Here is a 55,663-nt window from a genome sequence, read left to right as displayed (position 1 = left end):
AAGGCCAAGCGGCACTGCACCGCCATCGTCTGGCGCTCACACCTGCGCCCTCGCACCACTCCGCTCCGCCTGCCCCTGCACGCCTCTTGCCACGGAACGCATCAGGAGAGACACCATGACCGACATGATCGCCGTCGCCTACCCCAGCCAGGACGTCGCCCAGCAAGCGCTCACCGAACTGCGCACCCTGCACACCGAGCACACCGTGCAGGTAGCCGACGCAGTGCTGCTCACCCGTGACCTCAACGGCGAGGTGACCATCCACGGCAGGCCCCACCCCGCCGCCTCCGGCGCCCTCGGCGGGGCACTCTGGGGAGGCATCATCGGACTGCTGCTGTTGCAGCCGCTGCTCGGTGCGGCCATCGGCGCGGCCGCCGGCGGGGTGGCCGGCGCGACGGTCGAGGACGACGACCGGACCCAGTTCATCAAGAGCCTCGGCGAGCGCCTGGCACCCGGGCACGCCGCAGTGATCGCGGTGATCGGCGAAGCCACCGCGGACAAGGCCCTGCCGCGCATCGCCCGGTACGGCGGCGAGATTCTGCACACCTCACTCAGCCGGCAGGACGAAGACGAGATCCGCTTCGCCCTGCGCGCCCATCAGCCCTCCGGCCAGTGGCCCTGGGCAGACGACGCCACGTTCGCGAAGGCGGCCCCCCAGGGTGCCGACGTACCCCCGTCCACCCCGGCGCATCCGGACACGGCCGCCGAACACGCCGGCGGTTCGGGCCCGCGGGCTGCGGCTCTGGGCGCGGCCGGCGGGCTGGCCGGCGGAATGCTGCTCGGCTCCCTGCTCTCCGACGACGACAGCAGCGATGACGAGGACACCGAAGACGACGACTAGAACAGCCCGAGCTCGGAAACCGGACCGCTCCGGAGCACCGTGCCGGAGCGGTCCGTTCGGGCTGCGGCGGTGTCGCGGAGGAGCCCGGCGAAGGTCAGGGCGGCGGGGGTGAGAGGGTGGTCGGCCATGCGGACCAGGAGGATGCGGCGGATGGGGGCCGGCGGCTGGAGGGGCAGGACGTCGACGCCGGGTCGGATGCCCTCCAGGGCCAGGGTGGGGGCGAGGGCGACGCCGATGCCGGCGGCGACCATGGCCTGGGCTTCCTGGTAGTCGTGGGCCTCGTAGGCGATGTGGGGCTCGAAGCCGACGGCGCGGCAGCCGCGGACGAGGGCTTCGGCCACCGGGTGATGGTCGGCGCGGGTGATCCAGGGGTCCTCTGCGAAGTCGGCGAGTGAGGCGGCGTCACGGCCGGCGAGTGGATGGTGGTCGCTGACGAGAAGGGCCGGCGGGTCGTCGAGGAGTGGGGTGACGACGATGTCCTCCCGGTCGATTCGGCTCCAGTCGTAGTCCCACATCAGCGACATCTCGATCTCCCGGTTCTCCAGCATGGTCCAGAGTCCGGCGATGCGGGCGCTGCGGACGGTCAGCCGTACGTCGGGGTGGGCGTCCCGGAAGGCGATCACGGCCTGCGGGAGGAGCGAGGCGCCGACGGTGGGGAAGGTACCGATGCGCAGTGTGCCCGTGCGCAGGCCGGCGTAGTCGGCGAGTTCGTTTTCCGCGGCCTGCAGTTCGCGTTCGATCCGTTGCCCTCGTTCGGCCAGCGCCCGTCCGGCGTCGGTGAGGGTGACGCCCCGGGCGTGGCGTTCCAGCAGGGGCTGGCCTGCCTCCGTTTCCAGGCGGCTGATCTGCTGCGATACCGCTGACGGGGTGTAGTTGAGGGCGCGGGCTGTCGCGGTCACCGAGCCGCGCCGGGCGACCTCCGTGAACAGCAGGATGCGCCGGACGTCGAGCATGCCGCCACCTCCAGCGTTCACTTCAGCTTAATAGCTATCCAGTTTTCCGAGATTGTACTTCACGCTGCCGTAACTCACCGTGGAGGACACCACGCACGGCGAGACCGTCGGTGGGCTTCCCCTTCCCTGGCTGTGAGGAGTCGGTTGTGCTGCGTCTGCAGGGCGAGATGATCCGCGGAGGAACCAGCAAGTGCTGGATCTTCGACCACCGCGACGTGGCCGCCACGGGCGTGGACGTCGATGCCCTCCTGCTCGCCGCCTTCAACGCCGCCGACCCCCGCCAGATCGACGGCGTGGGCGGCGCTTCCTCCACCACCTCCAAGGCCGCCGTCGTACAGGCGTCGACCCGACCCGGTGTGGATGTCGAGTACGCCTTCGCACAGGTCGGCATCGGCGATGAGCGCGTGGAGTGGGCCAGCAACTGCGGCAACTGCGCCACCGCCGTGGCCCTGTACGCCGTCCACCACGATCTCGTGCCGATCGTGTCGGACACCACCACCGTCCGCATGCTCAACGTCAACACCGGGGCGCGCCTCACCGGCACGATCCCCACCCCCGCGGGCGTGGCCCCGGAGGAGGGCACGGCCGTGGTGCCGGGTACCTCGGCGCCGGGCGTGCCGGTCCTGCTCGGATTTCAGGACCCGGCGGGCTCGACGACCGGACGCGCTCTGCCGACCGGCCGGGCACTGGACGAGCTGACCGGCCCGGACGGCCTTGTCGAGGCATCCCTGGTGGACGCCGGCGCTCCGGCCGCGCTGTTCGAGGCCAAGGCGTTCGGCCTCGACGGCACGGAATCCCTCACCGCGTTCGCCACCGCGGTGCCCGCGCTGACGCTGCTGCGCCGCCAGGCAGCGCTGGCCATGGGCCTGGCCCGCGAGGGCGATCCGGTCAGCCACGCGGTGCCGAAAGCGGGCATCGTCGCCCGTCCCGCCCCCTATCGCACCACACAGGGCATGCTCGTCAACCAGGACGAGTACGACCTGGCCGTGCGCATGGTCTCCATGCACGCCCCGCACCCTGCGATCGGCCTGACCTCCGCCGTGGCCCTGGCCACGGCCGCCGCCACCCCTGGCACCCTCGCCCACCGCGTCGCCCGGCAGACCGCCGACGGCACGCTGCGCCTGGGCACCCCCGCCGGCGTTGTCACCACCCGAGCCGTCCCCGCACCGCACGGCGCGTCCCCCACGGTGCTGCTGCACCGCGCCGCCCGGCGTATCGCCCGAGCCGAACTCCTCGTTCCCGTCCTGGAAGGACGCCCCGCATGAGCCGCAACGACGCTGCCCCGGGTACCGTCACCGCACCACCGGGCCGCATCCGCCGGATGCTGTCCCACCTGTACGTCCAGTGCCTGATCGCCGTCCTCCTCGGCGCCGCCGTGGGCGGGCTGTGGCCGTCCGCCGGCGCTGACCTCAAGCCGCTGGGCGACGGCTTCATCGCGCTGGTGAAGATGTTCATCGCACCGATCATCTTCTGCACGGTCGTCCACGGCATCGCCTCCATGGGCAACGCCCGCGCGGTCGGCCGCGTGAGCCTGAAGGCCCTGGTCTACTTCGAGGTGCTGACCACCGTGGCCATGGTGATCGGCCTGGTCGTCGTCAACGTCGTCAAGCCAGGCAGCGGTCTGCACATCGACCTCTCGACCCTGTCCACCAAGGCCCTGCCGCCGGAGGCGACCACGGCCCACGAGGGCTTCGCCGAGTTCCTCCTCGCCACCATCCCGGCCACCCTGATCAGCGCCCTGACCGGCAACGAGATCCTGCCCGTGCTGCTGGTTTCGGTGCTGTTCGGCTTCGGCCTGCACGCCAGCGGAGAGGCCGGCCTGAGCATCGCCCGGGGCGTCGAGAAGTTCTCCACAGTCCTGTTCACGCTCATCCGCTGGATCATGCGTCTCGCCCCCATCGGCGCGTTCGGCTCCATGGCCTTCACCATCGGCCACTACGGCCTGGGCACCCTGCGCCACCTGGCGCTGCTGGTCGGCTCGTTCTGGCTGACCGCCCTCTTCTTCGTCCTGGTCGTCCTCGGGACCGTGATGCGCCTGAACGGACTGCGGCTGCTGCCCTTCCTGCGCTACATCAAGGAAGAACTGCTGATCGTCCTGGGCACCTCCTCCACCGAGCCCGTCCTGCCGCGCATGATGGCCAAGCTCCAGCACGCCGGCGCCTCGAAACCGGTCGTCGGCATCACGCTGCCCGCCGGGTACTCCTTCAACCTCGACGGCACCGCCATCTACCTGACCATGGGCTCGGTCTTCCTCGCCCAGGCCCTCGGCATCCACCTCAGCCTCACCCAGCAGCTGGCCATGCTCGCCGTCATGCTGCTCACCTCCAAGGGCGCCGCAGGCGTCACCGGCTCCGGCTTCATCGCCCTGGCCGCCACACTCAGCGCCGTCCCTCACGTCCCGCCCGCCGCCCTCGCGCTGATCTTCGGCGTCGACCGGTTCATGTCCGAAGCCCGCGCCCTGACCAGCCTGGTCGGCAACGGCGTCGCCACCCTGGCCGTCGCCCGCTGGGAAGGGGAGCTGGACGTGGACCGCGCCAGGGCCGTCCTGGGCGGCGAGATTCCCTACGTCCCTGCTCCCGCTCCTTCTGCGGTGCCGGCCGAGCCCGATCCGAAGGAGACGTCCGCACCAACCCGTGACCCCGTTCCCGCCGCAAGCTGACGTCGCATGGGCGGGCCGGCCCGGAGCAGATACTCCGGGCCGGCCCGCCCACGTCTCACCAGGACGTCGTACTCGCCGTCCGGGCTGTTCAGGAACGTCCGGCCCTCCGGTACGCCCCGTCTTCCAACCGCTGATCAAGTCCGGCGAACGCCGCGCAGAAGGTGCATCAGGTGGCCAGGGATGCGGAACCGGACCTTCATGGAACTGCCCGCCGAACCCTCCGTCGTGGCCCTGGCCCATGAACCCGCCGGTGAGCGTCTGGCCGCCTGGCACCAGCAGGAAGCCGCCTTCACCGCGGAACTCGTGGTGAGCGAACTGGTCACCGATGCCATCCGCTACGGCTCCCCACCGATCCACCTGCGGCTCATCCGTGACACGGCGTTGATCTGCGAGGTCAGCGACGCCGGCAGCACAGCCCCGCATCTGCGACGCGCCCGCCTCTTCGACGAAGGCGGTCGGGGCCTCCTCATCGTCGCCCAGCAATCCCAGCGGCGGGGCAGCCGCCACGCCCGCACCGGCAAGACGATCTGGGCCGAGCTGCCCCTCACCCCTGCGCAGCATTGATCTTCATCCGCGGTGAGCGGCAGGGCCGGGAGCAGCCATCAGGCGTTAGCCGTGCCGTGCTCCGCGGCGGACGGGAAGCGGTCAACGCGAAAAAAAATCTGTGGCTCTTCGCGGCAACCTTTTCGGCCTCTCGGACCACTCAGTGTTGTCCGGCCATGTGGTCGGTCAGATGCAACGGCTGAAAGAGAGCACAGGCATGTCCCTGGAACGAGAGCACAGACATGTCCCCGGCCCACCCACGTCATCGGTGGCGTCCCGCGTCGGCGGCCGCCGTGCCGACGGTGGCGCCCGCGGTGGTCGCCCGAAGCATCGTGGCCGTCGGTTGCTCGCGCATCGGGGTTTCTGGGCGGGTCTCGCCATGGTTGTCGTGGCCGGCTCGGCTGTCGTGGTCAGCCAGGCTTCGGCGCAGCAAACCCTGGACCTGAAGAAGTGGTACGTGCTGGTCAACCGCAACAGCGGCAAGGTGCTGGACGACCGCGCTTTCGCCACGAACGACGGCGCGGCGGTGGTGCAGTGGGCGCGCCATGGCGGGGCCAACCAGCAGTGGCGGTTCATCGACGCGGGTGACGGGTACTACCGGCTGCAGAACCGGAACTCCGGCAAGGTGCTGGACGACCTCGGCTGGTCGAAGACCGCCGGCTCCGCCATAGTGCAGTGGAAAGACCTGAACGGCACCAACCAGCAGTTCAGACTGGCCAAGTCGCCGGACGGCTACGTGCGTTTGATCAATCGCTTCAGTGGCATGGCCGTCGATGTCCACAACGCCGCCAAAGCCAACGGGAGCGGTGTCGTCCAGAACCGCGACCGGGGCGGCGCCGATCAGCAGTGGCAACTCGTCCCGGCCGGGAGTGTCGGCAGCGCCGGTACGCCCACCGCGCCGGGCGGCAGCGTTCCCACCAGCCAGGCTCCGAGCAGCTCGCACCCGTCGTCGCCGTCGTCGCCGTCGTCTCCCGCGGCTGGTGGCGGCAGCTCGACGAAGCGTTTCATGGGCAGCAGCACGGTGCTCATCGGCGGCTCGGTGTCCGACGCCTCGGCGGCCGCCGCGCCGTTCGACGTGCGGTACGCCTATGTGCACAGCCAGCCCGCGCCCTCGTCGGACTACTACACGGCAGCGCGCTGCCACGACGGGTGGTCGGGCTGGTGGGGCTGCTGGACCGGCAGCACCACGGCGCCCGGCACGTACGTGACCTATCGGGACACCGTGGCGGCCCAGGCGACGTACAAGGGCAGCCCGCGCCCGCAGAAGATGCTCTGGACCTGGTACTCGCTGCGCGACCTCGGGGATGCGGCAGGCCAGGGCGACGGCCCGGGCGAGGTCCAGGCCATCAACAGGACCGACCTGCTCACCCGGTACCTGAACGACTACCGCTTCTTCCTCCAGAAGATCGGCACATCGCACGACGCGATCGACCTCGAACCCGACTTCTGGGGCTACGTCCGGTCGCTCGGCAATCCGCACCAGGTTCCCGCGCAGGTCACGGCCTCGAATCCGACGGACTGCGGATCGCAGGAGAACAGCGCCACCGGCCTGGTCCAGTGCCTGATCTCGATGGCGCACAAGTACGCGCCGAACACCGCCGCGGGACTGCACCTTTCCTGCTTCGACTGGCAGACCAACACACAGGCCTGCGTCAAGGACTACGCGAACCTCGGGGCGAAGAACGCCGACTTCCTGGTCACCGATGTGTCGGACCGCGACGCAGGCTGGTACGCACAGCCCGCCCACGGCGGCAGTGACCACTTCTGGAACGACCAGAAGGCCGCCGCCGCGCTGCAGTTCTACAAGACGATGGCCGAGTCCGTGGGCAAGCCGGTGGTCCTGTGGCAGATCCCCGTGGGCAACATGGCGCAGAACAACACCCTCAACCATTACAAGGACGACAAGGTGGACTGGTTCTTCGCGCACATGGACCAGGTCGCGAACGCCCATGTCGCCGGCCTGCTCTTCGGTCCAGGACAGCAGGAACAGACAACGGCCGAGTCCGACGGCGGAAACCTGATCCGCAAGACGATCGCCTATCACAACTCGAGCGGTACAGCACTCAAGTAGGCGAAGCCGACGAATGCGCCCCCATCTCTTCGATGGGGGCGCATTTCGTCATCTTCGTCGGGCTGAGGACTTCTCCGGTCGGCGCCGGCCGTGCCGCCGTCGGCGCGGGCGCCGATCGAGGCGGCCTTGGCGAAAGGAATGATCGTGTTGACAGGTGACGGCGGGGAAGCCGAGTTCGACCGCGAGGCCGGGAGAGTGCGGGCCGTGCCGGTCGATGAATGCGTCGCTGTGGCGGAAGGTGAATGCGGCCCGGGACATCGGCGCCCACGCCCACGCCGCGCAGGATCAGGAGCACACCCATCTGCCGGACAAGCCCCTCCGGGCCTCCGCCTGGTCCACAAAAGATTGGAACCCCAGCCGGCGCACGGCTGGGGTTCCTCGAGGCGGTGAGTATCGGTCAGCGGGTGGAGGTGCCCACGCCGTAGACCGCTCGTCTACGCGCCGGTGCACCGCACCCCATCGCGATCACCGTGGATCAGGCGGGTCAGCGCTGCAGGGTGAGGACACCCGGCCGCCACGGCAGTCGGTCGTAGGGGCCGCTCGCGGTGGGGGACTTGCCCTGGTAGAGGAACTGCAGGTGGCAGGGGTCGATGGTCATGGTCTGGTCGGGGTTGTTGCGGACCAGGTCACCATGGCTGATGTCGTTGGTCCAGGTGGCACCGCTGTTGGCCTTGCCCGCGAAGGGGTTGCTCTCGCTGGCGGCCTGCGGGGTCCAGGAACCACTCAGGCTGGTGGCGGTGAACGAGCGGAAGTAGCGCTGCTCATTCGCACCCCGAGCCTCGACGATCATGAGGTACTGGTTCTGGCCCTGGACCTTGTAGACCTGCGGCGCCTCGAACAGGTTCTTCGTCGTGTCGCTCATGACCGTCGTGTAGGACGAGCCGAAGTTGCCCGGGAAGTTCCCGATCGGCATGCTCGCCCGGTAGATCTTGCCGTTGTCGCCGGCGAAGAACAGGTACATGTTCTGGCCGTCAGCGATCAGGGTCTGGTCGATCGGGCCGGTGGCGGATTCGGTGCGGGGGATGCTGCCGGTGAACAGCGGCTGCGGCGCGGACCAGCCGTTGGGGTTGGTGGGGTCGCTCGACGTACGGTAGACGAAGGGCGACGCGCCCCACTGGGACGCCAGCACCCAGATCTTCTTGGGCGCGAAGTAGAACAGCGTGGGCGCCACCGCGGACTGGCTCATCCCGGTCTGGCCGGCCGACACCATGTCCGCCCAGTTCGTGAAGGGCTTGAACATCATCGAGCCGTACGACGATCCTGACACGCTCGACGCGTACACCAGGTGCTTGCCGTTGTACACCACGTCGGTGAAGTCCTTCACCGCGTCCCACCCGTTCGCCGGCTGCGCCAGCGGACCGGTCGAGCTCCACCGGTACGTCGACGGAAGAGCGCACGTGGCGCCCGTCCGCGTGGGCGTTGTCGGCGCCGACGTCGACGTCCTGAAGTCCCAGTGCTGGTTGGCGCCGCCGCTGTTGGAGTCCCAGATCTGGACGGGAGTGCCGTTGGCGGTCTTGCCGCCGGGGGTCTCCAGGGCTCGGCCGCTGGCGACGTTCGTCAGGGTGTAGGAGCCGTCGCTGTTCCGGGCCGCCTTCCAGTGCTGGTTGGCGCCGCCGTTGGAGTCCCAGACCTGCGTCTTCGTGCCGTTGCCGGTCTGGTTGCCCGGCTCGTCCAGGACTCGGCCGCTGGCGACGTTGGTCAGCGTGTAGGAGCCGTCGCCGTTCTTGGTGGCCCGCCACTGCTGGTTGGAGGCACCGCTGGCGTCCCACACCTGGAGCGGGGTGCCGTTGCCGTTGTATCCCGCGGGCTCGTCGAGAACGCGCCCGGCGGCCACGTCGGAGAGCGTGTAGACGGTGCCGGAGGTGATGCCCCCGCCTGGCGTGCCGCCGCCCGCAGTGCCCCCGCCCAGGGCGGTGAGCACCGCGCTGTAGGCGGGCTTCTTGTTGCCGCTCGCGTCGAACAGCAGCGGGTTCTCACCGGTGCGCCACGAGTCGCTGTCCCTGATCCCCCACACCGTGATGCCCGTGCAGCGGGCGACGTTCATGCACGCCTGGACGGCGTTGGCGTACGCCGTCGGCGACGCCTGGGCGATGTCGAGTTCGGTGATCTGGACGTCCACGCCGAGCGCGGCGAACTTGGACAGGGTGGTCTGGAAGCTCGCCGGTGGGCCGCCGGCGCCGAAGTGGCTCTGGAAGCCGACGCAGTCGATCGGTACACCGCGCGACTTGAAGTCCTTGACCATCGCGTAGACGCCCTGCGTCTTGGCGTCGGTCCAGTTCTCGATGTTGTAGTCGTTGTAGCAGAGCTTGGCCGAGGGATCGGCGGCCCGCGCGGTGCGGAACGCCTCCTCGATGAAGCCATTGCCCAGCACGTCCTGGAAGACCGAGCTGCGATGCTGGCCACTGCCGCCGTCGGCGAAGGCTTCGTTGACCACGTCCCAGGCGTAGATCTTTCCCTTGTAGTGGGTCATCTCGGTGGTGATGTGGTTCTTCATCACACTGCGCAGGGTGTTGGCGTCGGTGATGGACTTGACCCAGCCGGGCAGCTGGGAGTGCCAGACCAGGGTGTGGCCACGCATCCGCTGCCCGTGCGCGGAGGCGTGGCCGACGATCTGATCGGCCGGGCCGAAGTTGAAGGTGCCGCGGGAGGGTTCGGTGGTGTCCCACTTCATCTCGTTCTCCGGGGTGATCATGTTGAACTCCCGGTCGAGAATCGTCGAGTAAGTCGAGTCGCCGAGCCTTCCGGTAGCCACGGCCGTACCGAAATAGCGGCCGCTGCCAGCCGCTGCAGCGGCCAGCGTGCGGGCATTCGGCGTGTGTGCGGCCAGAGCGACCAGGGGTACGGCGGCCCCCGCGGCGGCGAGGACCACGGCGGCGGCGAGCACGCGGCGGGTAGCCGGACGGCGGCGATGAGAGCGGTTCTGATCTGACAACGGCATGTCCTTCTGGCACAGCGGGCCTTGATCCGGCCCCGGTTACCCGCCAGTTGCCGCCACGCGCACAAAGGTTGCCGCGATCGCGGGAAGAATTTTCACGGCCGCCGTCACCGTCCCCACCCAGCTCCGCGGCGACCTGCTGGCCACCATGGGGACCACCTACGTCGATGGGACCAACGCCGGCCCTGCCGACTGGCCCCCGTCAGCGGCTCGACCATCGAGCTGTGCGGCAAGGGGACTTGTCCCCTCGCCGCACAGCGGCGTTCACCGAGACGGGACGAACCCGCCCCGGACCGACGCGGAGCCGCCCGAACCCTGCGCGTCGACGCGGTAGCCGTCGCCCGCGGCACTGCGCACGCCGGTGCCGTTGTTGAACTGGGCGGCGAACTCATAGTTCCCGGCCGGCACGGTCAGGCCCGGCTTGAGGACCCAGCGGTAGACCAGCGTGCCGTCGGCCTCCTGAGCGGTGACGGTGAAGTCAGCACTCGGCAGGGTCTGCCAGGTGCCGGTGATCTTCACCCCGCCGGTCTGCACGATCCGCATCTCGACCGTGAGCGAGGTGAGCGGCCGGGTCGTCTTGAGGACGAGGTTGCTCTGCGTCCAGTAGACGGTGCTGTGCGGGTCCACCGAGCCGGCCGACCACAGCGGCCCGTTCTGGCTCTCGCCGGCGGTCGGCGATGGACTGGTGGCCGGCGGAGTCGGGCGCGAGCTGCCCGGGGTGGTGACCGGGGCCGGCGCGACGGGGGTGGGACGGGCCGATGTCGGGTGCGGGGAGCCGGCGGTCGGGGACGGGGTGGCAGGCGTGGTCACGGTGGCCGACGGCGACGAGTGCGCGACGATGGCGGCGACGGCGAGGCCGCCGGTCGCCAGGATGCCGGTGGCGGCGAGCCCGGCGAGCGCGACCCTGGTCCCGGACCTCGCGAACGGCCGCGCGCGGTGACGGACGGCGGGGCCGGCCATGCCGCGTTGCACCCGGGCCAGCATCCTCGCACGGTCGGGCCGGTGGGCCTCGGCGGCCTCGCGCAGCCGACGGGCGATCTCCTCGTTCACCGGTTCCTCCTCCCTGCCACCAGGTCCCCGGCCGCTCGTGCGCCCAGTATCCTTTCCAGCTCGGCCATTCCCTTCGAGGTCTGGCTCTTCACCGTGCCGACCGAGATGCCCAGCGCCACCGCCGTGTCCTTCTCCGACAGGTCGAAGGCGTGCCGCAGCACCACGCAGGCACGCTTGCGGAACGGCAGCCGGGCGAGCGCCGCGCGGACGTCCAGTACGGCCGCCATGTCCGGCCCGTCCACCTTCTCGGGGCTGCGGGACCAGAACAGCGTGATCCGCAGTCGCTCGCGCACCGCGCTGCGGATCCGTCCGCGCGCCAGGTTGGCCACCACACCGCGGGCGTAGGCGAGCGGGTGGTCGGCCTGCCGCAACCGGTCCCAGCGCTGCCACAGGGCGACCAGGGCATCCGCCGCGAGGTCGTCCGCCGCGTCGGTCTCGCCGGTCAGGAGGTATGCCAGACGGGCGAGTTCGGCATAGTGGCGTTCGAAGAATTCGTGGAACTCCGCGGACGCGTCATCGAGGAGCATCCCCCGGTCGCCCTCTCCTGGCAATGATGTGCGCGTTAGTTGCGCGTTTAACAACGGGGAGCGCAGCCTAACAGTGCCCAGCCCGGGATTCGAACAGCGGTCGTGCTCGGTTGCGGGCCGGTGAAGGCTGACCGGCGGGCTGGTCATTGCCCGGCGAACTGGACGCCCGTCGGCTGCGCGACGTCCAGCTGCACGGCGATGCCGTCGACGGCCAGCCGCTCCCCGTAGATGTCGGTGATCCTTACGCCGGTTCCGCTCCCGGGGAGACGGTACGCCAGCACACCGACGACCAGCAGCGCCAAGGGAATGCCCGTGACCAGTCCGCGCCTGCGCCACGGTTGCGGCGCGGCGTGCATCGTTGCCCTCATGCCCGTCCATCCAGTAGTTCGACTCGGCCTTCCGGCTCCCAGTTGCCGCAGAGGACGAGAAGGTTGCCGCCCCGACGCTGTTTTCTCGGCGACCGGTGCACGGCACGAAAGGGCAGACAGCCACCGTGACGGGGCCCCGGCGGCCCACAACTACTGGCTGAACCAAGGAGATCGTCCAGCTGGTGCCCGCCTCCGATGAGATCGTGTCTCGGGGCCGGTGGCCGCTTACGGCCTCGCTGCGGATTCTGCCCGCTGGACTCAGAACGGTGAACTCTGTCCACGTTCACCGGCCATGTCCACGCGCTGGGTTGTGTCCTTTGAAGTGGTGTACGGGCCGGTTCGAGTCGCCACTCGGCAGGGAGCCCGCGATACACGACGCGGGGTCGGCGCCGTTCGCCGCTCGGGGAGCCCATGAGCGCCCATTGAGACTGGCGGCATTCGCGCGCAGACCTGCCCTGGTCGCGCTCCGCGGCCGAGGCGGGGTGCCGGGCCCCATGGCCCGGCGGCCCTCTGCACCACGGCCCGTCCAGTTTTCGTGATCGGCGTCCGCCCTCACCCGTCTCATAGGCATGCATGTGACACGACAGATCAGCCGCCGCGCCATACTCAAGGCCACGGGCGTCGCAGCCGGAGCCGCCTCAATCGCCACCGCCGCCACCCCCTCGGTCGCGGCGGGCGGGGCCTTCGCGCACCCCGGCCTCCTCCACACCGGCGCCGACCTCGCCCGTATGGCCGCCAAGGTGAAGGCCGGCGCCTCCCCCTATACCGCCGGGTACGCGAAGCTGACCGCCAACCGGCATTCGCAGAGCGGCTGGACGCCCAATCCGCAGGCCATCGTGTACCGGGGCGTGGAACTGCGCCCCCGCAGCACGTGGCCGCAGAACTACGGGATCCTCTACAACGACATCCACGCCGCGTACCAGAACGCCCTGCGCTACCACGTCAGTGGCGACAGCGCCCACGCCGACACCGCCGTCGCGATCCTCAACGCCTGGTCGGCGAAGCTGACGAAAGTCGGTGGCAGCGCCGACCGGTTCCTGGCCGCCGGGATATACGGGTACCAGGCCGCCAACGCAGCCGAACTCGTCCGCGACCACAAGGACTTCCAACTCGAGAGATTCCAGAAGATGCTGCTCGACGTCTTCTACTCGGTGAGTGAGGACTTCCTCGTCCGCCACAACGGCACCCCCGCACCGCACTACTGGCCCAACTGGGACCTGTGCAACATCGCCTGCACGCTGGCCACCGGCATCTTCTGCGACGACCAGGCCAAGGTCGAGCGGGCCGTCGAGTACTTCAAGCACGGCGACGGCATGGGCGCGATCAAGCACGCCATCCCGGTCGTGCACGACGACGGGCTCGCCCAGTGGATGGAGGCCGGGCGCGACCAGGGGCACTCGCTGATGGGCGTCGGCCTGATGGGCACCATCTGCGAGATGGCCTGGAACCAGGGCATCGACCTGTACGGCTACGACGACAACCGCTTCCTCAAGGGCGCTCAGTACGTGGCCAAGTGGAGCCTGGGCGGAAATGTGCCGTACACGCCCTACGCCCGGGTGGACGAGCGGCCGGGGATCCAGCACCCCACTGCGGTCGCTCCCGCCAGCCCGACGCAGATGCGGCCGGTCTGGGCCATGGTCGCCAACCACTACACCAAGCGGCGCGGGCTGTCCGCCACATACCTCACGCAGATCGCCGCCAAGGCCGCCCCCGAGGGTGGCGGCGGGGACTACGGGCCCAACAGCGGCGGGTTCGACCAGCTCGGCTTCGGGACGCTGGCGTTCACGCGGGACAAGGCGACGGACACCAAGGCCACCCCGAAGCCCGCCGCTTCGGCCTCGGGCGCCGCCTCCGACTCGCGGCCTCAGACGGCGGCCACCGCATCGGCCTCCCCCACCGCGGGGGGCGGCCTCGCCGCGACCGGCTCCGGGGAGATCGTCGGGTGGACGGCCGCTGTGGGCGTCACCGCCGTCGCCGGCGGCCTGCTCTTCCTGCGCCGCCGCGACCGGGGGCGCCACGGGGCGTCGTAGCAAGATGTAGCACATTCCCGGGATCTGTTACATCCCGACCATGTGTCACATCGCCAGGGGCTCCTCCAGGGTCTGGTCCGCGAAACCGCGTGTATCCGGCCCTGGCCCCCGGTTCCCTGTCGGCTGTCCTGCTCGCCGGGACGGTCCATCCGGCAGAGGTTGCTCGGCCCAGATCGTCTTGCCGCGGCGGACGATCAGCCGCATGCCCTTGGGCCAGCCGTCGCGGGCGTTCAGGTAGGTCAACTCCCGGCCTGGTAGCCCGCTTGGACGTCGCCGTCCTGTGTCAGCGAGGTCTCCCACGCCTGCTCGGGGAGCCTGCGCGAGCAGCATCCACACATGCCAGAGCACCCGCCGCCGTACCTTCACGATCCGCATCAGGGTCTTGCCGTCCAGTTCGGCCAGCAGGCGGGGCATCGTCGAATACGAGGCCGCAGGGCCGAACACGGCCCTGACGGTGGAGCCGAAGCTGCTCGGCCTCCAACAGGCTCCACCGCCCCCGCATGCCCGACCTTCTGTTGTCAGGGCGTCAACTCACCCCATTCTGCTGAATGACCAGGGGTAACCGCGGCGTTGCACGCGACCCGCTCGCGCTTGTCCTGAACCGTTCCCCAGGACCCGATGCCTTCCGTGTGCCAGGTGGGCAAGTCCGCAATGCCCCTGGCGCCTCGTCCGCCCCGACGGGCGACGTAGGTGGAATGGAGAACTTCTCCGGGTTTTTGAGATCCCGGTGGCCGGCCACCGGTCTTCACGTCCGTAAGGATCACCAGCACTTCAGGAAGCACCCTGACTCGATGAAGCGATCTTGGCACCTTGTCCTGGCGTCGGCTCTCGTCGCGGGAGCCGTCACACCGGTGGTTGCGGTGGGCAGCGCGGTCGCCGCAGACGGCGACATCACCTCGGCCGTCCTGGCGAACCGTGATGTCGTCCTGACCGGCGACGCGGTCGTGCGCGTCCCGCAGGGAACCCATACGTACACCGGCGTGATCAGCGGTGAAGGAGCCCTTCGCGTGTCCGGCACCGGCACGCTGGTCCTCGCCAAGGACAGCACCTTCACCCTGCCGCACTCCCGGCAGCGCCAGAGGGTGCAGGTCCCGGGCGGCAACCACCCGTACGTCGTGGTCGGCAGTCCCGACGAGCCCGCTGTCACCGTGGACGCAGGGGCAACCCTCCAGTACGGCACCGGCGGTACGACCGGCCTGATCGGGTCCTTCCCGTACAACACGCCCGGTTACCAGCAGAACCAGGACAACATCCGGGTGGACGGCACACTGCGTCTGTCGCTGACCCGGCTGTTCAACCTGGGCATCATCAGCGGCTCCGGCCTGGTCACCCAGCCCCGGAACATGTGGGGAACGCTCCAGATCTGCGGCACCAACCCGTTCTCCGGCATCTTCGACAACGGCACGGGCGTCAACTTCGCGAGCACCACCTGTGCCGCCGAACTGCCCAACGCCCGCTCCGTCGTCAACCGCGGTTCATGGATCATCGACACCCCGCTCAACCACACTGTCGTACAGCGGCAGAACTTCTACAGCCACGAGTACGGCAACGACGTCAACGTGCACTCCCGCCCGGGCAGCAAGGTGATCCTCACCGGCGTCTACAGCTGGAGTGACAGCGGCGACGGGGCGGCGCCGTCGCTGAGCGACCTCGGACTGAACTGGCGGCCCGTGGCCCACAAACTGAACAAGCGCGGCACCAACATCGAGGGCGCCGACGTCCAGTGGGGCGACGGGACCACGCACCGGATCTTCATGCCCGGCACGGCGCAGACGGTCTACATCAACCTGCACGCCAGACGGCAGCGCTCCCGGCTCACCTTCGACTACAACGGACCGGTGACCCTGGGCGCGCCCATCGGCGGCGGCATGTATCACGACACCCTCGGCGCTCCCGGCGCCGGGGACGTCGTCATCGCCGGCACCAGCGGCAACGACGTGACCTTCGCAGCAGCGCAGTACTACGACGGATCCACCACCATCGACAGGAATGCGACCCTCCGTCTCGGCTCCGGGACCGCGGGCGGCGACGGAAGCCTCCACACCGGCGGAGCCCTCGACAAAGTGATCGACAACGGTTCACTCGTGCTCCGCAACACCGGGACACCCACCTCCCTCCCGGCGGTGACCGGTACCGGATCGGTGACGCAGAGCGGAGCCGCGGCCACCACCGTCACCAGCGCCGCCTACACCGGCGCCACCACCGTGGCCAAAGGCAGCCTGATCGTCTCCGGGACCTCTCTGCGGACATCCAGCGCGGTCGCTCTGACCGGTTCCTCGGCCGTCCTGGATCTCAGCAAGGCACGCGACACGACCCTGCGCAGGCTGCGGGTCGTCACAGGCGCGAAGATCCTTCTTTCCCGGAACTCCCCTGAGCTGACCGTCGGTTCGACGACCGCAACAGTCTCCGGCACCGGTCTCGCCATCGGCGGGGCACGCTTCTCCGTCAGCCGGGCCGGAGCCCACACCGTGCTCACCGCCCTCACTCCCACCACAGCCGCACACCCGTCCTCCGCCGCGACAGGACCGGCGCCCTCCCCGCCCCGGACCGGCCGAGCGGCCACCACCCTGGGCGCCTCCACCGGCACCATGGCGGACACCGGCAGCAACTTCGGTGCTCTGTGGGCCGTCACAGGACTGGCGGGCGTCGTTCTCGCCGGCGTCGCCGCGGTCTTCGTCTTCGTGCGCGGCCGCTCGCGTCTGCGTACGTCCCCGCGTCACTCCCGCTGATCCCCGGCCGCCACGGAGTCCACCGGCCCGCCCATGGCTGTCAGCGCTCACCCCTTACGATGAGATCGCTGCCACGGTGTGTGTGATACCGACGGCGATTGCCCGAGGACCCCCGCAACCCGGCTCGGTCGGCGCGAGCGGGGCTTCGTACCCGCGTCAGGTCGAAGGGAGACCCGATGCCAAGGCATGCCGCGCCCGCGGCCGACGTGATAGCCGCGGCTCGGGCCGGCGATCGCGGCGCCCTGGAAGAGCTCAGCTCCCGGACGCTTCCGCTGGTCTACAGCGTCGCGGCGCGTGCGCACCCGTACCGCGACGACGTCGACGACATCGTCCAGGAGACGATGATGCGCATCCTGCGCGGCATCGGGGGACTGGAGCGCCCGGAGGCGTTCCGGTCCTGGGTGATCACCATCACCGTGAACGAGGTCCGCGACCACATCCGCAGGCGCGGCAGGAGGGAGACAACGGGAGCGGCGTTCGACGCGGCTGAGCACCGGCCCGACCCGGCCGCCGACTTCGCCGAGGGGGTCATCCTCAACCTGCGGCTGTCCGGGCAACGCGAGGAGTCCGTGCGCGCGACCCGTTGGCTCGACGAGGACGACCGGGAGCTGCTGTCACTGTGGTGGCTGGAGACGGCCGGCCGGCTCGCCCGGGCCGAGCTCGCCTCCGTTCTGGACATGACCGGCCATCAAGCGGCTGTACGGGTGCAACGCATGAAGGAGCGCCTGCACACCTCCCGCGTCATCGTCCGAGCCCTCGCGGCCAGGCCCGCATGCGGGGAACTGACCCGGCTGACCCTGGACTGGAACGGGGCCCCCAGCGGCCTGTGGCGCAAACGCCTCGGCCGCCATGTGCGGCAGTGCCCGCGGTGCGTGCGCCACGAGGAAGGCATGCTGGCCCCGGAAGGACTGCTGGCGCCCCTGGCCCTCCTGCCCGTGCCGGCGGCACTGCTGGCCTGGCGCCCGTGGCTGTCCGCGGGAACGCACGCCGCGGCGGCCGGCCATGCCGGCACCACGGCCACTTCAGGCAGCGGGGGTTCCGCGACGGCGGGGACGGCAGGGACCGCAGGGACGAGCCTCACCGCGAAGGCCGTGGTGGCGGCGAGTGCGCTGCTCGCCGTGGGCGGTGGCGTCCTCGTGTACGCGGCCCCATGGTCCAGCCCGTCGTCGCTTCCGGCCACCGCCCCGACGGCTTCCGGCCCGGCACCCGCGCCCTCGCTCACCGCATCCGCATCACCGTCACGGCCGGCACCGGTACTGGGCTCGGCCGTCTCGCATCCCTCGCCCCGGCCGCGGTACGGGTCCGTGGTCGACACCGTGGACAGCGCGCCACCGCCGGACCGGCCGCCCGCCGCATTGCCCCACCGCCCGCAGACCACGGTGACGATGACGGGGCTCAAGAGACACCTGGACGGCTACCAGCTCGTCCACCGCGGGGACACGGTGGTACTGCGCGGGAAGGGCTACTTCACCGTCCACTGGGACGTGATGTACGGGCTGCGCCCCGGGCTGCTGACCATGCCCTCGTGGACCGGACTGCAAGGAAGGCTGTTCCACGTGGCCTCGGGCGGCGGCCACCGCATGGACGACCGTCAGCCGGGCGCGACCGCCGGCGGCACCTGGATGGGCAACCGGCAGCAAGGACTGATCATCCTGCCGCCGGGAGCCCAGCAGATGTGGCAGAACGAGTACTACTACCTCGACGGCAGCGTCACACTCCACCTCAACGAAACCCAGGCCGACTACAACCTCGACGTCCTGCCCTCCTCCTGGCAGCAGACAGCCGACGACATCGCCAGTCCCCCGGCCCCGGACTCCGCCGACCGCGAACGGTACGGACTCGTGCGCGACACCGGCCGCGACGACGCCCCCGTACCGCAGTACACCACCCGCTCCACGCCGACCGACGCGGGCACCGTGCCCCAGCGCTCCGTCGTGTCCTGACCATGGGCGGTTGCCCAGGCGGGGCGGTGCCCTTGCCGAAAACTTATCCGCCCTGGGGGGAGCCGGTGTGCGGTTCGGCGACCGCGGCCGCTTGCGCCTTTGCTCTCCCGCAGTTGGCGATCGCTGCGCATGGTGATCGGCCGTGCTGCTGCGACTGGCCTATTTCGGCGTCACGAACGCGTTCGCCATGCTGCGTCTGCCGGCGATGAGCGACAGGGACAAGGACGTCGAGATCCTCGTCCTGCGCCATCAGATCACCGTCCTGGACCGCCGACTCGGCAAGAAGAGGGTGCGGTTCCACCCGGGTGATCGGGCATTCATGGCGGCGCCGCTGCACCAGCTCCCGAAGGACGTGCTGCCCAGGCTGCGGCTGCTGATGCGTCCGGACACGGTGCTGCGGTGGCACCGCGACCTGCTCGCGCGCCGCCACGCCGCCGCCTCCCAGCAGCCTAATGGGGCTTATCGGGTCGTGAGTGAGACTCGATGAGTGGCCGCCAGCAGCTGAGCACTCCTGATCACTCCCGAACCCCCAGACGAACATCTGGAAAGCGTGTTGAGGGTTGCCCCTTGCTGCCGAGGCGTCCGCGTCGCAACCCGCCCGAGTGGGACCGCCTGGCCGCCAGCTGCTCCTTTGCCCTCCAGGACGCTGGCTTCGTGCGCGCGCGATGCGTGAGCGGACTGTCCGGCACGGAGCGTCATGCGCGGGATTGAGTACACGGCCCGCATGTTGCTGACCAGGGAAAACAACATCAGGTAGCACCGACGAGCGCACCCGGCTACTCTGCTCGGCCGAACGTGGCCGCCCGCTGGGCCACCGCCACCCTCGGACCGCATACGCTGTCACAGGAGTGTGCATCTGCAATGCCATCACGTCAGGCACATCCCGCACCCGCAGGTGCAGTACCGCAACGGAGCAGTCGAGCCCCCGCACACCGTCCCCTTGTGGGTCCGTGCCCAAAGCGTGCCCATAAGACCGGGCAACAACGGTAAACAGCGGCACGAAGCCAGCCCTCCGAAGCCGCTTTGCGGCAACATAACTGCAGGTCAGAAGCAGTACCGCCATCCAAGCGCCGTCGCTTCCCAAGCTGAGAGCGCGAGTTCGATTCTCGTCACCCGCTCCAAAAGAAGCCCCCAGGTCAGAGACCCGGGGGTTCTATGTTGTCTTGTTGCTCCCCTTGATCAGGACGACCGTCTTCTGCCCCGAACCTGTCTCAACCCGTGGCAGATCGTTCTGCGGACTGCGTCCGTCGAGGTGCCGGGCGGTCCAGGTGGGCCACCACCGTGGCGTAGAACCGGTGCACGGCGTCGTCGACACTGCGGATGAAGCCGGACTCGGCGTTGCCACGGCTGCTGCCCATGCCCTTGAAGAGAGACAGACGAAAACCGGTGATCTGCGTGCCGTTCTTCGGCAGCATGTCCGCGGGCTCCGGGCGCAGCCGTTCCAGTGTGCCTCGTGGGCCTCCTGCCTCGCCTTCCACCAGTGTTTCGATATGGAGGTCGGCGGGAGCTTGAGCAGGGCGTCGTCCCCGACGAGAACGCCATCATGCGCGCCCCGGGCGCCCTGGGCATGCCTCCGCTGAACAAGGCCATCAAGGAGGGATGGCAGCCGCGTTGGGTGCAGCCCACGGTGCGGCTCGGCAACGGCTACCACTCGCAGCTGCAGCTGCCGATGGGCGTCACGGTCGAGATGGTCAACGGCAAGAAGAACGTCCTGGCCCACAACCTGATGCGCGAGCCCGTCGAGGTGTGGCCGACCGAGCCACCCAAGATGCCTGGCATTCTCGACTTGTGGGTGGCTGACCAGGGCTCTCTGTCCGGCCCGGTGCCGGCTTGGCCGCTGCTGCACGAGGGCACGACCGACTACTTCAAGGGCGTCCCAGTCGCCGTGTCGCAGCGCGGTGAGCCGATCATTGGCCAGTTGATGGGCAAGAACTGGATCGTCGGCGGCATCATGGGCTCGGGCAAGACGTCCATCGTCGTCGCGCTGCTGCTCGGCGCCATCCTCGACCCGCTCGTCGAGGCCGAGGTACGTCATGGCGGCGAACGTCGACTACGACCCGCTCAAGCCACGGTTGAAGGCCCTGGTCAAGGGCGACGATCCCGAGCAGCTGAAGGCGGCCCTCGACCGGCTGCGCAGCCTGACGAACGAGGTCACCGAGCGCGGCAAGCTGCTGGAAGAGCTCGGCGGCGAGTCGACCAAACTCACGCGTGAACTCGCTATGAAGGACCCGCGGATGCGGCCCCGGGTCGTCGTCTTCGACGAGTGCCACGAGCTGTTCATGAGCAAGGAGTACGGCAAGGAGGCCGCTGAACTGGCCATCCGTGTCATGAAGAAGGCCCGCAAGACGGGCATCACCCTCATCTGGGTCACCGTGTCCCCGACCGCGGACAGCATCCAGCGCGACGTCACCCGCAACACGTCGCACCGCGTGGCGTTCGCCGTCGCCGACCAGGTCGCCAACGATGGGTTGCTCGGGTCGGGTAAGTACAAGGCCGGCATCCGGGCAACGGAGCTGGTCCCCGGGCAGGACATCGGTACCGCGGTCACCTACGGGTTCACATCCAAGCCGTTCGAGATCATCCGTGCCCACTACGTCGAGCGCGACCCGGAGAAGGGCATCGACGAGGTGACCCCGGTCGTCGAGCGGGCGATGGGTCTGTACGAGGGCACAGGGCCCGTGGACGTGCCCGCGTTCGAGCCGGCCGACCCGCTCGCCGACATCCTCACCGTCCTCGGCCAGCAGCCCCGGATGCGTACCCAGGACGTCCTCCACGGCCTGATCGACCTCAACCCGACCGAGTACGGCGCCTGGTCGTTCCGGGACCTGCGGCGTGTCCTCGACGAGTGCGGGCACGGCGAATACAAGACAGGCGGCGGCGTCATGCACGTCAGCCGGCAGCGCATCGTCGACGCCATCGCCGACCGCGAAGCGGACGCCGAGGACGACCCCGACGACGCGTTCTGACCGGAGGGAGTTCTCCCTACCCGCCTCCTCCCCCTGCCTCCCTGTACGTGACCTGCGTAAATGCCCAATCAGGGAGGCAAGGGAGGCGACTTCGGGAGCGGCTGGGAAACGGGAAACAGCCGCCTTCCGGTCCCCTTCCACGCCTCCCTCCCCCCACTTTGAGAGGACATCGTGACCGCCATCTTCGAATCGCCCGTGGAGACGCTCGGCGACCACATCGCCCGCCTGCACGCTGTCGAGGCCGTGGCCGAAACCGTGCAGATCTGGCAGCCGCTGTTCATCCCGGGACTGCTGCAGTCCTACGCCTACGCCGTAGGTGCGATCCGCGCCACCAGCCCGGCTCTGCCGCTCGAGGTGGTCGGGGAACGCGCCGAGGCGCGCCGACACCGACTCGACCAGCTCGGCCATTCGGGCACCCGAAGCGTCGTCGCCATCGTCGACGAATCGGCCCTGCACCGGCCCGTAGGCGGCTACGCGGCACTCGTCGACCAGCTGGAGCATCTCCTCGCCGCCGAGGCGCTGCAGCCGTCCGTGACGGTCCGCGTACTGCCGCAGGGCATCGAAGCCCACCCCGGGCTCTCCGGCCCCTTCACGATCTACAGGGCGGCCGGGAAGCGGGCGGTGTTCGTGGAGGCTCTTACTGAATCGTCGATCAGTACCCGACCCGAGGACGTCGCCGCCTATGGTGGCGCCTGGGATCGGCTCCTCGGCCTGGCGCTGCCGCCGCGGGAGTCGATGGAACTGATCCACGGCGTAAAGGAGACCCTGTGCCGCAGGCTGACGGCCCGCTGATCTGGAAGACGTCCACGTACACCGACAGCGGCAGCTGCGTGGAATGGGCGCGGCCCGCCTCGGGCGTCCTGGTGCGGGACACCAAGTGCCGGGAACGCGCCACCGTTCCGTTCAGCGGGGACGCCTGGCGGGCGTTCTTCGACTGGGCGAGGCTGCCCGGGTGAGCGAGGGTTCAGCTTTGGCGATGGCGGTTGTCGTCGACGGCGGCAAGCTGCTGATGATTCGCCGCGCCGTAGCCGAGGACACCCTGCTGTGGGCGCTTCCAGGCGGCCGTATCGAACCCAACGAGACAGCAGGGCAGGCGGCCGTCCGAGAGACGCTCGAGGAGACCGGGCTGACCGTCGAGGCCGTCGAGGAGCTCGGGGAGCGCGTGCACCCCGACACCGGCCACCGCATCGCCTACGTGGCATGCAGGGTCCTCGAGGGCGCTGCACATGCCGCATCGCCCCGTGAGGTCGCCGCAGTCGCGTGGGTGGCGCCCGATGAGATCTCTCATTACGTGCCGCGGGGCCTGTATCCACCTGTACAGGCCTACCTAGATCGCCTGTAGCCAAGGCCCCCTGAACGGTCCTCACGACCGCGCAGGGGGCCTTTCTTCATTTCTGGGGTGGGAGCTGGCTCCCATCCTTGGTCAGCGGCGCTGCGCGGCGACGGCGTCCGTGTACAGCTCCCGCGTCAGGTCCTCGGGCCCGATACCGAGGTCGGCGAGGACGGCGCGGATGTCGTCGAGTGCCGCGCTCACCTCGTCTTCGTCTACGAGGGTCTCGACCTCGAGGAACGTGCCATCGATCTCGGTGAGCCGCACGAGGGTGGCGAGCATCTGCCGGCCGCGGGCCTCGAAGTCGTAGTTGCGGCAGCGCTTCTCGAACGCGATGACGGGCACGTAGCCGAGCCCGCGCAAGATGGCGTGGGTCGCCTCGGAGTCCTCGACGCGGGTCTCGTGCTCGGGCTTCGACCCAGAGTCGACGTCGACCATGGCGCCCTTGTGGGTGAGGACCGTGCGGATTCCATCCGCGCCATGGACGGTACGCACGCGCAGCTCCTCGCCCGCTTTCTCCAACGAGCCGTCCGGCCGGTCGTAGTAGCTGTCCTGGTAGACCTCGACGCGGGCCGTAGCCAGCTGGTCGAGCTGCCGCATGACCGCCTCGGGCGAGTGGACGCGGGCCTTCAACTCCGCTTCGATCACCAGCGGTTCCCCTTCCTTCAGACCGTGCGCTGCGCGCCGTCGATGACCGCCTCGAACATCCTGCGGAACCCCCGGAACAGGGGCCCGTGCGGCGTCTCCATCACCTTGTACGTCGCCGACTCGTGGCCTTCCCACCCGGCGTCGAAGGCGCCGACGAACATGGTGGAGTCCGTGCGGATGAGCCGCCAAGTGGGCAGCATCCGGTACCGCCATACGCTGATGTCGCACGCGTCCGCGAGTTCCTGCAGCCGCGCCTCGGCGAGCCGGACGCCGGCGGCGAGCGCCTCGGGAGACTCCCCGATCTCGGCCGCCCGCTGCGCCAAAGCATCGCTGTCGGGGTCGAGGAGCGCGATCCGCACCCGGAGGCCCTTGCCGCCCTGTTCGCGCGGCAGGCAGGCGCGTAGCAGGCTGTCGTTCAGCCCGATCAGACCGAGGCCGCGCACGGCCAGGACGTCCAACTCCTGTGCTTCGCGGGCCTGCTGCTGGATCTCCTCGGCCGCGGAGTTCTGCGCGGCGTATACGCGGACGACTTCGGGGAACGCGGCGAGGTCGAAGGCTGCGCCGCCGGATCGCTTCTCGCGGCTGGCGGCGAGGCCGAGCAGGTGACGGGCGTCGTCGGGCATGAGCAGACCGTCTGCGATCCGCTCGTACACGTCGAGGCGGGAGACTTCGCGGCGCCCGTTGATGATCTCGTTGACGCGGGCCTGCGTCATTCCGGCCGCCATGGCGATACGGGCCTGGCTGGCGCCGGCGTACTGCTGCACGTAACGGAACACGGCTCCTATGTCCCGCGCGCGTAAGGCCTGTCTGACCTCGGCGCGCTCCCATGCCCACTCTGGCAGTTCAATCGGCTGCAGCGCGGTCCCCATGGTGCGGCCCCCGTATCCACGAACGGGATGGGAAAGCATCCCACCGTGAGATTACCGGTCGGGTATCGAGTCGGCACCGCCCGTCACCCGATGGTGGCTGCATGGTGAAAACACCCCCGCTGGAAGTGGGAACCGCCGGCCGGTCGCTGGACTGGTTGCCCGTCGGCCGGACAGTGTCGATGCGCCCCGCCGGCGAGTGGTGGGACGCCGTGAGGGTTCCGCGCGCCATAGCGCTGGAAGCCCTCGGCCGCCTCGGAGCGAACTCCGGGGCGGTCATCAAGGACCCGGGCGGCGGCATCCTGTACTGGCTTGTCCCTGCCAGTCACGCCGACGACTGGCAGATGCCCGAGGGCGCGCGGATCGCCGTCCTCGGTCAGCCGGACCACGTCGCCGTCCCGGGCCCGCAGCGCACGGCCGGCCCGCACTGTGGGGGCCCGATGGGATCGACAGGTTCACCGGACCAGTACTTCGTAACCTGCTACGCGCTGTTGAGGGGCTACATCCAGCTGTCTTGGTACTTGACGATGGGCGGCTATCCCCGTCAGACCAGTTCGAGGAGGGTTTCAGTCAGGCCGGGTTTGGCGTATCGGACCTGATCTGGTGCGCCCGCGAGATCCTCAGCACACCGGACAACACGAGCGCAAGCCACCTGCGCCCCCCGTTTCACGACTACACGTGACCGGACGGCCGTCGTCACCCTCCCCCGGCTGTGCCATATGCGTGCCACATCTCATGAAAGGCCACTGGTCAAAGCCGCCTAACCGCATCCCCTATGCGATTGGGGGGTTGCGCTCAGCGGCCCCCAAGTCCCTGATTCCTGGAGCCTCTCGCCGCTTACACACTCGTTGTGTAATGCTGAGTTGTGTAAGCGTTACACACTCGAACGCAGGGGCTTCGCCATGCGGATGAACATCTCAGTGCCTGACGAGCTCGCCGAACAGGTACGCGCCCGCGATCTGCCGATCTCCTCGATCTGCCAGGACGCGCTGCGGAAGGCCGTAGACCTCGCCGAGAAGAAGGAGCAGATCATGACCGACATGCAGGCCGTCGTCGAGCGGCTGCGCGCCACGCAGAACGAGGAGCGGCAGCGCCACATCGACGAGGGGCGCGAACTGGGAATCCTCTGGGCCAAGCAGTACGCCACGGCGGACGAACTGCGGCAGGTCGCCGAAGGCGATGGAGAGGACTACGAACGCGGGATCGGCTCCGGCGCCGGCATTGCGGAGTTCTACCAAGAGGTGGAGAACAACTACGACGAGGAGTACCAGGAGGAGCACAACGACGCCTTCGTTGAGGGCGCCCGCGAAGTCTGGGAAGCCGTCAAGCATCTACTGTGAGGCACTGCTACGCCAGCGCATGATCCTGACGCCCCGCACGGCCACCAGACCGTGCGGGGCTTCCATGCGCCCTACTACCCCTTCATCCGCCTTGCATCGAAATTCAAACAAGCGCTCTAATCGGGAGCATGGCTGACGACCCCGGCGAAGACCTCACCGAACGACAAGAGCGCATCCTCGCCTGCATCCGCGAGACGATCGCCGCGTTCGGCGAGGCGCCCTCCGTCCGCGAGATCAGCCTCTACGTGGGCATGCGCAGCAAGAGCGGCGTCCACTACCAGCTGCGGCAGATCGAGAAGAAAGGGCGCATCGTCATCGAACCCGGCCGGGACCGCGGCATCCGGCTCGCCCGCTGAGACGGATGCGCTCGCGCCTACGTCAGACGCTGAGCTCGATGGTCCGTGTAAACGTCGTACTCGCCTTGATCCAGAATGCGGACGGGAAGCCTCCTGCTGACGGGCACGATGCCGTCCGCAACGAGGGTGACGACGAGGGCGGTGCCGTTGGGAACGAGCTCCCTGACCCCGTCGAAGTCGAGTGACGGAAGCGCCCGTGACCACTGGCCATGGACGATGCTTTCGGTTCCGCCATCCCACTGAAGCGCCGTGATCCCGACCTGGCCGGTAAAGGTGACCGTTTCCCAATCCGGCTGCTCTCCTAGTCCTCCCAGCCCCTCAAGCTCGATCCGGACGCCCGGGTTCTTGGCGGCATACACACTCGCGTTCTTCAGCGTCACCGTCGCCCAGGTCTGCTTGAAGCTCTGCAGCTTGCGCCGTTCCGAGCTGCTGTCTTCGTCGTGCTCTGCCACAAAGACCGGTTCGTTCGGGAAACTGAAATTGAAGGTGATCTCAATACCCAGGTCCGGGCGGCCGGTGGACGCTCGGTAGGCCAGCAAGGCAACGACGGCGGCAACTGCGGTCAAGAGACAGGTATAGATCACCAGGGCCGTGTTCAGGAGGACTGCTCGGTCGTCCGTGCCGAGTCCCAACGTCCAGCCAGCGAAGATGACGCCCAGCACAACAGCCGTGCCTACTGCGATGGTTGCGAGCGTCGCAACGGTGGTCAAGTACCGGAGGTCGCGGAAGCGTTTCACGGAGGGAGTGTCCCAGGCCCGCCTGGTCTTCTGGAGCGATGGCAGGGCCATGAAGGAGCCGGGCCCCATCGGGAGGCCCGGCAAGTCCCGAGCACCCAGAACGGCGGGACAGCGGCAGCTTAGAGTCTGCGCCCGTGCGCCGTGGGGGTCATCGGCTAGGGCTTGGGGAGCAGCTCTCCGGTTGGAAGAAGCAGTCAAACGCCTCGCTGGCCGCAGCGCTGATCTCCGGACCCGAGGGGGCAGGTTCGGTGATGTTGGTGGGCATTGGGCTCTGACACCACTGTGACGCCGGATGGTGGGCGCACCAACTTCCGGCCTTGAAGCTCGGGGTCGGAGTCTTCGGTGCACTTGCAGAGGACGATGCCGAGGGAGCCCGCGGCGATGTGCCCGGCTTTCCGCGGCCGCCCATGACGATCGCGACAACCACCGCGGCGGCGATGACCGCCACTGCGGCCAGAGTCCAGATCCGATTCATCCGTGCTCCTCCGCTGATAGCCGCCTCAACCTGGTTGGTCCCGCGCCCACGCTGACTTCTCGAAGTCAGCAGGCAGGGCCGACCGCCACCTGAACCTTCTTGAGGCGCTTGGCCGGTGTGGCGTCGGCGTCGTACCCCGGATTGTCGGACGCCCACGCCGCCTCGGTACAGGCTCCGGCCACGTTCGGAGACGTCCGCTGAATAGTCGTAAAGGTTGACTCGCAGTTCGGGTATCCGTTACCGCCGAGGACCTGCGCGCTGTCGGGGACGCCGGGGACCTTCATCCACACGATGACGTCCCCCACGGCCGGGCATTCCTTCGCCGACTTCGACGGGGACGGCTTCGGCTTGGCCGCGGTCCGTGCCGTGTGCGTGGGGGCAGCCGCGGAATGGCTGCTCGATGGGCTGCTTTTGGCGGGCTTGCCGATCGGGTCGTGGGCGGTGAGGGTTGGCTTGGGTGTGCCGCTGCTGCAGGCGGCGGTCAGCAGTACGGCGGCGATGGGAACGATGAAGCGGCGCACAAGGCCCCCCTTGGCATTGCGGGAGTTGCGTGCGCCCACGGTGGCAGCTGTGTACGGAGCGCGCGGTGTTGTTGCCGGACCGTGACGCCCCGTCGTGTGCACGCGGCTGCGCCCCGCCGCCGTTGAGATGGCAGCCGGGCGCAGCATTGGCGTGAGGGACGGCCCTCAGCGCCTGTACGCCGGGTACGTCGCGGGGTTGCGCATGCCGCGGCGAGGCGCCGGACGAGCCGTTTCGCCCATGTGAGGACCAGATACTCGACGCCCTCCAGGACGTCTTGGGTGATGCCGTTCAGGCGCTTGAGGTCGGCGGCGAGCCGGGCGGGCCCGTGCTTGGTCTGCCGCCGCAGCGCCTCGATCAGGTCCGCGACGTCCTCCGCGGTGCGGGCCGGGCTCGTGGCAGGCCGGGAGGAATGGTCCACAAGCCCGGCTTCGCCGTGTGCGCGCCAGCGGGCATACCACTTGGCCGGGCAACGGCGGGAGATCCCGGCCTCCGCCGCGACGTGCGCGACCGGACGCCCGGCATCCACGCGCTCACATGACCGGCGACGCCCTTCCCGCGTCAGCGGGGCGTTGGGATGTCTCGCCATATCAGCCCGTCGAGGTACCCGCTCCGAGCGTCCATCAGAGGCGTCATGAGGTGTGCTGTGACGCCGCGTGTACGGCGATCGTGCACAGTCTCTTGGTTGCACGCGTGAGGGCGACATACAGGTCGCGCTCGCTGCCGGGGCGGGCCGCGGCGATCTCCTCCGGGGCGACGACGACGATCGCGTCGAACTCCAGGCCGCGGGCTTCGGAAGCCGGCACGAGGCGGGCCCACTGCGCTACATCCGCGGACGCCAACTCCTCGACCCGGTCGTCCGCGCAGATCACGGCGAGCAGGTCGCCCGGGTGCGATGCCGCCTGCCCCCGAAGCTCCCCGGCCACGGTGGTGGCGACGGAGTGCGGGCAGGCGGTGAGGTGGCGGGGAGGATCGCCGTGGCGGATCGACCGGCTCGGCGTCTGACCGGGGGCGATCCGCGCCAGCAGGCCGTGGGTGCTCGCAAGGATCTCCTGGGTCGTGCGGTAGCTGACGGTCAACGTGTGCACGAAGAACCGGTTGCCGAGATGCGGACCCAGCGCCTGGGACCAGTCGCCCGCCGCCGTCGCAGGGCCCGCCTGGGCGAAGTCACCCACCAGCGTCATCCAGGGAGGTACGCAGGTTCGTCAGGCGCAGGTTCGCCTTCCCACCTGCAAGCGGCTGGATCTGCACCGAGCCGCTGGTGGAGTGCTCGTGAGAGATGAAGCTGCCGGACGCCAACAGCGCGGCAGCAGCTCCCTGTTGGCCGCCGACCACGGGAGCCGCCTCATCCACGCGGTGCGTGGTGAACAGCCGCCAGGGCTGGAAGAGGTAGAGCCCGACGGCCGCCACGACGACGACGGCGGCAGTGGTGATCCAGAGGACCGGGCGCTTGGTTCGGCTCATGGGGATTTCCGTTTCTGATGGGTGTTCACGCGGGCCGTCGGTTGTTCAGCACTGCTCGGCGGGGCCCGCTCGCTCCTGTTCGGCAGTGGAGCGCCCGGCCCTCTCGCGGCGCAGCGCGTCGGTCTCGTCGCGGACGGCGTCGAGTCGGACCTCGAGCAAGCCGACCCGCTCGCGGTAGCGCTCCAGCTCGGCCCGGACGAATGCGGCGTCCGCCACCAGGCGGGCCGCCTCCTCGCGGATCGCCGCGGTCTCCTCGGCGAACTTCTCCTGCGCGGCGTCGAGCGCGGCGACGGCCATGTCCGCCGCCTTCTCGGCGAGCGCGGCGCGCTCCTCGGCGGCCAGGATGCGCTGCGCGGAGGCGCGGGTGACCGTCTCGATCCGGGCCTCGGCCGCCGCGGAGTCGGTGATGATCGCCAACTCCTCGATGTAGACAGGCAGCTCTGAGGCGAGTCGCTCGATGAGCGCGACCAGGGAGTCGCGTGACCGAGCGTCCTGGTCGGCCTCGACCGTCACCATCGCTGTCATAGCCGTCATCTCACTGGTCATGGCTGCCGCCGGGACCTGCTCGGACGCATCGGCGACGGGGGCATGTCCGGGCTGCGGGGGCACCACCTCGCCGGCCGGGACCTGCCCGGCGACCGGCGCCTGTGCCCCCTTCGCCGCCCCCTCGGCCGCCTTCTTGGCCTCGGCCGCCGCGCGCTTGTCCTCCTTGCGCTGCTGCCGCTTGGCGCGGAACTTCCTGAACGCGCCGAGAGCGTTGTGCTCGGGGTGCCCGCAGTAGCGGGGCGCCGGCCCCTGCGCGTCGGGTGCGTGCGGCTCGGGCGGCATGGTGCAGCCCGGGTAGGCACAGGTGGGGGCGGTCTCGACGGACTCGACGGTCATGTTCGGCCTTTCGTTGATGTGTTGGCGGTACTGGCTGATGTGTTGCCGGTGCTCTCTGGTACTCGGGCTCAGCGGTATTCGGGATTCTCGAAGTCGAACCGGCACCCGGCGTCCCACTGCGACCGCTGGTTGCCGTGCGCCGGAATGCCACCGGCGTCCTTGAGCAGCCGGGCCAGGTGCAGCAGGTTCCACGTCATGAACGTGGTGCTCCTGTTGGTGAAGTCGTTGGCTGTACAGGACGTTCATGGCGCAGTGCGTGGCGCCGTCCTCGTTTCCCAGCCGTGCTCGGTCATGTCCGGCCACACGCCGGTGGCGATCTCGTGATCGATCGGCCGCAGGTACTCGACCTGAACGCCCTGCTTCTCCATGATTCGCGAGCTGAGGTCGATCAGGCCGTGCGTGTGGCTGCGCTCCGGGCTCTTCTTCAGCGTGCAGTTGAGGAACAGCGCACGCAGGTCGTCATGGCTCATACCCCTCAGTGCGGCGCGCGCGTCGGACGTTACAAGTGACGCTCGAACCGTTCACGCCCGCCAAGTCCGGCCGAGGGGACGGGTACGGATCTGCCGGGGACGGTCGGCCCGCCCTGGGCCGTGGCGGGCCGCTCAGGTGTTCGGTGGCGTGGCGGTACGCATGCCCCCGAGCAGGGTGGCGAGGTAGCGGTGTGCGGTCTGAATGCGGTCCGCAAGGGTGCCGCCGTGGACGGTGACGGCGTGGGCGATGCCGCACATGAGGGGGACGAGGTCGGTGGCGGCGAGGTCGGGGCGGACGGCCCCGGCGTCGCGGGCCCGCTCGAGGAGCGTGGTCCCGGTCGACTGGAGCGACTTCTTGAGTTCCGTCGTGCGTGGAAGGGCGTCCGTGGTCGTGGCGGCGACCGGGGGCAGGGCGGCATCGGTGATTTGTGTTTCGACGATGCGGGACAGGAAGTTCTCCAGGGCGCGCCCGTGGTCGGTGTCGTCCAGGGCGTGCCGGCCGTGTTCGGCGAGGGCTTCCAGGCAGGGGGTGGCGACGGTCTCCAGTAGCGCCTCGGGAGTGGGGAAGTGCCGGTAGACCGTGCCGACGCCGAGCCCCGCCCGGCGTGCGACGTCGTTGAGCTGCAGTGCGGTGCCCTGATCGACCAGGTCGCGGGCGACGGCGACGATCCGCTCCCAGTTGCGGGCGGCGTCCTTGCGCAGCGGTGTGGTCGTCATGGGGGAACAGTCCAGGTCGCTCATCTCGAGGCAGGCTTGCCGTCCGATCATATGCGGGCGTTTCCGGGTGACGCGCCCGCCGTGGGGGCGGGTCGAGCAGCCCGCCCCCGCGGGGCTGTCAGCGCTGGTCGCGCTGCCTGCCGAGGAAGCCGGTAATGATCTCCAGCCAGTGGTTCGGCTGCTCCAGGAAGGGCAGGTGTCCGGTGGGGAGCTCGGCGGTCTGCGCTCCGGGGATGGCCGCGGCCAGGTCGTACTGGAGGGCGGCCGGTATCAGGGTGTCGGCGGTGGTGACGACGACCAGGGTCGGGGCGGTGATCGCGGCGAGGTCGTCGCGGACGTCGGCACGGCGGACCAGGTCGACCTGGGCGCCGGTGCCCGGCGGGAGGGCGGCGGCGGTCTGCTCGGCGGCCGCCCGCACCTGGGCGGGAGTGAGGGAGTTCAGCAACGGCGCGCTCACGGCCAGCTGGGTCAGGTACTGGGCGAGCAGGAGGTGCTGTCCGGTGTCGTAGAGCTGGTGCCAGATCGCGGCGGCCAGCTCGGTGCGGGTGTCCACGCGGGCGAAGGTCGCGCTCAGGACGAGCGCGGTGACCCGCTGCGGGTGGCGGACGGCCGCTCGGATCGCGACCGGGCCGCCGAGCGAGTATCCGCAGAGGGCGAACGTGTCGAGCCCTTCGGCGTCCGCCGCGGCGACGAGCTGGTCCGCCATGAGGTCCAGCTGCAGGGGCGTAGGCGTGGTGGGGGTGTGCCCTGAGCCGGGGTAGTCGACCCCGACGACGGTGTGCTGCGCGGCGAGCCCTTCCATGATCGGCCCGTAGTTGGCGTCGATACCGCCGCCGGCGCCATGGGCGAGGAGGAGGCCGGGGCCGGAGCCGTGAACGGTGCGGGCATAGGCGGTCGGGACTGCGTTGGTCATGTCGTGTCCTCGGTCGGGTGGGGATTGGGGCGGCGGTGGTGCGGCGTGTCTCGGGGGCGGGCGCGCGGGGTCGACACGACCGCGTGACGGGTGGCCGGCCTGTCGGCGTTACGGGCGTTGAGGGCGAATGCTCACGCGTCTGCGCCGGTCGGCGTGGGTGCGTGGGCTTCGCTGAGCCGGCGCACGGCCTCGGCGAGGCGGCGGTCGGTCGCCGCGCGAAACGGGGCGACCGGGTGGCTCTGGGAGCCGATGACCAGGCCGGTCCGTCCGGTCAGCGCGTTGTCGGTGGCGGCGACGATCGAGGGCCTGGCTGCCGCCGACGCCGGGCCGGAGGTGGAGCGCTCGAACTTGCGGCGTACCAGCGGCCACAGCAGCCGCAGCGGCGGGGAGACGATCTTCGGGTCGGTCAGGGTGCCGTTGGTCATCTCGGTCGCGGCTCCTCCGGGGTCGGCGGCGAAGACCGATACGCCCGTGCCGGCCAGTCGGGCGGCCAGGTCCAGGGTGTACGCGAGGTTGGCGAGCTTGGCGCGGCCGTACCAGTGGAATCCGTAGTAGCCGCCGGGCGGCTCGACAGCGTCGAACACCCGCTTCCCGACGGCGACCGCGCCCGAGGTCACGTTCACGATCCGGCTGGGCGCCCCGGCTGTGAGGGTGGGCAGCAGCAGTTCGGTCAGCAGGTACGGCGAGAGGTGGTTGACGACGAAGGACGCCTCGACGCCGCCCAGCGTCCGGTGCTGCGGGAACATCGCTCCGACGTTGTTGACCAGCACCGTCAGCGGTTCCCCCGAGGCGGCGTGGTCGGCGGCGATCCGGTCGGCGAGCGCGCGCACCTGGTCGAGTGAGGAGAGGTCGGCGGACAGGAACTGGCCGGCGCCGTCCGGACCCGCCGCGTTGATCCGCTTGACCGCTCTGGCCCCCCGTTCCGCGTCGCGCCCGACCACGGTGACCGCGAACCCGGCAGCGGCCAGACCCAGCGCCGTCTCCAGGCCGATGCCCCCTGTCCCCGCCGTGACCACAGCTGTCTTCGTCATGAGCTCCTCCACTCCAACAGGAAACCGGATAGTCCATCCGGTTGATCGAGACGCTAGCACACATCCGGATCGCCTATCCGGTTAGGCGTCACGGGCCCGTCTACACGGCTTGGGCCGTCGCACGGGACGTCGTCCGCCCCATCCGCCCCTGTCGGCGCTCCTCAACGTCGCCGTGACGTACAGGGGGGCGCATGCGTCAGAACTTCGTAAGGTCGCAGGGGCAGTTGAGGCCGCTCTGTACCCGGTAGCGTCCCGAAATGAACCAGCGGCACCGAACGAAACAGTCCGCACTTCGACGCAACGGAATACGAAAGGGCTCGACCGCACAGAGAGCTGGAATAGCGAAAAGGGCATGGACGGTAGTCGGTGCGACTGTCGCCTTAGCGGTCGGCGGAATTCTCACGGCTCCCGCCTCCCAAGCCGACGACGCCACTCCCATGACCGTCACACCGGCCCAGACCGCCGCCCCGACCACACCCGGCCAGAGTGAAATCCCGAGCACCACCCAGGCTTTCGACGGGGACTACGTCGTGGTGGGCGGTGCGAGCATGTTCGTCGGCAACTGCTTCAACGCCAGGGAAGTCAATGTCGCCAGCCGCCACTACCGTGACTGCGGAGTCGAACGCGCCGCGCTCAACATCACCGACCGCGTACTCACCGAGTACGACAGGGAACATCTCTTCCTCGGCAATGACTTCAACGTCCGAGGCGGCACCATCAACCTGGCGGGTGGCGTCTACCAGGGCAACCGCTTCGTGGCAAACACCATCATCATTCAGGGCGACGCGCTCTTCGTAGGCCGCAATACGTTCGAAGGTCAGGTGTTCGTCAAGGACCCCAACCAGATCGTCGGGCAAATCTACCGAGTCGACGACATCACGACCACGCACCAGGGCCAGGTGGCATCCCGGGGCCGTGATCTGTTGCGTTGCACCAACACGCTTCTCGAACCCCAGGTATTCGGCCAGTTCGACAGCGCAGGCGAGTTCGCGAACCCCTCCATGGACGGGCAGGTCCGTATCCACAACCTGATCGCCGCCGGGGGCGTGAACGACGAGGTCGGGCGTTGCGCCCAGCTGCTCGGCGAGGACGACTACGCGCACTTCAGCGCCATTGCCACGGTGGACGGCCCGCGGAACCCCGCTGTGACCGACGGCATCACGCACGCCGAACTTGAGCTCTTTAGGGACGAGTTGACGGAGTGCAGTGAACAGATGCGGATCGCCTCGGCGCACGGTCCGGGAGCGGCACTCGCGGCCCTGCTCGACTGCGGACAGTCGAAGACGGTGCAGGGCAAGCCGGAGGCGTCGTCCCACTGATGCCCGCCCGCCGCGCGGCGTCGGCCGGCACAGCGCCGGAGATCGCTCCCGTGATCTGGGCGGGGAGGCAGGCCGCCGGGTCGTGTGCGGTCGGTCCGTCGCCGGTACGGCGGCCGTTGATCCAGGCCATGAGGGTGACGGCGGGGTGAAGCGGGCCCCGGAGACCGGTCCGAGCAGCGCGATGAGCACGCCCAGGCCGAAGACGGTGGCCAGTGAGTTGGCGAGCAGTTGCACGCCGACATCCCGGGTGAGTTCGGTGGCCTGGACACCCGAGCCGACCACCACGGCGACCAGCGCCGTCGAACCGACGGCTTCGGCCGAAGCGCGGCACCCCAGGGAGACACTCACGCGACTGCCTCCGCGGCCGTCGGCGTCCTCTGAAACACGGCGAGGCGGTCGAAAGCCGACGGCAGCACCCAGTAGCAGACCCAGGTGCCGCGGCGCTCGCAGTCGATGAGGCCGGCCTGCCGCAGGAGCTCGGGGTGGTGGGAGATCGTCGGCTGGGAAAGGTCGAGGGCCGAGGTCAGCTCGCACAAGCACATCTCGCCGCCCTCCCCGCGCGAGGCGATCACCGACAGCAGGCGGAGTCGAACCGGATCCCCGAGGGCCTTGAACACCTTCGCCGGCCCGGCCGCCTGTTCCTCGTCCAGCGGCGAGGCGGTCAGCCCCGGGCAGCAGGCCGTTCTCCACCGCCCTGCGCGAAACAGTCCGGCAGCGGTACACCGCCACTGCCGTGAGGGTCACCGAGGGCGGCACCGCCTGCTGCGGGCCACAGCCGGTCGAGGAGGACGAGAACTTGGGCTCCGCCCTCCATGCCGCCGACGAGCGCGAGGCCCTCCCTGCCGAGGCGGTCGCCGCGTCCCTCGGCTGCGGCACCCCACCGCCGTCGTCGAACTCCGCGAGGGCGAACGGGCCCTGGCCCTTGGCTCCGGCGGCGGCATCGACGTCGTGCTCTGCGCCCGCCGCGTCGGCCCGACCGGCAAGGCGTACGGGCTGGGCATGACCGAGGAGATGCTTGCCCTGGCGCTCGACAACGCGGGGAGGGCGGGTGCGACGAACGTCGAGTTCCTCAAGGGCGTCATCGAGGCGATCCCGCTCCCCGCGAACACCGTCGACGTGGTCATCTCGAACTGCGTGATCAACCTGTCCGTCGACAAGCCCGCAATCTCCGCGAAGACCTTCCGCGTCCTGAGGCCCGGCGGCCGTATCGGCGTCTGCGACGTCGTCGCCGAGGACACCATCACGCCCGAGCAGCGGACCGAGCGCGGGGACTTTCGGCTGCATCGCCGGCGCCCTCTCCTTCACCGAGTAGCGTGCGGGGCTGGAGGCCGCCGGCTTCACGGACATCGAGATCACCCCGAAGCACCCAGTTGCCGACGGCATGCCTCTGCCATCGTCCGCGCGGTCAAGCCCTCACCGGACGCGTGCTGCGGCGTCGCCGCCTGCTGCATTGAAGTCGAGCCGGAATTGCACGCGCCGTGCGGCGCTCAACATACGGAGGCGTCCGCATGTGGGCAGTCTCGCCAGTGTCCAGTCGGAGCAGGCCGCGTTGCGGCAGTCTGCGCGACCCACGTCCGCCCCGGACTCTTCGGCCGCCGCTGAACCGCCCTCCATGTGCTCCTGCAACGGCACCCTTCCGGCCCGCTCTCGCTTCCGGCGGTCGCCTGCTCTTCAGCCGCCCGGAGGACCTCTCCGCCCTTCCGAGCCGCCAGCGTGCCCATAGCGTGCACTTAAGACCGGTCAACCGCGGTCAACAGCGGTGCGATCCTGCCCACTCGGGCGCAACCTCAGAGCACATACGCCCAGGTCAGAAGCTATCCGCCTCCGTAAGCGCCGTCGCTTCCCAAGCTGAGAGCGCGAGTTCGATTCTCGTCACCCGCTCCATGATGAAACCCCCAGGTCAGTGGCCTGGAGGTTTGTTCTTGTCCAGTCCGCTCCGGGAGCGGCGTGCCTTCACACCGGTCCGCACGACCGCCGATGCCAAGCGGTCGGTGACGCTGGACCAGCCCAGGACGCCCGGCTCGGTGTCCTTCCGGGCCCGGGCCGTCGACGCCAAAGGCACCAGCGTCACCCGGACGCTGATCAACGCCCACCGCACCACGAGGTGAACTGAACAAGTTTCCGGCTCGCGGCAACCCTGTGCGGAGTCTGTGACCACTAGGAGTCGGATCCGGTCATCCCCCCCGTGCCTGGATTCACTCCTCTTCTGGTGAACGGCATGCAAGGAGAACACCTCCCCATGAACAACCCCACGACCGGCGGACGCCGCGGGCGTCACCGCCGTCGCTGGACCGCCACCGCTCTGCTGCTCGGCGTGCCCGCCATCGTCGTGCCGTATCTCCTGTTCGCGCAGGAGGACTCGCAGGCCGCGACGATCGACGGCAATGCCTACTACCGGCTGGTTTCCGTACGCAGTGGCAAGGTGATGGACGTCAACGCCTTCTCCACCGCCGACGGCACCCGCATCCAGCAGTGGACCGACCAGAACACCGCCAACCAGCAGTGGAAGCTGAGACCCACCGGGGACGGCTACTACGAGCTGGTGAACCGCAACAGCGGCAAGGTGCTGGGCATAGCGGGCGGTTCGACCGCCCAGGCGGCCGCCGCCGAGCAGCAGACCGACAGCTCCTCCACTTCCCAGGAGTGGCGGATCGACGATGTGAGCGGTTCCGACGCCGTCACTTTCACCTCCCGCAGGAGCGGTCAGGTCCTGGACGTCTCCGGAGGCTCCACGGCCGAGGGCGCGCCGATCATCCAGTATCCCAGCAGGGGCAGCACCAACCAGCAGTGGAAGCTGGTGCAAACGGCCGAGACCCAGGCGTCCGGGACCGGCAGCACTCAGACCACGGCCGCGGCCGGACCGTATGTGTGGAAGAACGCCCAGGTGGTGGGCGGCGGTTACGTCACCGGGCTGGTGTTCAACCAGCGGGAGAAGGGTCTGCTGTACGCGCGCACCGACATGGGCGGCGCCTACCGCTGGGACACCGCGGCCGAGCAGTGGATCCCGCTGACCGACTGGCTCGGCGAGAAGGACTGGAACCTGCTGGGCATCGATGCGCTGGCCACCGACCCCGTCGACCCCAACCGGCTCTACCTCGCGACGGGCACCTACACCAACGAGTGGGGCGGCAACGGCGCGCTCCTGCGCTCCACCGACCGGGGCCGCACCTTCCAGCGCACCGATCTGCCGTTCAAGCTGGGCGGCAACGAACCCGGCCGCGGGGCGGGCGAGCGGCTCGTGATCGACCCCGCGGACCACGGCACCCTGCTGCTGGGCACCCGCAAGAACGGCCTGTGGCGCAGCACCGACTACGGCGTGACATGGCGTCAGGTCTCCTCGTTCCCCGTCAAGGACGGGGCGGGCAGCGGCGCGGGCATCTCCTTCGTGACGTACGGCCCGGCCGGCAGCAACACGGTCTACGTCGGCGTCAACGACAAGTCCGCGCCTTTGTACCGTTCGACCGATGGTGGCAGCAGCTGGCAGGCTGTTTCCGGGCAGCCCACCGGCCAGATGCCGCAGCACAGTGTGGTCTCCGGTGACGGGTCGCTGTACCTGACGTACAGCAACAGCATCGGCCCCATGGACGCGACGGCGGGCTCGGTGTGGAAGTACACGCCGTCGGGCGGCGCGTGGAAGAACATCTCCCCGTCCCAGGGCAGTTACGGGTTCTCCGGTCTGGCCGTCGACCCGCAGAAGCCGTCCACGGTGATGGTCACCACCCTCGACCGCTGGTGGCCCCAGGACGAGCTCTACCGGACCACCGACGGCGGCACGACCTGGAAGGCACTGGCCGACAAGTCGGTGCGGGACGCCTCCGCCGCTCCTTACGTCGGTACCGGCATCGGGCACTGGATGACCGCGCTGGCCATCGATCCCTTCGACTCCGGGCACGTGCTGTACGGCACCGGCAACGGCATCTGGCGCAGCAAGGACGCCAACGCCTCCGACAGCGGCGGCACCAGCCACTGGGCCTCCGGGGCCCGGGGGCTGGAGGAGACCTCGCTGGCGGACGCGATCGCCCCTCCCGGCGGCGCCACCGTCATCACCTCCATGGGCGACCAGGGCGGCTTCCGCCACGACTCCCTGACCGAGGTACCCGCCGGACGGCTGAAGAACCCGCTGATGAGCAGCAGCACCGACATCGACTTCGCCCAGTCGGCCCCCGCGGTGATGGTCCGTGTCGGCACGGGCGGCGCGCAGGACGGCGCCTACTCCACCGACGGCGGCAGCAGCTGGAACGGCTTCACCGCCGAACCGGTCCCCAGCGCGAACAGCGGCCATGTCGCGCTCGCGGCGGACGGCTCCACCATCGTGTGGACCGAGGCCGGCCAGGCCCCGTACCGCTCGACCGACAAGGGAGCGAGCTGGTCGAAGGTCAGCGGCCTGGGCACCGACGCCGTGGTCGTCGCCGACCGCTCCTCGGCCAACACCTTCTACTCACTCACGGGCGGCACGCTCCACGCCAGCACCGACGGCGGCGCGACCTTCACCCCCCGCGCCACCAGCCTGCCCTCCGGCAGGCTCACCGCCGTCCCCGGCATCAACGGGGACCTGTGGATCGCCGGCGGCGGCAACGGGCTGCTGCACTCCACCGACGGCGGCCGCACCTTCACCACACTCAAGACGGTGCAGTCCGCCTCCGCCCTCGGCTTCGGCAAGGCCGCACCCGGCGCCAACTACCAGGCCCTGTACCTGATCGGCACCGTCAACGACGTCACCGGAGTCTTCCGCTCCACCGACAAGGGCGCCACCTGGCTCCGCGTCAACGACAGCGCCCACCAGTGGGGCGCCATCGGCAGCCTCGGCATCATCACCGGCGACCCCGACACCTTCGGCCGCGTCTACATCGGCACCAACGGACGCGGCCTGCAGTACGGCGACCCGTCCTGACCCCGACCCCCGGGCGGGGCCGCAGCCACAACGGCCTGCGGCCCCGCCATGGCTGAGGACCTCGCTTCATCCTGCACGAGCTCGTGGCGCCGGGCTGTCCGAGCGATACGCGAGACGGCCCCGCATCGTCAGGGCGAGGAGCAGCAGAACCAGGACGACCGAGTCACCGCAGTTCGGCAGGTGACTCTCCGCCCCCACCGACGAGGGATCTCGGCCGGCCAACCCTACGAGATCCTTCTCGGCCCCTTCCATGCACAGAGTCCGACTCGCGGACGAGCGCCGTCGCTTCCCAAGCTGAGAGCGCGAGTTCGACTCTCGTCACCCGCTCCATATGAAACCCCCAGGTCAGAGGCCCGGGGGTTGTTTGTTGTCCAGACCGGTGGGCGAGGGCGCGCGCTACAACCGCACCATAAGGGCGCTGCTGGTCCAGGTCTTGCCGGGAGCCCGCTTGCCGTTGGTCCGTTCCGGCTTGGCGACGCGGACGCGGTCACCCGGTTGTCAAGGTCGACATACCGGCAGCGGAGGCCCGCCAGTTCCTCGGGGCGCATCGGCCTGTGCGCGCCGTGGCAACCATGAGCCACCAGCGGATTCCGGTCGCGTCGGCGAGGGCTTCGACCTGGGCGACAGTGGCAATACGGCCTTCGGCAACCGGCTCCTTGCCCGCGCCCTTGATCTGGCACGGGTCGCGGTCGATCAGTTCGTCGTCCACGGCCGTCCGGACATGTCCGGCAGCTCCAGGTCCACGACGCCGTACGCTTCCATTCGTTTCGACGCGAGTCCGGGAGTCACCCGGCGCTCGCTTTCGTGAGCAATGTCAATGCGAATTGATGTCACTGTGCCCGCGATGTCCGCCCGTGAGGGCTGAGCCTGTTTCGGATTCTCGGCCTTGCTCCTGTAGATCGCCTCCTTGGTAACCGCCGTGTTCGCAACGGTAATTCGCTTGCCGATCAGGGGTGTAGGCCGATGGACTGAGGCCATGTCTGCCGTGGTCACTGATGACATGAGAACGGCGTTCCGCCAACAGGGATACCTGGTGGTTCCAGGCGCCCTGACTCCTGGGGAGGTCGCCGTCGGGCGCAAGGTGGTTGCGGCCATGTTGGCGAAGCAGCCTCCTGCCGAGGGACATGTAGGTCCGCACTTCATCTTCCGACGCTTCGGAGACCCGGGGCATCCACTGCTCGCCTTCTTTTTCGAGACAAGGATTGCGGAGCTGGCGAGACAACTGCTTCGTGGTGGACTCGGAATCCGGAGGCCGGAAGGCGTGCAGGTGGCCACCACGATCCCACCGTGGCCGCACCGGCCAGGAGGGCCTCACGTCGACGGGCTGACGCCGACGGAACCCGATGGCCGTCCGGGCACTTTCACCATGCTTGCGGGGGTGTGGCTCACTGATCACACGACGCCCGGGCGGGGCAACTTGTGGCTGTGGCCCGGTACTCATCTGAGGTTTGGGCGGTACCTGGCCGAGCGTGGACCGGACGCCCTCAAACGGGTTGAGGACATGGCGCCCGGGCCGTATCCGAAGGTCGAACTCGGCGATCCGGTGCAAGCGGTCGGCCCGGCCGGCAGCGTGGTGTTCGCTCACTACCTGCTCGCGCACAACATCGGCGACCATGTCGGCTCAGCCTGTGACGAACGCCGGGAGACCCTTTACTACCGGGTGCAAGCCGAGGGCCACCGAGACCGGTGGCGAGAAGTGGTCACGGAGCCATTGAGTGAATTTGCCTGAGTAGCGGGTGGTGCGGGGCGGGGGACCGGAGACGCTGGTCCCGGGGTCTCCCCGCCTGCCAGGGCCGCAGGTCAGCCGGCTACCCAGTGCTCGGCCCGGGCCTTGGCGTGGACGAGACGGTTGACTGTGCCGGTCCGGGTGATCGTGCCGACGATTCGGCGAGGAAGGTCACCGACGCCCTCGGCTCCACGCCCTCCTGGGCCGTCACGGGCCGTCACGGGCTTGGACTCGGTGCGTGCCGACGGTGGCGACTCGCCGTCTGTCCGAACAGGCCGGCTTGCGGGCCTCCAGGGCGACCGCCTCAGCGGTCAGGGCCCCGGGCCCGGTAGGCAACCGCAAGTTCCTGGGTGGCGTCACGACTTCCGCTCTCGGATACAAAGTCACAGGTGCGGCGTTCACCCCATGGGCACGTTCCGGAGTGCCGTGAGCAGTCCGCGGAGCGCGGGCCGGGCCAGCGATGTATCCCGCACCGCCGCGTGAATGGCCCTGATCGGTTCCGGCCTGCGCACCTTGCGCACGACGACGGCGGGGTGGCGGCCCGCCAGCCCCATGGCGGGGATGAGGCTGATCCCGAGGCCGGTAGCCACGAATCCCTGTGCCGTGGCGTAATCCTCGCTCTCCACCACGAAGTTCGGGCTGAAGCCCGCCGCGGCGCAGCCCTCGACCACGGCGTCCAGGCAGGGGCCGGGCCCGTCGCTGCGGACCCACGGCTCGTCGGCGAGATCGGTCAGGTCCAGCATCCGTTTCGCGGCAAGCCGGTGTCCTGTGGGTAGGACGGCGCGGTAAGGGTCGTCGAGCAGATGGACGAAGTGAACCCCTTCGCGGCGCCGGTTGCATGGCTGGACCACCAGGGCAAGGTCGGCCCGGCCCTCCGCCACCTCGGTCAGCGGGTCCTGCGGGTCGGTCATCCTGAGGTCGACCCGTATGCCGGGGTGTTCCTGTCGGAATCGCGCAAGGGCGGGCGCCATGAGGGGGGCTCCCGCCGTGGCGAAGTAGCGGATCGACAGCAGCCCCGTGGCCCGGGCCCGCAGATCGGCCAGTGCGCTCTCCGCGTCGGCCACCTGCCTGCTGATGAGGGCCGCATGGTCGCTGAGCAACTGGCCCGCTTCCGTGGGCCGGACACCGCGGCCGACTCGTTCGAGCAGCGGGATCCCGGCCTGCTTCTCCAACGCCGCCACCTGTTGGCTGACCGCGGACGGGGTGTACCCCAGGTTCGTTGCCGCTGCGGTGATCGATCCGCTGGTGACGACCGCACGGAGGACCTGCATACGTCGCACGTCAAGCATGTAGCCGAGCTTAAAGGTCGTGCAGAACTTTTCGCTTGTCCTGTTGTGACTCGGCCCGGCAGATTCGAATCCGACCGATGGCGCAGGGAGGGAGGCGCAGAGTGACCGACGGCCGACGTGGCTCGCTGATACGTATGGGCGGACTCGCACTGCTGTGGGGGTCGGCGTTTCTGTGGATCAAGCTGGCCCTCGACAGCGGACTGACGCCCTTCCACATCGCCTTTGTCCGCTCTGCCCTCGGCTCGGCCGTCCTTCTCGTCCTGGCCCGCGGCGCACGTCAGCGTCTGCCGCGGGACCGCGGAACGTGGGGGCACCTCGTGGTGGCCGCCTTGTTCTGCAACGCCCTGCCGTTCCTGCTCTTCGGTATCGGCGAGCGGACGGTCGACTCCGGGCTGGCCGGTGTGCTGCACGCGACGACTCCGCTGTGGTCCGTGCTGATCAGCACCCTCATCGGCACGGAGCGCACAATGCATCCGGTCCGCCTGGGCGGACTGCTGCTCGGATTCGCCGGAACGCTGGTCATCTTCGCCCCCTGGGAGGCGAGCGGACTGCTGAGCGGGGGCGCGCTCGCGCTGCTCGGGGCATCGGCGAGCTACGCCGTCGGCTTCGCCTACATGGGAAGCCGGCTGACCGGCCGGGGAACCGCCCCGCTGGCTCTCTCGGCGGCCCAGCTCGTCGCCGCCACGGCACTCGGCGTGCCGGCCCTGCTGGCCGATGGCACGGCACACGTGGACCTCGGGCCGCGGGTCGTACTCGCCGTGACCGTCCTCGGGATCTGCAGCACCGGATTCACGTTCTATCTCAGCTACCGGCTCATCGCGGACGAGGGAGCGACCAGCACAGCCACCATCGGGTATCTCCTGCCAGTTGTCTCGGTGGCGCTGGGGGCGATCGTCCTCGACGAGGAACTCGGCCTGCGCGTCATCGCGGGGGCGGCCGTCGTACTTACCGGTGTCGCGGCCACGCGGTGGCGGACTCGCCCATCGTCGCCCGCGCGCGCTGCGGACAGGGCGGGGCTCGGCTCCGTGAGGAAGTGAGCGCGATGCGACACCGCCCGGCCCGGCACGCCCCGCATTCATCGGCGACAGATTCCATACGGCCCGACTCCCCTTGGCGCACACGCGATTTCCGGGCGCTGTTCGCCGCGACATCCCTCAGCCAGTTCGGCACCAACACTGCCTACGTCGCCGTCCCGCTCATCGCCGTGTCCGCTCTCGACGCCAATCCCGGCCAGGTCGGCACGCTCGCCGCGCTGAGCACCGTCGCCTTTCTGCTCATCGGCCTCCCCGCCGGAGCGTGGGTGGACAGAATGCGCCATCGCGCAGTGCTGATCGCCGCGGATCTGACACGTGCGGCGCTGTTCGCCTCGATCCCCCTTGCCTGGTGGCTGGACGCTCTCACGCTCGGCCACCTCTACGTAGTCGTCCTGCTGAGCGGCTGCGCCACCGTGTTCTTCGACGTCGGCTCACAGAGCGTGCTGCCCCAACTGGTGGGCCGGGACGGCCTCGTACGGGCGAACGCCGCAGTGGTGAGCCTCATCGCCGTCGGCAACGTCGCCGGACGGGGCGCGGGCGGAGGGCTCGTCCAACTGCTCACGGCGCCCGTGGCCGTGGCCTGCGCGGCGGCGGCCTACCTGGCCTCCGCGCTACGGCTCACCGCCATCCACCGCACTCCGGCACCGGCACCGGCCCTGGGTCGGCCCACCCGGTTGAGAGCGCAGATCGGGGAGGGACTGCGACACGTCCTCGGCAACAGGGAGCTCAAGGCCCTCGCCGTCACCGCGGCCCTCAGCAACCTGGGCACCCAGATCGTCAACACCATCCTCCCGGTGCTGTTCGTACGCCAACTCCACTACCCCGCAGGCGTACTGGGCCTCTTCTGGGCAGCGGGCGGAGCCGGCCTCCTCCTCGGCGCCCGCTGGGCCCGCCCCGTCGCCGCACGCCTCGGCCACGGTCGCGCTCTCGGCCTCGCCGGCCTCTGCCTGGCGCCCGCGGGACTGCTCGTACCGCTCATCGGCCGCGGCGCCTGGCTATGGGCGGCGGGGGCAGGTTGGCTGCTTGCCATGTTCAAGATCGGCTTGGACAACGTACTCGGCGTCAGCCTGCGACAGCACATGACGCCGGACCACCTCCTCGGCCGGATGAACGCCACCTTTCGTTCCCTGCTCACCGGCGCACTCGCCGTCGGTGCCGCGGTGGCGGGTCTGCTCGGCGAACTGACAACTGTGCGCACCACCCTCTGGGTGGGCGGTGCCTTCCTGGCGGCGGCGTTCCTGCCCGTCTTCCTCTCTCCGGTCCGCACGCGCCGGGCGCTGCCGCGGCAAGAGGACTCACGAACCGCCGACGTCCCAGCGGAGGACTCCTGACCGCGGAGACCTCCCTGTCCGGCACCTACCGCCGTCTCCAGCGCCTGCCGCCCATGCCACAAACACCTGCACGCGACGACGAGCCGCCTCCTCGCGGCCGAGACCACTACCCCCGTCAAGGGTCGGGAGGTAACCCGTGCATCCGCGTGTGCACTCGCGAAGGCTCCCCGAGCCAGACATCCGATCCCAGCGAGCCAAGCGCGGAGCCCGTTCACACACCCGCTCCGCCCGCCGTTGGTCGAAGCCGTGCCCACAACAGGTCAACGGCCAAATGCCCGCGCAAGCGCCGTCGCTTCCCAAGCTGAGAGCGCGGGTTCGATTCTCGTCACCCGCTCCATGAAGACCCACTTGTCGGCGTACGCGCGGAAGCTCACCACCCCGGCTTCGGGGTCCCTCCATTCGGGAGCTGGGGTGAGTGGTGGGGGGAGGCGCTTCGGCCAGCTCACGCGGACACCGGCCGAGGCGAACGTAACGCCTCCGAACGGCCCGGCGGTGCTTGGTCCCGGGCGCGGGCCGGTACCCACTACCGGCCCCCCGGCCGGCGGCCGATGAGTGGCCGGGGCGGGCGGGGTGTGCCTACGTTCGTCCCATGGGCACCGAAGGCGCGACCGGGTCGCGGGACACCGCAGCTGTGGATGACGTCGCGCACCTGTTGGTGCGTTGTCTGCGGGCCGAGGGCGTGGAGTACGTCTTCGGGATCCCCGGTGAGGAGAACATCCGCTTCGTCGACGCGCTGAACGGCTCCGGGATCCGGTACGTGCTGGTGCGCCACGAACAGGCCGCCTCGTTCATGGCGGAGATCTACGGGCGGCTGACCGGCCGGGCCGGAGTCTGCTCGGCCACGCTGGGGCCGGGCGCGATCAATCTGCTGCTGGGCACCGCAGACGCGACGACCAACAGCGCGCCGATGGTGGCCCTGGCCGCCCAGGGGTCCCTGCGCCGTATCCACAAGGAGTCGCACCAGGTCATCGACCTCGTGTCTATGTTCGCTCCCGTCACCCAGTGGGCAGCCCGTATCGAGTGTCCGGACGCGGTGCCGGAGATGACGCGCAAGGCGTTCAAGACCGCGCAGAGCGAGCGCCCCGGGGCTGTGTTCCTGGCGGTGCCGGAGGACATCGAAGCCGAGCGGCCCGCCGAGCCGCTGGCGCCCCTGCAGATCGACACGGCGCACGCCGATGCGCCATCGCCCGCCCAGATCGCACGGGCCGCCGAGGTGCTCGCCGCCGCACGGCACCCCGTCGTGCTGGCAGGCCACGGCGCCGCCAGGGCAGGGGCCTCGGTCGCGCTTGTACGGTTCGCCGAGCGGCTGAACATCCCGGTCGCGACCACGTTCCACGGCAAGGGCGTCTTCCCCGACGACCACCCGAACGCTCTGGGCGCGGTCGGCTTCATGCGCCACGACTACGGCAACTTCGGCTTCGACTCGGCCGACGCACTGATCTGCGTGGGTTACGAGATCCAGGAGTTCGACCCGGTCAAGATCAACCCGAACGGCGACAAGCGGATCGTGCACGTGCACCGCTTCCCCGCCGAGGTCGACGCCCACTACCCGGTCACGGTCGGCGTCGAAGGTGACCTCACGCAGGCGCTGGACGCACTCTCGGCGGCGCTGCCCGACGGACTCACCTACGACTCGGGAAGCAGCGAGAAGATCCGTACCCTCCTCGACGAGGAACTCCAGTACGGATGTGACAACGACGCTTTCCCCCTGGTGCCGCAGCGCGTGGTGAGTGATGTCCGCACAGCCCTGGACCGCCACGACATCGTGCTCGCCGACACCGGCGCCGGAAAGATGTGGATGGCCCGCCTCTATCCGACCTACGAACCGGACACCTGCCTGGTCTCCAACGGCCTGTCCACCATGGGCTTCGCGCTGCCCGGCGCCATCGTCGCCAAGCTGGCCCGGCCGGACCGACGCGTCCTGGCGGTGATGGGCGACGGCTCGTTCCTGATGAACTCCCAGGAACTGGAGACCGCCCTCCGGGAACGCGTCCCGCTGGTCGTCCTCGTCCTGGTGGACGAGGAATACGGCCTGATCACCTGGAAGATGGAACTCGAACTCGGCCGCCACAGCCACACTCGGTTCACCAACCCGGACCTGGTCGCCTACGCCGAAAGCTTCGGCGCACGCGGCTACGCGATCGACTCGGCCGACCAACTGCTGCCCGTACTGCGCCGCGCTCTCGACGACAACTCGGTCTCCGTGATCGCCTGCCCCGTCGACTACTCCGAAAACCTGCGTCTGACCGACCGACTGGGCAGTCTCCACGGCCCGTTCTGACCCGACAGCCCCAGAGCCTCCCGGGCAAGCATCGGGAAGGACTCCACACCGGCGAACCCGCCACCATGTGCCTGGCTGCGCGCCATCGGCCAGTGCCGGTCAAACGGCCTCGACGGTCCCGCCCGCGCTACAGGGGTTGTCGTCGGCCAAACCGTCCAGGCCGGCCTGTGCGTCCGCAATCCGGCGTCCGCCTCGGACGGGAACCACCTCGACGTAGGTCGGCCGAAGCCTTCACCCACCCGTTTGGGGCCCGCTGTCCAGACCTCGTGCCCTGGGCGTGCCCATCAGAGCGGACAACCAGGGTCCCCAGGGACACAATTTTGTGCCTCAAGGCCGCACTTCCGGCTGCATATTCGCAGGTCAGGTCATCTGTTCCCGCGCAAGCGCCGTCGCTTCCCAAGCTGAGAGCGCGAGTTCTCGTCACCCGCTCCATGACAAACCCCCAGGTCAGAGACCCGGGGGGGGTCTTGTCGCCTAGCCCGATGCACGAGATGTGAGTGATCGGCTCAGGCCGAGCTGCACCGTGGCGTTCGCTGCTCTGGAGGTCGGGACCGGCGCTGTGCTGCCGTCACGCGGTGCTGCGGACCAGGTCGTGAGCGGCCTGGGCAAAGGCGCGGACGCGTGCGGTGGTGCCGTCGGCACGCCAGACCAGTCCCCATGTCAGAAGGGGGGCGTTCTGGACAGGGAGATAGACGACGTCAGGGCGCGGGTGGTAGCGCCTGGCATGGGCGCCGACGAGGAGCACGGCCCGCCCGGCGCCCACGAGCGCCAGGGCCTCGTGAAAGGTGGCGGCCGATGAGCCGCGTACGTCGACGTCCGGCGGGGGCCCGGCAATCGTGCCCGGCAGCCGGACCAAGGGGGCCCCGGTGAGGTCCTCCACGGCCACGGAATCCCGGCGTGCCAGTCGGTGTCCGGCGGGGACGGCGAGCATCTGATGCTCGCTCACCAGGGCGGGCCCCGTGACCAGGTCAGGCTCCTGTACTGGAAGGGCAGCCAGCAGGATCTCCACCTCCCCACCGCGCAGCCACGGCACACCGTCGGCCGGTGGCACCTCGCGGATTCGGACCTCGCAGTCGGGATGCCGGCGCTGGAACGACTCCGCGGATTCTGCCAGGAGTTGGCTGCCGGCCGCGTCCACGAAACCGGCGCACAGCGTGCCGGTGACGCCCCGCCCGGAGTCGACCGCCCGTTGGAAGGCGGCTTCGATCCGGTCCCAGGCGGGCCGGACGTCGTCGTACATCCGACGCCCGATGGCGGTCAGCTCCACCCGGCGACTCGTTCGCCGGAACAGCGGCGCACCGACACGCCGCTCGAGTTTCGCGATCGTCTGGCTGACCCGGGAGGTCGATACGCGCATCCGCTCGCCGGTGCGACCGAAGTGCAGCTCCTCCGCGAGCGTCAGGAACGCCTCCAGCTCGTGCCGCTCCAGCATGACGGCCCTCCCCTGATCGTTGAGCCTGGCTCCACGATCGTTGCAGAGATCCGCGTTGATCGGCCCCGTGGTCCACAAGAGGGTGGAGAACACCAGTCACCCCGCACAGGAGGAACCGCATGTACGTCACGCAGGACCACGCCCTTTCCTCAGCAGCCGCCGATACCGACGCCGTGATCCAGGAGCTGCGCGACCGAGTCGAGATCGCCGACGCTCTCCACCGGTTCTCCCTCGGACAGGACCTGAAGGACAAGGAGCTGTTCGCTTCATCCTTCGCGCCCGACGCCGCACTGGACTTCCGGCCCGCGGCCGCCAAGTGGGGTGCCGTACCGCCTCTGATGACCGGCAGGGACGCGATCGTCACCACCATCCTCGGCCTGTTCACCGACCGGGTCGACACAACCCATCAGGTCACGAACACCCGCATCGCCGTGGACGGCCAGACCGCCCGCCTCACCGCGCTGGTGGAGGCCCAGCACCTGCTCACCGCCGACCACAGGACTCACGCCCTGCTGAAGAACCTCTACGACGTCGACCTGGTGCGTGAAGGCCGACGCTGGGTCATGCGCCGCGTCCGCATCGACAACGCGTGGTACACCGGCGACCCCGCCGCCATCTTCGAAGGGTGAGAACCGGACATGACGCCGAGAGCCCTCCACCCAGTCGGTGCGGAGACCCGCATCCGCATCGCCCGGCCGTCCCGCAGCCTCGTCGACGTCGAGCGCTTCTACGTGCAAGGGCTCGGCCTGAAGGTGCTGTGGCGTACCACCGGGCACGTTCCCGGCGAACACGACCTGCTCATGGTCGGCCTGGCCCGCACCACCTGGCACTTCGAGTTCACCCACGACCCGCTGCAACCACTCGACCCGACCCCCACCGTCGACGACCTCTTCGTCCTCTACCTGGACATCCCCAACGTCGACGATCTGGTGGACCACCTGCTCACCGCCGGGGGCGCCCGGGTGGCCGCGCACAACCCCTACTGGGACGAGTACGGCGTCACCGTCACGGACCCCGACGGCTATCGCCTTGTCCTGTGCACCCGCGCATGGAGCCCTGACCAGGGCTGACGGACAAGCGCAGACACGCGCGACACCACACAGGCAGCCATCCGACCCTCTCGATCGAGGAGAACCGATATGTCCTCTCACGCTCCTTCGGCTCTGCTGGTCCGTGCCACAGGCCGAGACCCTCGCCGACGGTCCCACGAGCCTGATCACCCTCCTGGCCGACGCCGACGCCACGCACGGCGCGCTGACCGCGAACCGCGCGACGCTCCGGTCGGGCTCACCGGGAACTCCCGCGCACTTCCACACCCGCGCCAGCGAACTGCTGTTCGTCCTCGGCGGCTCACTGCGGGCCCTGGCCGGAAAACACGTGCACACCCTGGGCCCGGGTGACCTCCTCCTGGTCCCGCCTCGCCTGCCGCACGCCTTTGCGCCCGCCTCGGGACGGGACGCCGACATCCTGGTCCTCTTCACTCCGGGCCTGGCCCGATTCGACTACTACCGGCTGCTGGAACGTGTCGCCAAAGGCGAAGCCACGGTGCAGGACATCCGCGACTCCTCGGAACACTACGACAACCACTACCTCGACAGCCCCGCGTGGCGTGACGCACTGCAGACCCCCTGAGCGCGCGCCGGCCCGAGCGCACGGGCCTCGTCGACCACCATGGCCTGGCGGGCCCGTGGCGACGCAGCACCTCCTCAGCCGCTTCGAGGATGCGCTCGGCGGTGAGGGGCTCAGGTCCTGTACCAGAGGGTGCCGGTATCCCCCTGAAGGATCACCGCCCGGTGTCGCTCTCGGCCGTCGGCGTCGACGGACACGGCCTGCTCGATCGCGGCCAGGTCGCCGGCGTCCGGAGTCACCCCCGGATGCCCACACTCACCAAGGCGCGAGGCCAGTCGGCCCTGTCCAAACCAGCGGCGAAGCCGGGACAGTCGTGCTGTCCCGGCCCCGCCGTGATTCACCTCGCCTTGAGGACGGGGGCGCTGCCGGTGGGCTGTGTACCTGTCACCTCGGCCGCGGTCAGCGGACAGGGTTCCAGCCGTCGGTGCCGGCCAGGTACTTCTGGGCGGTGTAGTCGGCGGCCTCGGCGTCGGTCAGCTTCGGTGCGTTCGCTCCGACGCCGGCCCCCTTGCCGGTGTTGTGGTACTCCCTGAACCGGGCCTGCTGCCAGTGGTAGTCGGGCATCATGTCGGTCCAGGGCTGCGTCTCTTTGATCATGTAGTCCAGGTCGGTGTCACGGACCACCGGCCCAGCTGCGTCGGTCCTACCACCTGCGGGCATCCCTCGGCGCCCGTCCGCAGACGGCAGCGGCGGCCGTCACCCTCGCCGACGAACTGCCCCCCGGAGCCGAAGCCGACCAGCTCCGCGAGGCAGCCGGACTGACCGCCCGTGAGCTGGAACTGACCTGGCTGCTACGCGCTCTCTGACGCTGGTTCGACCCCGCAGGCCGGCTCCGTCGCATGGACTCCACAAGCCGGCGCCACTGCCTGACAGCCGGTCACGGCCCACTCGACCACCCATGGCGCAAGTTGGCCGTCAGGAGCTGGGTCTAGTCGGTCTTTGTCGGCGATGGCGCGGGGGCAGGGCTTACCCCGTTCTTGCCGTTCCTGCCGTTCTTGCCGTCGATTCCTCTCCTTCCGTTATGACCCCTCGTATTACGGCCGTCTCTGCCGTGTCTCCCGGGCCGCCCGGGGTTGCCGTCCAGGCCTCGCGGGCCGGTGGGGCCGGGCGGACCGGTGGGGCCGGAGGGGCCGGGCGCGGCTTGCTGTGCCTGGAGGTCGATGTGCTGTGCCCGCAGGTCGTCGATCTGCATCTGGTGGGCGACGAGCGCAGTTGACTGCGCGACGAACGTGACGATCAGCGCTGCGTTGATCACAAGGGGGCGCCGTGATCTGCGCAGGGTTTCGTTTACGGTGCTCACATCATTCCTCACGGTGTGTGACGGCGAAAGTGTAAATGACGAGGAGTTGGAGGAGGCGGACCTCCTCGTCGAGTGTCTGTCCCGGGGTGGTCGAAGGCCCCGAGTTCGTCGATCACTACAGGTAAATCGGGAAGTCGCGCTACAGCGATTCGGCCAGGCCGCTGCGGTGGGCGAAGACGACGAGTTGGGCGCGGTCGCGGGCGCCGACCTTGACCATGGCGCGGTTGACGTGGGTCTTGACGGTGGCGGGGCTGAGTACGAGCTGCGCGGCGATCTCGTCGTTGGACAGCCCGGTCGCCACGAGCGTGGTGATCTGGCGTTCGCGCTCGGTGAGCGCCTCAAGACCGCGGCGGGCCGCATCGTCCAGGGGCTGCGGCGTGGCGGGGGCGGCGAGGAAGCGGCTGATGAGGGTCTTGGTCGCGGCGGGGGACAGCAGTGCGTCGCCGCGGCTGACCGTGCGGACCGCCTGGAGCAGTTCCTCGGCGTCGGCGCTCTTGCCCAGGAAGCCGCCGGCCCCGGCGCGCAGTGCTTCGAAGACGTACTCGTCGATCTCGAAGGTGGTCAGGATCAGGACCTTCACCCCGGCGAGGTCCTCGTCCCCGGTGATCAGGCGGGTCGCCGCGAGGCCGTCGAGGACGGGCATCCGGATGTCCATCAGGACCAGATCAGCCCGGGCGGCCTTCGCCAGTCGCACAGCCTCGCGCCCGTCACCGGCCTCGCCGACCACCTCCAGGTCCGGTGCCGGCTCGATCAGCGCCTTGAAGCCGGTGCGCACCAGGGGCTGGTCGTCGGCGATGACTACTCGGATGGTCACGGCGCGGGCTCCGGGGCGAGGTCGAGGGGCAGGTAGGGCAGGTACGCGGTCACCTGGAAGGCTCCGCCCGGGCGCGGGCCGGCGGTGAAGTGCCCGCCGAGCGCGAGGACTCGTTCGCGCATGCCGACGATGCCGTGCCGAGCGGCCGGGACCGGGCGTGGGGCGTGGGTACGCCCGCCGGGGGTGCGCTCGCCTCCCAGGTCGTCGACGGTGATGCACAGCTCGTGCCGGTCGTAGCCCAGCGTCAGGCGCGCCTGCCGTCGGCTGGAGTGCTTGTAGACGTTGGTCAGTGACTCCTGGATCACGCGGTACGCGGTGAGATCGGCGGCGGGTGCCAGGGGTACCACCGTGCCGTCGACACGGAAGTCGATGCCCAGGCCGGAGGCGCGCAGCAAGGCAAGGAGCTCGTCGAGGCCGTCCAGTCCGGGCGCGGGGATCACGGTGGGGGCGACGGGGTCTCCGGGCTGTCGTAGCAGACTGACGGTGTCGCGCAACTCCCCCAGGGCCTTGCGGCTGGCGGACTTCACATGGGCGAGCGCCTCGCTCGCCGCCGCCGTGTCGCTGTCGAGCGCCTGCCCGGCGACGTTGGACTGCACGCTGATGAGCGCGAGATGGTGCCCCACGGCGTCGTGCAGGTCGCGGGCGATGCGCAGCCGCTCCTCGGTGATCCGGCGCCGCGCGTCCAGCTCGCGCTCCCGTTCCGCGCGTTCGGCGCGCCGCTCGACCTCCGCGAGGTAGGCACGGCGGTTGCGAGAGGAGTCGCCGGCCGCGATCGCCAGGCCGCCGAGCGCCATGAACGCCAGGTTCTGCGGGCCCAGCAGCGCCGGCTTGTGCACGGCGTGGACGAGGGCGAGCGCGCCCACCGCTCCACAGCCCAGGAGCAGGCCGGGACGGCGTTCGACCAGGTCGGCGACGGTGTACAGGGCGATCAACGGGGCCAGCAGGATCAGCACACCGCTGGTGCTGCCGCTCTCGGCGAGGAACACCTCCGCGGCCCCCGCGCTGACCGCCAGTGCCACCAGCGGGCGCCGCCGACGCCCCGCCAGCACCCCGCAGCCGAGCGCGGCGGCGACGATCGCCACGGTGCGGTGGCCCCCGACCACCGCAGAATGCCCCGCGAACGCGGTGAGCACGGTGGCGGCGAAAACGGCCAGGGCGATCACCGCGTCCGCCAGGTGCGCATGCCTGCGGGCGGCCTGACGCAGGTGGGCGAGGGCGCTCATGGCTTCACGATAGGCGGCCGCCTGCGGAGCGCCGTCGGCCCTGCGCGGCAGCCGGACGTACCGCGGACGCGGTAGCCGGCCGTATGACCACCGCGTCCGCGGTAGCCGCTCTTACCGTGCCCGCCCGACGACGCGCGGCGCCCGGCTCGGGAGGGTGATGCCGGCGCCCGATGCCGGGCGTCGTGAGCGAGCCATTGACGCCTTTGGGAAGGGAAGAACCCCGATGCACGCGACCATTCCACCGATCCCGCGCCGGCGGACGCGATGAACGGCGGCATCACGATCGACGGCCTGACCAAGCGGTACGGCGCGGTGACCGCGGTCGACGACCTGACCTTCGACGTCGAGCCCGGAGTGGTGACCGGGTTCCTCGGCCCGAACGGGGCCGGCAAGACCACCACGCTGCGGATGCTCCTGGGGCTCGTGACGCCCACCGCGGGCCGGGCCCTGATCGATGGCCGCCACTACGCCGCGTTGACGGAGCCGAGGCGGGTTGTCGGTGCGGTGCTGGAGGCAACCGGGTTCCACCCCGGCCGACGCGGCCGCGATCACCTGCGGATCCTCGCCCAGGCCGGGGGCATCCCGGACTCGCGGGTCGAGAAGGTGCTGGACCGGGTGGCTCTGGCCGATGCCGCACACCGCCGGGTGGGCGGCTACTCACTCGGTATGCGCCAGCGGCTGGGCCTGGCCGCGGCCCTGCTCGGCGACCCGGAGGTGCTCGTCCTCGACGAGCCCGCCAACGGGCTGGACCCTGCCGGCATGGCCGACCTGCGGGATCTGCTGCGCGGTCTGGCCGAGGAGGGCCGCACGGTACTGATGTCCAGCCATGTGCTGAGCGAGGTGGCCCAGACCGTGGACCGCGTGGTCATCGTGGCGGGCGGCACGCTGCGTCACGCAGGCCCGCTTGCCGAGCTGACCGCTGCGAAGGGGGAAACGCTCGAAGGCGCGTTCCTCCGACTCACAGCGGCCCCGGACACCGACCCCGCGACCGGCGCCGCCACGGCGTCCGCCCGCCCCTGAGCGCGAGGAACGAACGACATGCACATCCTGATCCGCACCGAGGTGCTGAAACTGCGTACCGTCCGCAGCCCATGGCTGCTCCTGGCGGGATCCCCCTTGCTCGTGATCGCCGGTGTCAGCGGTCTGGTGGTCTCCAGCAAAAAGGCGCTCGATACGGCCGCGCAGAGCGGCGCGCTCGCGCATGTGGGCCTGACCTCGATCCTCACGCTGGTCTTCGGGATCCTTGCGGTCGCCGGCGAGTACCGGCACAAGACGATCACCGACACATATCTGAGCACTCCCGCACGCGGCCGCGTCATCGGCGCGAAGCTCCTGGTCCACGTGGTCTTCGGCACGGTGTCCGGAGTGGTGAGCAGCCTCGTCGGCCTTGGCGTCGCCGCGGCCTGGTGGGCGGACAAGGGCGTGTCCTTCGCGTGGACCGACTCGCAGATGTGGGCCACGATCGGCGGCGGCATCGCCTGGAACGCGGCGTTCGCCGCCATCGGCGTGGGAGTCGGCGCGCTCATCCGGGGCCTCGTCGGCGCGGTCGCCGTCGCGTTGGCGTGGGTCGCCCTGGTCGAAGGCATCGTCGGCCAACTGATCGGCAGCCTCGCCCGCTGGCTGCCGTTCAACGCCGGCCAGGCACTCGGCGCCGGAGCCAAGGCCATGACGACGGGGGACCTGCTGCCGCGGTGGGGCGGCGGCGCCGTTCTCGCCGTCTACACGCTCGTCTTCGCGGTGCTCGCCGTCGCCACGTCGATGCGCCGCGACGTGTCCTGACCCGCCAGTGCACAGCCGCGGCTCTGGGAACGTCCCAGGGGGCCTGGCTCGCTGTTGCGAGCAGCGTTGACCGGGTCGACACAGCCTCATCACGTCCAGACGACCGACGCTGGGGATGCCGCGGTTCGCCGTACGGCTGTCTCGGCTGTCGGGAGCTTTGACGTGCTCCCTGGCCTAAAGTCCAGGGATTCCGGCCTGGGTCGTCTGACCCTTCCGGGGGCTTCCTGCTTCAACGCGCTGTGCGGGCACGTG

General features: G+C 69.7%; 53 protein-coding genes and 7 pseudogenes. 31 read left to right on the top strand and 29 right to left on the bottom strand.

Features of this window, described 5'->3' with window-relative positions:
- Positions 1-115: 115 nt before the first annotated feature.
- Complete coding sequence (locus tag ABT186_RS28790) at positions 116-841, top strand: DUF1269 domain-containing protein (protein ID WP_351236289.1); 726 nt, start codon at positions 116-118, stop codon at positions 839-841.
- Here ABT186_RS28790 and ABT186_RS28785 read toward each other — a convergent pair.
- Complete coding sequence (locus ABT186_RS28785; RefSeq protein ID WP_351927539.1) at positions 838-1,794, bottom strand: LysR family transcriptional regulator; 957 nt, start codon at positions 1,792-1,794, stop codon at positions 838-840. The two genes, ABT186_RS28790 and ABT186_RS28785, sit on opposite strands and share 4 nt — an antisense overlap.
- Positions 1,795-1,940: 146 nt before the next feature.
- Here ABT186_RS28785 and ABT186_RS28780 point away from each other — a divergent pair, with 146 nt between their 5' ends.
- From ABT186_RS28780 to ABT186_RS28765, 4 genes and pseudogenes are all read left to right on the top strand, one after another.
- Positions 1,941-3,059 carry a PrpF domain-containing protein gene (locus ABT186_RS28780; protein ID WP_351236287.1) on the top strand — a complete coding sequence of 373 codons (1,119 nt, stop codon included), beginning with the start codon at positions 1,941-1,943 and terminating at the stop codon, positions 3,057-3,059.
- Positions 3,056-4,453, top strand: a complete 1,398-nt coding sequence (dctA, locus tag ABT186_RS28775; protein WP_351927521.1) for a C4-dicarboxylate transporter DctA — start codon at positions 3,056-3,058, stop codon at positions 4,451-4,453. Before ABT186_RS28780 ends, dctA begins: the two co-directional genes overlap by 4 nt.
- A gap of 246 nt (positions 4,454-4,699) precedes the next feature.
- Positions 4,700-5,017: pseudogene (locus tag ABT186_RS28770) on the top strand (ATP-binding protein); the annotation flags it as partial.
- A gap of 358 nt (positions 5,018-5,375) precedes the next feature.
- On the top strand, positions 5,376-7,067 hold the full coding sequence (locus ABT186_RS28765; RefSeq protein ID WP_351237481.1) for an RICIN domain-containing protein: 1,692 nt from the start codon (positions 5,376-5,378) through the stop codon (positions 7,065-7,067).
- Positions 7,068-7,551: 484 nt separating this feature from the next.
- Here ABT186_RS28765 and ABT186_RS28760 read toward each other — a convergent pair whose 3' ends face one another.
- Entirely contained in the window at positions 7,552-10,005 is a 2,454-nt protein-coding gene (locus tag ABT186_RS28760) for a non-reducing end alpha-L-arabinofuranosidase family hydrolase (RefSeq protein ID WP_351237479.1), read from the bottom strand.
- 76 nt (positions 10,006-10,081) lie between these two features.
- Here ABT186_RS28760 and ABT186_RS28755 point away from each other — a divergent pair, with 76 nt between their 5' ends.
- On the top strand, positions 10,082-10,336 hold the full coding sequence (locus tag ABT186_RS28755; RefSeq protein WP_351927537.1) for a hypothetical protein: 255 nt from the start codon (positions 10,082-10,084) through the stop codon (positions 10,334-10,336).
- Here the strand turns inward: ABT186_RS28755 and ABT186_RS28750 are convergent.
- From ABT186_RS28750 to ABT186_RS28740, 3 genes are all read right to left on the bottom strand, one after another.
- Positions 10,267-11,052 carry a hypothetical protein gene (locus tag ABT186_RS28750; protein WP_351927519.1) on the bottom strand — a complete coding sequence of 262 codons (786 nt, stop codon included), beginning with the start codon at positions 11,050-11,052 and terminating at the stop codon, positions 10,267-10,269. The genes ABT186_RS28755 and ABT186_RS28750 overlap by 70 nt on opposite strands.
- On the bottom strand, positions 11,049-11,579 hold the full coding sequence (locus tag ABT186_RS28745; RefSeq protein ID WP_351927517.1) for a SigE family RNA polymerase sigma factor: 531 nt from the start codon (positions 11,577-11,579) through the stop codon (positions 11,049-11,051). The genes ABT186_RS28750 and ABT186_RS28745 overlap by 4 nt, the downstream gene beginning before the upstream one ends.
- A gap of 143 nt (positions 11,580-11,722) precedes the next feature.
- The gene (locus ABT186_RS28740; protein WP_351231653.1) at positions 11,723-11,947 is read right to left on the bottom strand and encodes a hypothetical protein; all 225 of its coding nucleotides are present in this window, start codon (positions 11,945-11,947) and stop codon (positions 11,723-11,725) included.
- Positions 11,948-12,516: 569 nt separating this feature from the next.
- On the opposite strand from ABT186_RS28740, the gene ABT186_RS28735 reads away from it, so the two are divergent.
- The gene (locus ABT186_RS28735; RefSeq protein WP_351927515.1) at positions 12,517-13,977 is read left to right on the top strand and encodes an alginate lyase family protein; all 1,461 of its coding nucleotides are present in this window, start codon (positions 12,517-12,519) and stop codon (positions 13,975-13,977) included.
- 45 nt (positions 13,978-14,022) lie between these two features.
- Here ABT186_RS28735 and ABT186_RS28730 read toward each other — a convergent pair whose 3' ends face one another.
- A complete protein-coding gene (locus ABT186_RS28730) occupies positions 14,023-14,421 on the bottom strand; it encodes a hypothetical protein (protein ID WP_351927513.1) in 399 nt (132 codons plus the stop codon).
- A 347-nt stretch (positions 14,422-14,768) separates the two neighbouring features.
- On the opposite strand from ABT186_RS28730, the gene ABT186_RS28725 reads away from it, so the two are divergent.
- The 3 genes from ABT186_RS28725 to ABT186_RS28715 all read left to right on the top strand — a co-directional run bounded on the left by ABT186_RS28725 (position 14,769) and on the right by ABT186_RS28715 (position 19,136).
- Entirely contained in the window at positions 14,769-16,706 is a 1,938-nt protein-coding gene (locus ABT186_RS28725) for an autotransporter (RefSeq protein ID WP_351927512.1), read from the top strand.
- Positions 16,707-16,882: 176 nt separating this feature from the next.
- The gene (locus tag ABT186_RS28720) at positions 16,883-18,649 is read left to right on the top strand and encodes a sigma-70 family RNA polymerase sigma factor (protein ID WP_351927510.1); all 1,767 of its coding nucleotides are present in this window, start codon (positions 16,883-16,885) and stop codon (positions 18,647-18,649) included.
- 142 nt (positions 18,650-18,791) lie between these two features.
- Positions 18,792-19,136 (top strand): hypothetical protein, encoded by a 345-nt coding sequence (locus ABT186_RS28715; protein ID WP_351231645.1) that lies wholly within the window; start codon positions 18,792-18,794, stop codon positions 19,134-19,136.
- A gap of 724 nt (positions 19,137-19,860) precedes the next feature.
- On the opposite strand, the pseudogene ABT186_RS28710 reads toward ABT186_RS28715, so the two are convergent.
- Positions 19,861-20,172, bottom strand: a pseudogene (locus tag ABT186_RS28710) (TerD family protein); the annotation flags it as partial.
- A 510-nt stretch (positions 20,173-20,682) separates the two neighbouring features.
- Between ABT186_RS28710 and ABT186_RS28705 the strand changes: the two are divergent.
- The 4 genes from ABT186_RS28705 (at position 20,683) to ABT186_RS28690 (ending at position 22,957) form a co-directional block, all read left to right on the top strand.
- Positions 20,683-21,615, top strand: a complete 933-nt coding sequence (locus ABT186_RS28705; RefSeq protein ID WP_351927508.1) for a zonular occludens toxin domain-containing protein — start codon at positions 20,683-20,685, stop codon at positions 21,613-21,615.
- Between the two features lie 171 nt (positions 21,616-21,786).
- On the top strand, positions 21,787-22,407 hold the full coding sequence (locus ABT186_RS28700; protein ID WP_351927506.1) for a DUF5753 domain-containing protein: 621 nt from the start codon (positions 21,787-21,789) through the stop codon (positions 22,405-22,407).
- On the top strand, positions 22,383-22,571 hold the full coding sequence (locus tag ABT186_RS28695; RefSeq protein WP_351927504.1) for a DUF397 domain-containing protein: 189 nt from the start codon (positions 22,383-22,385) through the stop codon (positions 22,569-22,571). Before ABT186_RS28700 ends, ABT186_RS28695 begins: the two co-directional genes overlap by 25 nt.
- A gap of 20 nt (positions 22,572-22,591) precedes the next feature.
- Positions 22,592-22,957 carry an NUDIX hydrolase gene (locus ABT186_RS28690; RefSeq protein ID WP_351927502.1) on the top strand — a complete coding sequence of 122 codons (366 nt, stop codon included), beginning with the start codon at positions 22,592-22,594 and terminating at the stop codon, positions 22,955-22,957.
- A gap of 81 nt (positions 22,958-23,038) precedes the next feature.
- Here ABT186_RS28690 and cyaB read toward each other — a convergent pair whose 3' ends face one another.
- Positions 23,039-23,593 (bottom strand): class IV adenylate cyclase, encoded by a 555-nt coding sequence (cyaB, locus tag ABT186_RS28685; RefSeq protein WP_351927500.1) that lies wholly within the window; start codon positions 23,591-23,593, stop codon positions 23,039-23,041.
- A gap of 17 nt (positions 23,594-23,610) precedes the next feature.
- Positions 23,611-24,369 carry a helix-turn-helix domain-containing protein gene (locus ABT186_RS28680; protein ID WP_351927499.1) on the bottom strand — a complete coding sequence of 253 codons (759 nt, stop codon included), beginning with the start codon at positions 24,367-24,369 and terminating at the stop codon, positions 23,611-23,613.
- A 194-nt stretch (positions 24,370-24,563) separates the two neighbouring features.
- Between ABT186_RS28680 and ABT186_RS28675 the strand changes: the two genes are divergently transcribed.
- The 3 genes from ABT186_RS28675 to ABT186_RS28665 all read left to right on the top strand — a co-directional run bounded on the left by ABT186_RS28675 (position 24,564) and on the right by ABT186_RS28665 (position 26,155).
- Positions 24,564-25,058, top strand: coding sequence for a hypothetical protein (locus ABT186_RS28675; protein WP_351927498.1), 495 nt, complete (start codon positions 24,564-24,566; stop codon positions 25,056-25,058).
- A 303-nt stretch (positions 25,059-25,361) separates the two neighbouring features.
- Positions 25,362-25,799, top strand: a complete 438-nt coding sequence (locus ABT186_RS28670) for a type II toxin-antitoxin system CcdA family antitoxin (protein ID WP_351927497.1) — start codon at positions 25,362-25,364, stop codon at positions 25,797-25,799.
- Positions 25,800-25,927: 128 nt separating this feature from the next.
- Positions 25,928-26,155 (top strand): LexA family protein, encoded by a 228-nt coding sequence (locus ABT186_RS28665; protein WP_351927496.1) that lies wholly within the window; start codon positions 25,928-25,930, stop codon positions 26,153-26,155.
- A 17-nt stretch (positions 26,156-26,172) separates the two neighbouring features.
- Here ABT186_RS28665 and ABT186_RS28660 read toward each other — a convergent pair whose 3' ends face one another.
- From ABT186_RS28660 to ABT186_RS28615, 10 genes and pseudogenes are all read right to left on the bottom strand, one after another.
- The gene (locus ABT186_RS28660) at positions 26,173-26,892 is read right to left on the bottom strand and encodes a hypothetical protein (RefSeq protein WP_351927494.1); all 720 of its coding nucleotides are present in this window, start codon (positions 26,890-26,892) and stop codon (positions 26,173-26,175) included.
- Between the two features lie 540 nt (positions 26,893-27,432).
- On the bottom strand, positions 27,433-27,927 hold the full coding sequence (locus tag ABT186_RS28655; RefSeq protein ID WP_351927543.1) for a hypothetical protein: 495 nt from the start codon (positions 27,925-27,927) through the stop codon (positions 27,433-27,435).
- Positions 27,849-28,475 carry a leucine zipper domain-containing protein gene (locus tag ABT186_RS28650; protein WP_351927492.1) on the bottom strand — a complete coding sequence of 209 codons (627 nt, stop codon included), beginning with the start codon at positions 28,473-28,475 and terminating at the stop codon, positions 27,849-27,851. Before ABT186_RS28650 ends, ABT186_RS28655 begins: the two co-directional genes overlap by 79 nt.
- A 43-nt stretch (positions 28,476-28,518) precedes the next feature.
- A pseudogene (locus ABT186_RS28645) lies at positions 28,519-29,076 on the bottom strand (ATP-binding domain-containing protein); the annotation flags it as partial.
- The gene (locus ABT186_RS28640) at positions 29,054-29,350 is read right to left on the bottom strand and encodes a hypothetical protein (protein WP_351927490.1); all 297 of its coding nucleotides are present in this window, start codon (positions 29,348-29,350) and stop codon (positions 29,054-29,056) included. The pseudogene ABT186_RS28645 and the gene ABT186_RS28640, both read right to left, overlap by 23 nt.
- Before the next feature lie 45 nt (positions 29,351-29,395).
- Entirely contained in the window at positions 29,396-30,232 is an 837-nt protein-coding gene (locus ABT186_RS28635) for a hypothetical protein (RefSeq protein ID WP_351927488.1), read from the bottom strand.
- Between the two features lie 68 nt (positions 30,233-30,300).
- Positions 30,301-30,702 (bottom strand): annotated as a pseudogene (locus ABT186_RS28630) (hypothetical protein).
- A 132-nt stretch (positions 30,703-30,834) separates the two neighbouring features.
- Complete coding sequence (locus ABT186_RS28625; RefSeq protein WP_351927487.1) at positions 30,835-31,419, bottom strand: TetR/AcrR family transcriptional regulator; 585 nt, start codon at positions 31,417-31,419, stop codon at positions 30,835-30,837.
- Positions 31,420-31,537: 118 nt separating this feature from the next.
- Positions 31,538-32,332 (bottom strand): alpha/beta fold hydrolase, encoded by a 795-nt coding sequence (locus tag ABT186_RS28620; protein WP_351927485.1) that lies wholly within the window; start codon positions 32,330-32,332, stop codon positions 31,538-31,540.
- Between the two features lie 131 nt (positions 32,333-32,463).
- A complete protein-coding gene (locus ABT186_RS28615) occupies positions 32,464-33,363 on the bottom strand; it encodes an SDR family NAD(P)-dependent oxidoreductase (RefSeq protein ID WP_351927483.1) in 900 nt (299 codons plus the stop codon).
- Positions 33,364-33,800: 437 nt separating this feature from the next.
- Between ABT186_RS28615 and ABT186_RS28610 the strand changes: the two genes are divergently transcribed.
- Positions 33,801-34,682: a hypothetical protein gene (locus tag ABT186_RS28610; RefSeq protein ID WP_351927481.1), complete on the top strand. Its 882-nt coding sequence runs from the start codon at positions 33,801-33,803 to the stop codon at positions 34,680-34,682.
- A 16-nt stretch (positions 34,683-34,698) separates the two neighbouring features.
- On the opposite strand, the pseudogene ABT186_RS28605 reads toward ABT186_RS28610, so the two are convergent.
- Positions 34,699-35,030, bottom strand: a pseudogene (locus tag ABT186_RS28605) (aquaporin); the annotation flags it as partial.
- Positions 35,027-35,389 (bottom strand): ArsR/SmtB family transcription factor, encoded by a 363-nt coding sequence (locus tag ABT186_RS28600; protein WP_351927535.1) that lies wholly within the window; start codon positions 35,387-35,389, stop codon positions 35,027-35,029. The pseudogene ABT186_RS28605 and the gene ABT186_RS28600, both read right to left, overlap by 4 nt.
- On the opposite strand from ABT186_RS28600, the pseudogene ABT186_RS28595 reads away from it, so the two are divergent.
- The 3 genes and pseudogenes from ABT186_RS28595 to ABT186_RS28585 form a co-directional block, all read left to right on the top strand.
- Positions 35,377-36,098, top strand: a pseudogene (locus tag ABT186_RS28595) (methyltransferase domain-containing protein); the annotation flags it as partial. The gene ABT186_RS28600 and the pseudogene ABT186_RS28595 overlap by 13 nt on opposite strands.
- Positions 36,099-36,604: 506 nt before the next feature.
- Positions 36,605-36,790: a hypothetical protein gene (locus tag ABT186_RS28590; protein WP_351231643.1), complete on the top strand. Its 186-nt coding sequence runs from the start codon at positions 36,605-36,607 to the stop codon at positions 36,788-36,790.
- A 131-nt stretch (positions 36,791-36,921) separates the two neighbouring features.
- Positions 36,922-39,573: an RICIN domain-containing protein gene (locus ABT186_RS28585; protein ID WP_351927479.1), complete on the top strand. Its 2,652-nt coding sequence runs from the start codon at positions 36,922-36,924 to the stop codon at positions 39,571-39,573.
- Between the two features lie 429 nt (positions 39,574-40,002).
- On the opposite strand, the pseudogene ABT186_RS28580 reads toward ABT186_RS28585, so the two are convergent.
- Both ABT186_RS28580 and ABT186_RS28575 read right to left on the bottom strand, forming a co-directional pair.
- Positions 40,003-40,294: pseudogene (locus ABT186_RS28580) on the bottom strand (tyrosine-type recombinase/integrase); the annotation flags it as partial.
- On the bottom strand, positions 40,267-40,566 hold the full coding sequence (locus ABT186_RS28575) for a hypothetical protein (RefSeq protein ID WP_351231638.1): 300 nt from the start codon (positions 40,564-40,566) through the stop codon (positions 40,267-40,269). The gene ABT186_RS28575 and the pseudogene ABT186_RS28580, both read right to left, overlap by 28 nt.
- On the opposite strand from ABT186_RS28575, the gene ABT186_RS28570 reads away from it, so the two are divergent.
- The gene (locus tag ABT186_RS28570) at positions 40,550-41,302 is read left to right on the top strand and encodes a phytanoyl-CoA dioxygenase family protein (RefSeq protein WP_351927475.1); all 753 of its coding nucleotides are present in this window, start codon (positions 40,550-40,552) and stop codon (positions 41,300-41,302) included. The two genes, ABT186_RS28575 and ABT186_RS28570, sit on opposite strands and share 17 nt — an antisense overlap.
- A 395-nt stretch (positions 41,303-41,697) precedes the next feature.
- Here the strand turns inward: ABT186_RS28570 and ABT186_RS28565 are convergent, their stop codons facing one another.
- The gene (locus tag ABT186_RS28565; RefSeq protein ID WP_351231634.1) at positions 41,698-42,588 is read right to left on the bottom strand and encodes a LysR family transcriptional regulator; all 891 of its coding nucleotides are present in this window, start codon (positions 42,586-42,588) and stop codon (positions 41,698-41,700) included.
- A gap of 134 nt (positions 42,589-42,722) precedes the next feature.
- Between ABT186_RS28565 and ABT186_RS28560 the strand changes: the two genes are divergently transcribed.
- The 3 genes from ABT186_RS28560 (at position 42,723) to ABT186_RS28550 (ending at position 47,234) form a co-directional block, all read left to right on the top strand.
- The gene (locus ABT186_RS28560) at positions 42,723-43,625 is read left to right on the top strand and encodes a DMT family transporter (protein WP_351927533.1); all 903 of its coding nucleotides are present in this window, start codon (positions 42,723-42,725) and stop codon (positions 43,623-43,625) included.
- Positions 43,626-43,630: 5 nt separating this feature from the next.
- Entirely contained in the window at positions 43,631-44,953 is a 1,323-nt protein-coding gene (locus ABT186_RS28555; protein WP_502973350.1) for an MFS transporter, read from the top strand.
- A 589-nt stretch (positions 44,954-45,542) separates the two neighbouring features.
- Positions 45,543-47,234 carry an acetolactate synthase large subunit gene (locus ABT186_RS28550; protein ID WP_351927473.1) on the top strand — a complete coding sequence of 564 codons (1,692 nt, stop codon included), beginning with the start codon at positions 45,543-45,545 and terminating at the stop codon, positions 47,232-47,234.
- 568 nt (positions 47,235-47,802) lie between these two features.
- Here the strand turns inward: ABT186_RS28550 and ABT186_RS28545 are convergent.
- Positions 47,803-48,666, bottom strand: a complete 864-nt coding sequence (locus ABT186_RS28545; protein WP_351231630.1) for a LysR family transcriptional regulator — start codon at positions 48,664-48,666, stop codon at positions 47,803-47,805.
- A gap of 119 nt (positions 48,667-48,785) precedes the next feature.
- On the opposite strand from ABT186_RS28545, the gene ABT186_RS28540 reads away from it, so the two are divergent.
- The 3 genes from ABT186_RS28540 to ABT186_RS28530 all read left to right on the top strand — a co-directional run bounded on the left by ABT186_RS28540 (position 48,786) and on the right by ABT186_RS28530 (position 50,298).
- A complete protein-coding gene (locus tag ABT186_RS28540) occupies positions 48,786-49,295 on the top strand; it encodes a nuclear transport factor 2 family protein (protein WP_351231628.1) in 510 nt (169 codons plus the stop codon).
- 9 nt (positions 49,296-49,304) lie between these two features.
- Positions 49,305-49,736, top strand: a complete 432-nt coding sequence (locus tag ABT186_RS28535; protein ID WP_351927471.1) for a VOC family protein — start codon at positions 49,305-49,307, stop codon at positions 49,734-49,736.
- 103 nt (positions 49,737-49,839) lie between these two features.
- Positions 49,840-50,298, top strand: a complete 459-nt coding sequence (locus ABT186_RS28530; RefSeq protein ID WP_351927469.1) for a cupin domain-containing protein — start codon at positions 49,840-49,842, stop codon at positions 50,296-50,298.
- Positions 50,299-50,408: 110 nt separating this feature from the next.
- Here ABT186_RS28530 and ABT186_RS28525 read toward each other — a convergent pair whose 3' ends face one another.
- Together ABT186_RS28525 and ABT186_RS28520 are read right to left on the bottom strand one after the other, a co-directional pair.
- Positions 50,409-50,534 (bottom strand): hypothetical protein, encoded by a 126-nt coding sequence (locus ABT186_RS28525; protein WP_351927468.1) that lies wholly within the window; start codon positions 50,532-50,534, stop codon positions 50,409-50,411.
- Between the two features lie 160 nt (positions 50,535-50,694).
- Positions 50,695-50,919, bottom strand: a complete 225-nt coding sequence (locus tag ABT186_RS28520; protein WP_351927466.1) for a pectinesterase — start codon at positions 50,917-50,919, stop codon at positions 50,695-50,697.
- A 397-nt stretch (positions 50,920-51,316) separates the two neighbouring features.
- On the opposite strand from ABT186_RS28520, the gene ABT186_RS28515 reads away from it, so the two are divergent.
- Entirely contained in the window at positions 51,317-51,511 is a 195-nt protein-coding gene (locus tag ABT186_RS28515; RefSeq protein ID WP_351231622.1) for a hypothetical protein, read from the top strand.
- A 223-nt stretch (positions 51,512-51,734) separates the two neighbouring features.
- On the opposite strand, the gene ABT186_RS28510 is transcribed toward ABT186_RS28515, so the two are convergent.
- Positions 51,735-52,409, bottom strand: coding sequence for a response regulator transcription factor (locus ABT186_RS28510; RefSeq protein WP_351927464.1), 675 nt, complete (start codon positions 52,407-52,409; stop codon positions 51,735-51,737).
- Entirely contained in the window at positions 52,406-53,632 is a 1,227-nt protein-coding gene (locus tag ABT186_RS28505; RefSeq protein WP_351927462.1) for a sensor histidine kinase, read from the bottom strand. Before ABT186_RS28505 ends, ABT186_RS28510 begins: the two co-directional genes overlap by 4 nt.
- A 264-nt stretch (positions 53,633-53,896) precedes the next feature.
- On the opposite strand from ABT186_RS28505, the gene ABT186_RS28500 reads away from it, so the two are divergent.
- Both ABT186_RS28500 and ABT186_RS28495 read left to right on the top strand, forming a co-directional pair.
- Positions 53,897-54,652 (top strand): ABC transporter ATP-binding protein, encoded by a 756-nt coding sequence (locus tag ABT186_RS28500; protein ID WP_351927460.1) that lies wholly within the window; start codon positions 53,897-53,899, stop codon positions 54,650-54,652.
- A gap of 18 nt (positions 54,653-54,670) precedes the next feature.
- On the top strand, positions 54,671-55,411 hold the full coding sequence (locus tag ABT186_RS28495) for an ABC transporter permease (protein ID WP_351231614.1): 741 nt from the start codon (positions 54,671-54,673) through the stop codon (positions 55,409-55,411).
- Positions 55,412-55,663 lie beyond the last annotated feature (252 nt).

Origin of the sequence: Streptomyces sp. NPDC001634 (assembly GCF_040298185.1) — a bacterium.
Lineage (GTDB): Bacteria > Actinomycetota > Actinomycetes > Streptomycetales > Streptomycetaceae > Streptomyces.
The sequence above is the reverse complement of the archived record's forward strand: the minus strand, read 5'-3'. Positions and strand labels throughout refer to the sequence as shown.

What these genes read in the sequence shown, in the direction of transcription:
- ABT186_RS28665 (WP_351927496.1), top strand. Translation starts at nt 25,928, where the DNA reads ATGGCTGACGACCCCGGCGAAGACCTCACCGAACGACAAGAGCGCATC.
- ABT186_RS28705 (WP_351927508.1), top strand. Translation starts at nt 20,683, where the DNA reads ATGGCGGCGAACGTCGACTACGACCCGCTCAAGCCACGGTTGAAGGCC.
- ABT186_RS28650 (WP_351927492.1), bottom strand. Translation starts at nt 28,475, where the DNA reads ATGGCGAGACATCCCAACGCCCCGCTGACGCGGGAAGGGCGTCGCCGG.
- ABT186_RS28765 (WP_351237481.1), top strand. Translation starts at nt 5,376, where the DNA reads ATGGTTGTCGTGGCCGGCTCGGCTGTCGTGGTCAGCCAGGCTTCGGCG.
- ABT186_RS28760 (WP_351237479.1), bottom strand. Translation starts at nt 10,005, where the DNA reads ATGCCGTTGTCAGATCAGAACCGCTCTCATCGCCGCCGTCCGGCTACC.
- ABT186_RS28535 (WP_351927471.1), top strand. Translation starts at nt 49,305, where the DNA reads ATGACGCCGAGAGCCCTCCACCCAGTCGGTGCGGAGACCCGCATCCGC.
- ABT186_RS28625 (WP_351927487.1), bottom strand. Translation starts at nt 31,419, where the DNA reads ATGACGACCACACCGCTGCGCAAGGACGCCGCCCGCAACTGGGAGCGG.
- ABT186_RS28675 (WP_351927498.1), top strand. Translation starts at nt 24,564, where the DNA reads ATGGTGAAAACACCCCCGCTGGAAGTGGGAACCGCCGGCCGGTCGCTG.
- ABT186_RS28585 (WP_351927479.1), top strand. Translation starts at nt 36,922, where the DNA reads ATGAACAACCCCACGACCGGCGGACGCCGCGGGCGTCACCGCCGTCGC.
- ABT186_RS28550 (WP_351927473.1), top strand. Translation starts at nt 45,543, where the DNA reads ATGGGCACCGAAGGCGCGACCGGGTCGCGGGACACCGCAGCTGTGGAT.
- ABT186_RS28690 (WP_351927502.1), top strand. Translation starts at nt 22,592, where the DNA reads ATGGCGGTTGTCGTCGACGGCGGCAAGCTGCTGATGATTCGCCGCGCC.
- ABT186_RS28495 (WP_351231614.1), top strand. Translation starts at nt 54,671, where the DNA reads ATGCACATCCTGATCCGCACCGAGGTGCTGAAACTGCGTACCGTCCGC.
- ABT186_RS28615 (WP_351927483.1), bottom strand. Translation starts at nt 33,363, where the DNA reads ATGACGAAGACAGCTGTGGTCACGGCGGGGACAGGGGGCATCGGCCTG.
- ABT186_RS28640 (WP_351927490.1), bottom strand. Translation starts at nt 29,350, where the DNA reads ATGAGCCGAACCAAGCGCCCGGTCCTCTGGATCACCACTGCCGCCGTC.
- ABT186_RS28785 (WP_351927539.1), bottom strand. Translation starts at nt 1,794, where the DNA reads ATGCTCGACGTCCGGCGCATCCTGCTGTTCACGGAGGTCGCCCGGCGC.
- ABT186_RS28570 (WP_351927475.1), top strand. Translation starts at nt 40,550, where the DNA reads ATGTCTGCCGTGGTCACTGATGACATGAGAACGGCGTTCCGCCAACAG.
- ABT186_RS28620 (WP_351927485.1), bottom strand. Translation starts at nt 32,332, where the DNA reads ATGACCAACGCAGTCCCGACCGCCTATGCCCGCACCGTTCACGGCTCC.
- ABT186_RS28720 (WP_351927510.1), top strand. Translation starts at nt 16,883, where the DNA reads ATGCCAAGGCATGCCGCGCCCGCGGCCGACGTGATAGCCGCGGCTCGG.
- ABT186_RS28745 (WP_351927517.1), bottom strand. Translation starts at nt 11,579, where the DNA reads ATGCTCCTCGATGACGCGTCCGCGGAGTTCCACGAATTCTTCGAACGC.
- ABT186_RS28500 (WP_351927460.1), top strand. Translation starts at nt 53,897, where the DNA reads ATGAACGGCGGCATCACGATCGACGGCCTGACCAAGCGGTACGGCGCG.
- ABT186_RS28635 (WP_351927488.1), bottom strand. Translation starts at nt 30,232, where the DNA reads ATGACCGTCGAGTCCGTCGAGACCGCCCCCACCTGTGCCTACCCGGGC.
- ABT186_RS28735 (WP_351927515.1), top strand. Translation starts at nt 12,517, where the DNA reads ATGCATGTGACACGACAGATCAGCCGCCGCGCCATACTCAAGGCCACG.
- ABT186_RS28670 (WP_351927497.1), top strand. Translation starts at nt 25,362, where the DNA reads ATGCGGATGAACATCTCAGTGCCTGACGAGCTCGCCGAACAGGTACGC.
- ABT186_RS28740 (WP_351231653.1), bottom strand. Translation starts at nt 11,947, where the DNA reads ATGAGGGCAACGATGCACGCCGCGCCGCAACCGTGGCGCAGGCGCGGA.
- ABT186_RS28560 (WP_351927533.1), top strand. Translation starts at nt 42,723, where the DNA reads ATGGGCGGACTCGCACTGCTGTGGGGGTCGGCGTTTCTGTGGATCAAG.
- dctA (WP_351927521.1), top strand. Translation starts at nt 3,056, where the DNA reads ATGAGCCGCAACGACGCTGCCCCGGGTACCGTCACCGCACCACCGGGC.
- ABT186_RS28565 (WP_351231634.1), bottom strand. Translation starts at nt 42,588, where the DNA reads ATGCTTGACGTGCGACGTATGCAGGTCCTCCGTGCGGTCGTCACCAGC.
- ABT186_RS28540 (WP_351231628.1), top strand. Translation starts at nt 48,786, where the DNA reads ATGTACGTCACGCAGGACCACGCCCTTTCCTCAGCAGCCGCCGATACC.
- ABT186_RS28555 (WP_502973350.1), top strand. Translation starts at nt 43,631, where the DNA reads ATGCGACACCGCCCGGCCCGGCACGCCCCGCATTCATCGGCGACAGAT.
- ABT186_RS28725 (WP_351927512.1), top strand. Translation starts at nt 14,769, where the DNA reads ATGAAGCGATCTTGGCACCTTGTCCTGGCGTCGGCTCTCGTCGCGGGA.
- ABT186_RS28610 (WP_351927481.1), top strand. Translation starts at nt 33,801, where the DNA reads ATGACCGTCACACCGGCCCAGACCGCCGCCCCGACCACACCCGGCCAG.
- ABT186_RS28505 (WP_351927462.1), bottom strand. Translation starts at nt 53,632, where the DNA reads ATGAGCGCCCTCGCCCACCTGCGTCAGGCCGCCCGCAGGCATGCGCAC.
- ABT186_RS28545 (WP_351231630.1), bottom strand. Translation starts at nt 48,666, where the DNA reads ATGCTGGAGCGGCACGAGCTGGAGGCGTTCCTGACGCTCGCGGAGGAG.
- ABT186_RS28790 (WP_351236289.1), top strand. Translation starts at nt 116, where the DNA reads ATGACCGACATGATCGCCGTCGCCTACCCCAGCCAGGACGTCGCCCAG.
- ABT186_RS28515 (WP_351231622.1), top strand. Translation starts at nt 51,317, where the DNA reads ATGACCCCTCGTATTACGGCCGTCTCTGCCGTGTCTCCCGGGCCGCCC.